General features: G+C 70.8%; 56 protein-coding genes and 3 pseudogenes (1 of these 59 running past the window's edge). 26 read left to right on the top strand and 33 right to left on the bottom strand.

Going from position 1 to position 55,159, the window contains the following annotated elements; all coding sequences use genetic code 11:
• The 12 genes and pseudogenes from ABZV31_RS15940 to ABZV31_RS15885 form a co-directional block, all read right to left on the bottom strand.
• A protein-coding gene (locus tag ABZV31_RS15940; protein WP_355893543.1) for a tyrosine-type recombinase/integrase crosses the window boundary here: on the bottom strand, positions 1–64 show its beginning. The gene continues 1,310 nt to the left of window position 1, outside the view; only the first 64 of its 1,374 coding nucleotides appear in the window; it begins with the start codon at positions 62–64; the stop codon falls past the left edge of the window.
• Positions 61–255, bottom strand: a complete 195-nt coding sequence (locus ABZV31_RS15935; protein ID WP_355893540.1) for a helix-turn-helix domain-containing protein — start codon at positions 253–255, stop codon at positions 61–63. The genes ABZV31_RS15940 and ABZV31_RS15935 overlap by 4 nt, the downstream gene beginning before the upstream one ends.
• Positions 231–1,549: pseudogene (locus ABZV31_RS15930) on the bottom strand (replication initiator). The gene ABZV31_RS15935 and the pseudogene ABZV31_RS15930 overlap by 25 nt, the downstream one beginning before the upstream one ends.
• Before the next feature lie 129 nt (positions 1,550–1,678).
• A complete protein-coding gene (locus ABZV31_RS15925) occupies positions 1,679–1,924 on the bottom strand; it encodes a SpdD protein (RefSeq protein ID WP_355893538.1) in 246 nt (81 codons plus the stop codon).
• Positions 1,925–1,938: 14 nt separating this feature from the next.
• Entirely contained in the window at positions 1,939–2,133 is a 195-nt protein-coding gene (locus tag ABZV31_RS15920) for a hypothetical protein (RefSeq protein WP_355893535.1), read from the bottom strand.
• Positions 2,134–2,142: 9 nt separating this feature from the next.
• Positions 2,143–2,334, bottom strand: a complete 192-nt coding sequence (locus ABZV31_RS15915) for a mobile element transfer protein (RefSeq protein WP_355893532.1) — start codon at positions 2,332–2,334, stop codon at positions 2,143–2,145.
• 11 nt (positions 2,335–2,345) lie between these two features.
• Positions 2,346–2,942 (bottom strand): DUF2637 domain-containing protein, encoded by a 597-nt coding sequence (locus ABZV31_RS15910; RefSeq protein WP_355893530.1) that lies wholly within the window; start codon positions 2,940–2,942, stop codon positions 2,346–2,348.
• Positions 2,943–2,964: 22 nt separating this feature from the next.
• On the bottom strand, positions 2,965–3,174 hold the full coding sequence (locus tag ABZV31_RS15905; RefSeq protein ID WP_355893527.1) for a hypothetical protein: 210 nt from the start codon (positions 3,172–3,174) through the stop codon (positions 2,965–2,967).
• 83 nt (positions 3,175–3,257) lie between these two features.
• A complete protein-coding gene (locus ABZV31_RS15900) occupies positions 3,258–4,634 on the bottom strand; it encodes an FtsK/SpoIIIE domain-containing protein (protein ID WP_355893524.1) in 1,377 nt (458 codons plus the stop codon).
• Positions 4,634–4,990, bottom strand: a complete 357-nt coding sequence (locus ABZV31_RS15895) for a hypothetical protein (RefSeq protein WP_355893521.1) — start codon at positions 4,988–4,990, stop codon at positions 4,634–4,636. The genes ABZV31_RS15900 and ABZV31_RS15895 overlap by 1 nt, the downstream gene beginning before the upstream one ends.
• Positions 4,991–5,311: 321 nt before the next feature.
• A complete protein-coding gene (locus ABZV31_RS15890; RefSeq protein WP_355893518.1) occupies positions 5,312–6,550 on the bottom strand; it encodes a helix-turn-helix transcriptional regulator in 1,239 nt (412 codons plus the stop codon).
• On the bottom strand, positions 6,531–6,845 hold the full coding sequence (locus tag ABZV31_RS15885; protein ID WP_355893515.1) for an antibiotic biosynthesis monooxygenase: 315 nt from the start codon (positions 6,843–6,845) through the stop codon (positions 6,531–6,533). Before ABZV31_RS15885 ends, ABZV31_RS15890 begins: the two co-directional genes overlap by 20 nt.
• A 214-nt stretch (positions 6,846–7,059) precedes the next feature.
• Here ABZV31_RS15885 and ABZV31_RS15880 point away from each other — a divergent pair, with 214 nt between their 5' ends.
• A complete protein-coding gene (locus ABZV31_RS15880) occupies positions 7,060–7,512 on the top strand; it encodes an ATP-binding protein (RefSeq protein ID WP_355893513.1) in 453 nt (150 codons plus the stop codon).
• Positions 7,513–7,542: 30 nt separating this feature from the next.
• Here ABZV31_RS15880 and ABZV31_RS15875 read toward each other — a convergent pair.
• A pseudogene (locus tag ABZV31_RS15875) lies at positions 7,543–7,722 on the bottom strand (hypothetical protein); the annotation flags it as partial.
• A gap of 273 nt (positions 7,723–7,995) precedes the next feature.
• Between ABZV31_RS15875 and ABZV31_RS15870 the strand changes: the two are divergent.
• Genes ABZV31_RS15870 through ABZV31_RS15860 form a run of 3 tightly spaced genes read left to right on the top strand, consistent with a single transcriptional unit; the run spans position 7,996 to position 10,194 of the window.
• Positions 7,996–9,201, top strand: a complete 1,206-nt coding sequence (locus ABZV31_RS15870; protein WP_355893510.1) for a hypothetical protein — start codon at positions 7,996–7,998, stop codon at positions 9,199–9,201.
• 28 nt (positions 9,202–9,229) lie between these two features.
• Positions 9,230–9,727: a hypothetical protein gene (locus tag ABZV31_RS15865; protein ID WP_355893508.1), complete on the top strand. Its 498-nt coding sequence runs from the start codon at positions 9,230–9,232 to the stop codon at positions 9,725–9,727.
• A 2-nt stretch (positions 9,728–9,729) separates the two neighbouring features.
• Positions 9,730–10,194 carry a hypothetical protein gene (locus ABZV31_RS15860; protein WP_355893506.1) on the top strand — a complete coding sequence of 155 codons (465 nt, stop codon included), beginning with the start codon at positions 9,730–9,732 and terminating at the stop codon, positions 10,192–10,194.
• Positions 10,195–10,554: 360 nt separating this feature from the next.
• Here the strand turns inward: ABZV31_RS15860 and ABZV31_RS15855 are convergent, their stop codons facing one another.
• The 3 genes from ABZV31_RS15855 to ABZV31_RS15845 are packed head-to-tail and all read right to left on the bottom strand — an operon-like array spanning position 10,555 to position 12,171.
• Positions 10,555–11,547 (bottom strand): site-specific integrase, encoded by a 993-nt coding sequence (locus tag ABZV31_RS15855; protein ID WP_355893503.1) that lies wholly within the window; start codon positions 11,545–11,547, stop codon positions 10,555–10,557.
• Positions 11,548–11,572: 25 nt separating this feature from the next.
• Complete coding sequence (locus ABZV31_RS15850; protein WP_355893500.1) at positions 11,573–11,962, bottom strand: hypothetical protein; 390 nt, start codon at positions 11,960–11,962, stop codon at positions 11,573–11,575.
• Positions 11,959–12,171 (bottom strand): helix-turn-helix domain-containing protein, encoded by a 213-nt coding sequence (locus ABZV31_RS15845; protein ID WP_355893497.1) that lies wholly within the window; start codon positions 12,169–12,171, stop codon positions 11,959–11,961. Before ABZV31_RS15845 ends, ABZV31_RS15850 begins: the two co-directional genes overlap by 4 nt.
• A gap of 626 nt (positions 12,172–12,797) precedes the next feature.
• On the opposite strand from ABZV31_RS15845, the gene ABZV31_RS15840 reads away from it, so the two are divergent.
• A complete protein-coding gene (locus ABZV31_RS15840; RefSeq protein ID WP_355893494.1) occupies positions 12,798–14,555 on the top strand; it encodes a beta-ketoacyl-[acyl-carrier-protein] synthase family protein in 1,758 nt (585 codons plus the stop codon).
• A gap of 549 nt (positions 14,556–15,104) precedes the next feature.
• Here the strand turns inward: ABZV31_RS15840 and ABZV31_RS15835 are convergent.
• The gene (locus tag ABZV31_RS15835) at positions 15,105–16,166 is read right to left on the bottom strand and encodes a Ku protein (RefSeq protein ID WP_355893492.1); all 1,062 of its coding nucleotides are present in this window, start codon (positions 16,164–16,166) and stop codon (positions 15,105–15,107) included.
• A gap of 62 nt (positions 16,167–16,228) precedes the next feature.
• Between ABZV31_RS15835 and ligD the strand changes: the two genes are divergently transcribed.
• Positions 16,229–17,110: a non-homologous end-joining DNA ligase gene (ligD, locus tag ABZV31_RS15830; protein ID WP_355893490.1), complete on the top strand. Its 882-nt coding sequence runs from the start codon at positions 16,229–16,231 to the stop codon at positions 17,108–17,110.
• Between the two features lie 259 nt (positions 17,111–17,369).
• Here the strand turns inward: ligD and ABZV31_RS15825 are convergent, their stop codons facing one another.
• Positions 17,370–18,173 carry a nuclease-related domain-containing protein gene (locus ABZV31_RS15825; RefSeq protein WP_355893488.1) on the bottom strand — a complete coding sequence of 268 codons (804 nt, stop codon included), beginning with the start codon at positions 18,171–18,173 and terminating at the stop codon, positions 17,370–17,372.
• 97 nt (positions 18,174–18,270) lie between these two features.
• Between ABZV31_RS15825 and ABZV31_RS15820 the strand changes: the two genes are divergently transcribed.
• From ABZV31_RS15820 to ABZV31_RS15795, 6 genes and pseudogenes are all read left to right on the top strand, one after another.
• Positions 18,271–18,777: a dual specificity protein phosphatase family protein gene (locus tag ABZV31_RS15820; RefSeq protein ID WP_355893486.1), complete on the top strand. Its 507-nt coding sequence runs from the start codon at positions 18,271–18,273 to the stop codon at positions 18,775–18,777.
• Between the two features lie 514 nt (positions 18,778–19,291).
• On the top strand, positions 19,292–20,587 hold the full coding sequence (locus tag ABZV31_RS15815) for a HAMP domain-containing sensor histidine kinase (RefSeq protein ID WP_355893483.1): 1,296 nt from the start codon (positions 19,292–19,294) through the stop codon (positions 20,585–20,587).
• 85 nt (positions 20,588–20,672) lie between these two features.
• Positions 20,673–21,143, top strand: coding sequence for an SH3 domain-containing protein (locus ABZV31_RS15810; protein WP_355893480.1), 471 nt, complete (start codon positions 20,673–20,675; stop codon positions 21,141–21,143).
• Positions 21,144–21,156: 13 nt separating this feature from the next.
• Positions 21,157–22,518 (top strand): FtsW/RodA/SpoVE family cell cycle protein, encoded by a 1,362-nt coding sequence (locus ABZV31_RS15805; RefSeq protein ID WP_355893477.1) that lies wholly within the window; start codon positions 21,157–21,159, stop codon positions 22,516–22,518.
• A gap of 19 nt (positions 22,519–22,537) precedes the next feature.
• Positions 22,538–23,995, top strand: a complete 1,458-nt coding sequence (locus ABZV31_RS15800) for a penicillin-binding transpeptidase domain-containing protein (RefSeq protein WP_355893474.1) — start codon at positions 22,538–22,540, stop codon at positions 23,993–23,995.
• Between the two features lie 72 nt (positions 23,996–24,067).
• A pseudogene (locus ABZV31_RS15795) lies at positions 24,068–24,552 on the top strand (DUF3291 domain-containing protein).
• Here the strand turns inward: ABZV31_RS15795 and ABZV31_RS15790 are convergent.
• Together ABZV31_RS15790 and ABZV31_RS15785 are read right to left on the bottom strand one after the other, a co-directional pair.
• Positions 24,536–25,186 (bottom strand): hypothetical protein, encoded by a 651-nt coding sequence (locus ABZV31_RS15790; RefSeq protein WP_355893471.1) that lies wholly within the window; start codon positions 25,184–25,186, stop codon positions 24,536–24,538. The pseudogene ABZV31_RS15795 and the gene ABZV31_RS15790 sit on opposite strands and share 17 nt — an antisense overlap.
• Before the next feature lie 186 nt (positions 25,187–25,372).
• On the bottom strand, positions 25,373–26,482 hold the full coding sequence (locus ABZV31_RS15785; RefSeq protein ID WP_355893468.1) for a ferritin-like domain-containing protein: 1,110 nt from the start codon (positions 26,480–26,482) through the stop codon (positions 25,373–25,375).
• 122 nt (positions 26,483–26,604) lie between these two features.
• Here ABZV31_RS15785 and ABZV31_RS15780 point away from each other — a divergent pair, with 122 nt between their 5' ends.
• The 4 genes from ABZV31_RS15780 (at position 26,605) to ABZV31_RS15765 (ending at position 29,838) form a co-directional block, all read left to right on the top strand.
• Positions 26,605–27,543, top strand: coding sequence for a diiron oxygenase (locus ABZV31_RS15780; RefSeq protein WP_355893465.1), 939 nt, complete (start codon positions 26,605–26,607; stop codon positions 27,541–27,543).
• A 35-nt stretch (positions 27,544–27,578) separates the two neighbouring features.
• Positions 27,579–28,235: a helix-turn-helix domain-containing protein gene (locus ABZV31_RS15775; protein ID WP_355893462.1), complete on the top strand. Its 657-nt coding sequence runs from the start codon at positions 27,579–27,581 to the stop codon at positions 28,233–28,235.
• Positions 28,236–28,245: 10 nt separating this feature from the next.
• The gene (locus tag ABZV31_RS15770) at positions 28,246–28,587 is read left to right on the top strand and encodes a hypothetical protein (RefSeq protein WP_355893459.1); all 342 of its coding nucleotides are present in this window, start codon (positions 28,246–28,248) and stop codon (positions 28,585–28,587) included.
• Positions 28,588–28,689: 102 nt separating this feature from the next.
• On the top strand, positions 28,690–29,838 hold the full coding sequence (locus tag ABZV31_RS15765; RefSeq protein WP_355893457.1) for an NlpC/P60 family protein: 1,149 nt from the start codon (positions 28,690–28,692) through the stop codon (positions 29,836–29,838).
• Here ABZV31_RS15765 and ABZV31_RS15760 read toward each other — a convergent pair.
• The 5 genes from ABZV31_RS15760 to ABZV31_RS15740 are packed head-to-tail and all read right to left on the bottom strand — an operon-like array spanning position 29,802 to position 35,483.
• Positions 29,802–31,064 (bottom strand): styrene monooxygenase/indole monooxygenase family protein, encoded by a 1,263-nt coding sequence (locus ABZV31_RS15760; RefSeq protein WP_355893454.1) that lies wholly within the window; start codon positions 31,062–31,064, stop codon positions 29,802–29,804. The two genes, ABZV31_RS15765 and ABZV31_RS15760, sit on opposite strands and share 37 nt — an antisense overlap.
• Before the next feature lie 37 nt (positions 31,065–31,101).
• Positions 31,102–31,746 carry an ATP/GTP-binding protein gene (locus tag ABZV31_RS15755; protein WP_355893451.1) on the bottom strand — a complete coding sequence of 215 codons (645 nt, stop codon included), beginning with the start codon at positions 31,744–31,746 and terminating at the stop codon, positions 31,102–31,104.
• Entirely contained in the window at positions 31,727–32,137 is a 411-nt protein-coding gene (locus tag ABZV31_RS15750) for a DUF742 domain-containing protein (RefSeq protein WP_355893448.1), read from the bottom strand. The genes ABZV31_RS15755 and ABZV31_RS15750 overlap by 20 nt, the downstream gene beginning before the upstream one ends.
• Positions 32,134–32,637, bottom strand: coding sequence for a roadblock/LC7 domain-containing protein (locus ABZV31_RS15745; RefSeq protein WP_355893445.1), 504 nt, complete (start codon positions 32,635–32,637; stop codon positions 32,134–32,136). Before ABZV31_RS15745 ends, ABZV31_RS15750 begins: the two co-directional genes overlap by 4 nt.
• Entirely contained in the window at positions 32,634–35,483 is a 2,850-nt protein-coding gene (locus ABZV31_RS15740) for a nitrate- and nitrite sensing domain-containing protein (RefSeq protein ID WP_355893442.1), read from the bottom strand. Before ABZV31_RS15740 ends, ABZV31_RS15745 begins: the two co-directional genes overlap by 4 nt.
• Positions 35,484–35,899: 416 nt before the next feature.
• Here ABZV31_RS15740 and ABZV31_RS15735 point away from each other — a divergent pair, with 416 nt between their 5' ends.
• The gene (locus ABZV31_RS15735; RefSeq protein WP_355893439.1) at positions 35,900–36,688 is read left to right on the top strand and encodes a protein phosphatase 2C domain-containing protein; all 789 of its coding nucleotides are present in this window, start codon (positions 35,900–35,902) and stop codon (positions 36,686–36,688) included.
• Positions 36,689–36,716: 28 nt separating this feature from the next.
• Here the strand turns inward: ABZV31_RS15735 and ABZV31_RS15730 are convergent, their stop codons facing one another.
• Positions 36,717–37,208, bottom strand: coding sequence for a MarR family transcriptional regulator (locus ABZV31_RS15730; protein ID WP_355893436.1), 492 nt, complete (start codon positions 37,206–37,208; stop codon positions 36,717–36,719).
• Between the two features lie 272 nt (positions 37,209–37,480).
• On the opposite strand from ABZV31_RS15730, the gene ABZV31_RS15725 reads away from it, so the two are divergent.
• Positions 37,481–38,299: a lysozyme gene (locus ABZV31_RS15725; RefSeq protein WP_355893433.1), complete on the top strand. Its 819-nt coding sequence runs from the start codon at positions 37,481–37,483 to the stop codon at positions 38,297–38,299.
• Positions 38,300–38,411: 112 nt separating this feature from the next.
• Here the strand turns inward: ABZV31_RS15725 and lon are convergent, their stop codons facing one another.
• From lon to ABZV31_RS15710, 3 genes are all read right to left on the bottom strand, one after another.
• Positions 38,412–40,826 carry an endopeptidase La gene (gene lon / locus ABZV31_RS15720; protein WP_355893430.1) on the bottom strand — a complete coding sequence of 805 codons (2,415 nt, stop codon included), beginning with the start codon at positions 40,824–40,826 and terminating at the stop codon, positions 38,412–38,414.
• Between the two features lie 195 nt (positions 40,827–41,021).
• Positions 41,022–41,186, bottom strand: a complete 165-nt coding sequence (locus ABZV31_RS15715) for a hypothetical protein (RefSeq protein ID WP_355893428.1) — start codon at positions 41,184–41,186, stop codon at positions 41,022–41,024.
• Between the two features lie 285 nt (positions 41,187–41,471).
• The gene (locus tag ABZV31_RS15710; protein WP_355893425.1) at positions 41,472–42,434 is read right to left on the bottom strand and encodes a rhomboid-like protein; all 963 of its coding nucleotides are present in this window, start codon (positions 42,432–42,434) and stop codon (positions 41,472–41,474) included.
• Between the two features lie 271 nt (positions 42,435–42,705).
• Here ABZV31_RS15710 and ABZV31_RS15705 point away from each other — a divergent pair, with 271 nt between their 5' ends.
• The 5 genes from ABZV31_RS15705 to ABZV31_RS15685 all read left to right on the top strand — a co-directional run bounded on the left by ABZV31_RS15705 (position 42,706) and on the right by ABZV31_RS15685 (position 49,782).
• Complete coding sequence (locus ABZV31_RS15705) at positions 42,706–43,383, top strand: spermidine synthase (protein ID WP_355893422.1); 678 nt, start codon at positions 42,706–42,708, stop codon at positions 43,381–43,383.
• 113 nt (positions 43,384–43,496) lie between these two features.
• Positions 43,497–44,237, top strand: a complete 741-nt coding sequence (locus ABZV31_RS15700) for a response regulator transcription factor (RefSeq protein ID WP_355893419.1) — start codon at positions 43,497–43,499, stop codon at positions 44,235–44,237.
• Positions 44,234–45,343, top strand: a complete 1,110-nt coding sequence (locus ABZV31_RS15695; RefSeq protein WP_355893417.1) for an ATP-binding protein — start codon at positions 44,234–44,236, stop codon at positions 45,341–45,343. The genes ABZV31_RS15700 and ABZV31_RS15695 overlap by 4 nt, the downstream gene beginning before the upstream one ends.
• Positions 45,344–45,624: 281 nt before the next feature.
• Entirely contained in the window at positions 45,625–49,467 is a 3,843-nt protein-coding gene (locus ABZV31_RS15690) for a multifunctional oxoglutarate decarboxylase/oxoglutarate dehydrogenase thiamine pyrophosphate-binding subunit/dihydrolipoyllysine-residue succinyltransferase subunit (RefSeq protein WP_355893414.1), read from the top strand.
• 135 nt (positions 49,468–49,602) lie between these two features.
• Positions 49,603–49,782, top strand: a complete 180-nt coding sequence (locus tag ABZV31_RS15685; protein ID WP_355893411.1) for a DUF6104 family protein — start codon at positions 49,603–49,605, stop codon at positions 49,780–49,782.
• A 124-nt stretch (positions 49,783–49,906) separates the two neighbouring features.
• On the opposite strand, the gene ABZV31_RS15680 is transcribed toward ABZV31_RS15685, so the two are convergent.
• On the bottom strand, positions 49,907–50,752 hold the full coding sequence (locus ABZV31_RS15680) for a hypothetical protein (RefSeq protein WP_355893408.1): 846 nt from the start codon (positions 50,750–50,752) through the stop codon (positions 49,907–49,909).
• A 188-nt stretch (positions 50,753–50,940) separates the two neighbouring features.
• Here ABZV31_RS15680 and ABZV31_RS15675 point away from each other — a divergent pair, with 188 nt between their 5' ends.
• Positions 50,941–51,849, top strand: coding sequence for a DUF4097 family beta strand repeat-containing protein (locus ABZV31_RS15675; protein ID WP_355893405.1), 909 nt, complete (start codon positions 50,941–50,943; stop codon positions 51,847–51,849).
• Between the two features lies 1 nt (position 51,850).
• Entirely contained in the window at positions 51,851–52,900 is a 1,050-nt protein-coding gene (locus ABZV31_RS15670) for a helix-turn-helix transcriptional regulator (protein WP_355893403.1), read from the top strand.
• Positions 52,901–53,121: 221 nt separating this feature from the next.
• On the opposite strand, the gene ABZV31_RS15665 is transcribed toward ABZV31_RS15670, so the two are convergent.
• Both ABZV31_RS15665 and ABZV31_RS15660 read right to left on the bottom strand, forming a co-directional pair.
• Positions 53,122–53,691, bottom strand: coding sequence for a Clp protease N-terminal domain-containing protein (locus ABZV31_RS15665; protein ID WP_355893400.1), 570 nt, complete (start codon positions 53,689–53,691; stop codon positions 53,122–53,124).
• Positions 53,691–53,900 carry an HTH domain-containing protein gene (locus ABZV31_RS15660; RefSeq protein WP_018571396.1) on the bottom strand — a complete coding sequence of 70 codons (210 nt, stop codon included), beginning with the start codon at positions 53,898–53,900 and terminating at the stop codon, positions 53,691–53,693. Before ABZV31_RS15660 ends, ABZV31_RS15665 begins: the two co-directional genes overlap by 1 nt.
• A 49-nt stretch (positions 53,901–53,949) precedes the next feature.
• Between ABZV31_RS15660 and ABZV31_RS15655 the strand changes: the two genes are divergently transcribed.
• Positions 53,950–54,075 carry a hypothetical protein gene (locus ABZV31_RS15655; RefSeq protein ID WP_355893397.1) on the top strand — a complete coding sequence of 42 codons (126 nt, stop codon included), beginning with the start codon at positions 53,950–53,952 and terminating at the stop codon, positions 54,073–54,075.
• Here the strand turns inward: ABZV31_RS15655 and ABZV31_RS15650 are convergent.
• Complete coding sequence (locus ABZV31_RS15650) at positions 54,062–55,027, bottom strand: zinc-binding dehydrogenase (RefSeq protein ID WP_355893394.1); 966 nt, start codon at positions 55,025–55,027, stop codon at positions 54,062–54,064. The genes ABZV31_RS15655 and ABZV31_RS15650 overlap by 14 nt on opposite strands.
• Positions 55,028–55,159 lie beyond the last annotated feature (132 nt).

The raw sequence follows: 55,159 nt of genomic DNA, 5'->3' as shown, positions 1-55,159 counted from the left end.
CATAGGACGACTTCTTGGTGTTCCGTTTCCTGACGCCCCACACCTTCACGTCGAGAGACTTCACGCTGCTGCCTCCAACTGCCGCAGCCAGGTGGTGAAATCACTCCGCCAGACTCGCAGCTCACCGTTGGGCAGCTTGAAAGCCGCCGGCCCAAGACCCAACTCACGCCAGCGGTAGAAGGTCCGCCGGGATACACCGCCCAGCTCGTCGAGGACCTGGCTCACGGTCATCAGTTCGTCGCGTCGGCGGTCCATGTCGGTTCTCCTTCCGTTCCGAGGGCGGGTTCGAGGGAGGCAACGAGCCAGGTCTCGGCAGCACTGAGCCCTGTACCGGCGAACACCCAGTGGGCGAGGACGAGCGTGGTTTCCTCTTCCGGCGGCATAGCCGGGGCGGCTTGGGCGCGGCGCCAATCGGCGCGTGCGTCACGGAGGGCGCCGAGAGTGGTGGAGTAGCGCCGGGACTTGGTCGAGAAGTGGCCGCGGAAGCCAAGCATGTGAGCCCAGCCCGAAGGCGGAGGTCTGCAAGCTCGGGACGTGCGCCGAGGGACCAGGCGGTTCGAATCATGCGCTGGGCGTGGTCGGTGATGCGGGCTTGGGCCAGCTCGGCGAGGAAGCGGATCGGGCGGTCCAGGGTGCCAGCCGCCGCTTCGGCGCCTTTGGTGGCGTACTTGGCGATGTACGCCGCTACGGCCCGCTCGGTCAGCTCCTGGCCGTCGTCGAAGTCGGCGGAGCGGATCGGGCGGACGTCGAGCTGTCGGCCGAAGACGAAGCCATGGGCACGGCCGTCGATCTCTGGTCCGTCCACGCGTGCAGCGGTGGCAGCAGCGCGAATGGCGTCCGTCAGCAATTCGGCCGACGCCCATGCCGGAGGCTTGGTGTCTCCTCCCTCCGGGCCGTCGAGGCGGATGACCGCGTGGAAGTGAACGGCGCCGCGCTTCTGGTACTCGGCCACCTTCGCGAAGGAGATCCGTGCGTGATCTCGGAACGCGCGCTGGGTGAGGCCGGCTCGCTTGGCGATCTCCCGCCGGAGGTAGATCGAGAAGCGCCGCCACAGGGCACCGGCGTGCGCGTTCCAGAGGACGGCCGCTTCGTAGTCGTACGTGTCCAGGTTGAGCGGAGTGCCCAGAGCGAGGTCCTGCTCGTCGTGACGGGTGCCGCAGCGGCAGTCCCGGCCGCTCGACGGACGATTGTGGACCGGTCCGAAACTCGGCGCGGTGAAGGTGGCGAAGACGCGCGGGTGCGTCGCCACCCGTTCCGACGTGCCCTTGCCGCCACGGAGTCCGGCGGTGATCAGCTGGTAGGTGTCGCGGCGGTACGTCTCGGCACATGCGGCGCAACGAGTGGCGCGGCGGTTGTTGCAGCGGACGAGGAGCTGACCGGCGGGGAGGGTGGCGGAGTCCAGGTGGTGCAGGGCCCGGCCGATCTCGCCGGTTTCCGTGTTGACCGCGTACTCCGTGCGGTGGCCGTCGAGGCGGACGGGGTGGGTGCAGCCGCCCAGGCCGGAGAGTTGGTGGGCCAGCTCGGGCATGGTGCCGAGGGAGGCCAGCATGGAGAGTTCCGCCAGCGGTGGCGGAGTCTGCCGGGTGATGATGGGACTTCCTTTCGGCTGTTTCGGCGGTTGGGAGGACGCCCCGGGGCGGCGGGATGCTTGGCGGCTTGTTGCCGCCCCGGCGGCCGGTCAGTGCTTATTGGCGCCGTTGAGCAGGGAGCGCAGGACCACGGCGGCGATGGCCACGGACACGGCCGATACGGCGACGGCCGCCAGGAGCGCGGTGAGCACGATGCCGACGACGACCACGGCGGCGACCGTGCCCGCGTAGGGGGTGAGCGACCTGCCGGTGGAGGCCACCGGAGCCTGCGTCTGCTGAGGGACGACAGGCGTCGTTGGCAGCGTCGGGACATCGGGCAGCTTGGGGCGGAACATGACGGACCTTCTTGTCACTTGTGGGTGCCGTTGACGACGCCGACCCCGGAGCGGGTGCCGGACTCAATGGCGGGGGCCAGGAAGGTGTGAGAGAGCCAGAAGCCGAACGACGCGATCACGACGGCGACCCAGAGACGGATGCCGAGGAACTTGATCGCAGCCCAGGCGATGACGCCCAGGACGAAGACGAGCGGCAGTGAAACGGTCACGGGACCTCCTCAGCGGGCGGGGCAGCGGTGGGTGCGGGCGGCCAGTTCGGCGGCTGCGCGGCTGTCGTAGTCCGTGGAGAAGCCGCAGCGCGGGGCGGTGCAGGCGGCGGCGTGCTTCTCGCGGCCCCGGCCGTCGTAGTACGTGCCGACCTGGACGGGACCGATGCGGACGACGTTGCGGAAGCGGCGGTTGGCGGGCATGTGCGCTCCTTTCAGAGCTGTGCGGCGATGGCTTCGGCCAGCTGCGCCGGGACGCCGAGCCGTGCGCGGAGGGTCGGGGTGTCGATGTCCGCTCCGGTACGCGTGCGGTGTTCGGCGGCGACCTTCCGGGCGTGGTCGACCAGGGCGGCCGGGACCGGCACCGGGGAAGGGACGATGGCCGGTCGCGGTTCGGGCTCAGGGCCGGTCAGCTCGGGGATGACGGGTGCGGGTTCGCCGGTCGCGTCGTGTGCGGTGTGGGCGAGCAGGGTGCCGCCGAGGAAGGCGACCGCGGGCCATCCGGCGACGAGGATGCGGAGCCAGGCGGGTACGGTGCCCAGGTCGAGCAGGCCAGCGGTGGCGACGTTGGCGCCGAGTGAGGCGGTCAGCGCGACGAGGAACCAGGACCACCCGGCCGCTTTCGTCCCGCCGGAGCGGAGCCGCCGCCAGGCCGCCACCAACAGCAGGTCGACCGAGACCGGATACGCCCACGCCTTCCACCCGTGCTGTCCGGCGGCTGAGGCCAGGTCGTGCAGGTGAGCGAAGGACAGCGCGGCGGCGATGACTGCCTGAACGAGCACCACATCGACGCGGGCCACGTGGGCGCGCATGGTTCGATTCCTTCCAGTGTGGTCAGTCGGTGGACTTGAGCTCATCGGCCCGTGCGCGGGCAGCGGCGGCGACCTCGGCAGCTTCGGTGTCGCCGGGCTGGTCGACAGCAATGCGTTCCAGCAAGTCCGCCTTGCGGCTCATGAGTTCGCGGTAGTCGCCGACTCCGAACTTGCGGTGGTCGGCCAGGTCGGCGATCAGCGCCGTGACTTCAGAAATGGACGGGCGGGACAAGGTGGCTCCCTCGGGTTTTGGACATGGCGGGGTAGGGACTTGGCACGAGACGGACGTGCCGGCCGTTGGGGCGTGGTGAGCGGCTACTCGGCGAGCGGGACTGGCTTGAGCAGCGGTGCCGGGGCATCGGTCGGCCCGAGCGGCACCGCGGGCCGGAAGGGTTCGAGCGCGGGCAGGTCCGGCACCAGGCGAGCCGATTCCCAGCAGATGTCAGCAGCATCGGCGAGGGACAGGAACGGCGTACGGATGCGGGACCAGCCGCCGGAGGTGTCACCGGCCACGGCCAGGCCAGGCCGTTCAGGGGCGATGGCGCAGGCGGCGTAGACCGCTTCGGGGGCGATGTCGCCCAGCGCCATCTTGGCGGAGGCCTCGTCGTTGACGCGATGGCAGACCCGGCCGGTCAACTGGGCCCGCAGCATGGTCGCGCCCTTGCCCAGCTCGGCGCCGAAGCGCTGCCCGCAGACCTCCAGGTAAATACCGGCGGCACGGCCGAGTTGGGCGAGCCGGATGAGCTGTGTGACCATCTCGTCGCGCCGTTCCTCGTCCTTGCGCGTGGCGACGAGGAAGAGTTCGGCCACCTCGTCGACGAACAGCACAACGGGTACCGGGCGTTCGTCCGCGGGCAGGCCCCAGATGTCGGAGGTGATCTCCTCGTCCCGGGTGCCGGGCGCAATCCCCTGCCGTGCCTTGATCAGGTCGTACCGGTCTTCCATCTCCTTCACTAGGACCGGCAGGAGCTCGGCCGCCTGCTCGGGATCGGTCGCCAGCGCCGACAGACGCGGGGCGAAGGGGGCCAGTTCCACACCCCGCTTGCAGTCGATCCCGACCAGCGCGACCGGCTGCTGTGCCAGCCCGGTGACCAGGTGGCGCAGGTACATGGACTTCCCCGACAGCGTCGCGCCGAGGGTGAGCTGATGCGGGATGGTCCGGTAGTCCCGTACGAAGGCCATCGCGTCCTCCCTCAAGGCCACCTGCACCTTGAGGAGTCCGCCACCCGCCTTCCTGGGCATCCGGACGTTGCGCAGCACGTCGAAGCCGACGAGCCGCAGTTCCACCATACCCGGCTTCACGTCCCTGACGTACACGGCGTGAACGCCCCAGGCATGCCGCAGCCGCTCCGCCGAGGCGGCGACATCCGCCGGCTCCTGCCCTGGAGCCAGCCGAAGCCGAAGTCGCAGGCCCGTCGAGGTGGGCCGGATGACTCCCCGGCGAGGAGGCACCGGCCGGATCTCACGGCGAGTCGTCGTCTTGACTGCCAGAGCCCGCAGCCGCGAAGGCTGGACAGTCAGGCCGCATGCCTCCATGACGGAGCCGTACGAGCCGAGGAGCCGGGCCGTCGATATCGGCAGGCCGACCGTGGACCAGTAGACGCCCGGGTGACGAGCCCGGGTGTAGGCGGCCCCGCCACCGAGCCCGGCGAGGGGACCACCTACCTCCAGCAGCGTCAACCAGTCCGGCATCAGGCCGAGGCCTCGACCGGGGCCGGGAAGGCGGCCGGTGTGACAGCGGCAGCACGAAAGGCGATGCCGTGCCGCTGCTGACCGTTGAACACGGTCTCCCACGGCCGCGCCACCAGACCCGGCAGCGAGACCGGAGCACCGAGAGTCAGGCCCTCGGTGATGCCGCTTTCCGGAACGGTGACCTTGATCAGCGAAGACTCGCCGTCCTCGATGTAGACCGCTCCGATCGTCATCAGCGCCTCACCGCTGACGGCGTCCTTGGCGATCTCCCCGGTCTGACGGTCCCGAACCTTGGGTTCCGGAGCTTCGGTCAACAGGATCGTGGCGGCCGAAGTCTCCACACGGATTACACGCACAGAACTGCTCTCCCTTGCGTTGCGCCGCACACGCGTACGGCCGCATTCAGTGACGAATGACCACGCAACGGGAGGTTGACCTCATACCGGCTGGGCGCGATACGCGCCAAGAGCGTTGATGCCAAAGACGCACCCGGCCTGAGTGGGCTGCCTCCCGCTCAGGCCACATGTCTTTTTCGTGGCCCTTCCGCTTACGCACCGGTGCAGGTCTGCCTTCCTGCTCCGGCCCGTTCGCATGTCCGCACGACCCACTCCGCTGGACGCGAAGGGGTGCGCCGACACCAACCACAGTAATCCGTACTCCAAGTACTGTCTAGTACTTCAGGTACCAGTCCGTACTTCGTGTACGCCCAACTCCGCCGCAAGGGTGCGAAGTTCCCCAGAGGGCGGCTGGGCCATGGTCAGCAAGTCCGCTGCGAGCTGCTTCACCATCGGCAGGGCCCGCACCATCTCAGGCGACAGCTCGCGTGCTCTCAACAGGGCTGAGACTGCGTCAGCGACCTGCCGGCGCTGGGCATAGGCCCTGGCAACATCGATCTGAAAACGCGTCTGCCGTTCCGCGGACAGCCCCGACTCGTCGACGGCATGCGCAGCCCGCAGAGCAACTCCGGCGTCCCCCAGGTCGACCGCGACAGCCACCTCGTGCAAGCCGACGTTGGTCGGCCCGAACTCGGTGTTGTAGTCGTTGCGCCCATCACCGACCTGCTCAGCCATCTCACGAGCCTCGCGGAGATACCCGTACGCGTCATCGGCCAGGTTCAACCGAGCAGCAGCGACCGCCCGTTGCAATGTCAGTGCGCCACGCAGCGCCACCGCCTCGGCCTGCCCCGACTCCGCCAGAGGCCGCAGCGCGTCAGCCGCACTCCCGGACACCTGGGCCGCCTGCTCGAAGTGACGGGCGCCGAGAAAGACAAGCGACAAACGGAACTCACCGGCCGCCATCAGCAACGGATCATTCGCCCGCTCTGCAGCGACCACGGAACGGTCGACGGCGATCCAGGCCGCCTCGGGCTCGCCCATGTTCGCGAGCGCGCCACTGCACGTGTGATACATGACCGCCAGCAACCGGAACAATTCCGGACGCTCTGCCTCGGGAACCGAGCGGGTGGCCGACTCAAGCCGAGGAACCAGCCCTTCGAGCAGCTCGGCCAGGTCGGCATAGTTGCCCTGATGCGTGAGCGACCAGGCGCGGTCGACCTCGGCGCGCAACGCCGGGATATCAGGAGAAGCGTTCTGCTGACCGAGAACCGCCTTCAGTGAGTGCGCGGCGCTCAGCACCAGCCGCAGCCGGCTCGCCCCGGGCGGTTCAACTTCGGCCACCGACGCCACGATGGGGGCCTCGGCCGCCAGCTCGGCGACCGGAACCTCAAGGACGTCGGCGACCTTCTCCAGCACGGTCATCCGGTCGACGCGGCGTACGCCCCGCTCCACCTGGGACACCCATGCTTCCGAGCGCCCCAGCAGGCCGGCGAACTCCTTCTGTGACAGCCCCCGGCGCTTGCGATTGAAGGCGATCTTGCGTCCGAGCGCCTTCTGATACTCAGTGCTCAACGTCCACACCCTTGCCGGACACGAAGTCCAGGCGATCAACCTCCGTGGCCGAGAGGTACCGGTCCCGCTCAGAGAGGAAGGCCCGCACGTAGTCCTTCGACTCGTGCTCTTCGAAGGCGTCCTTGTCCCGGTAGAGCTCGTAGAACACGCGCTCCAGCGGACGGCCGTCAACTCGGTGTACGGCGTAGATCACCGTGCCGGGCTCGTTCGCACGGATCTGCTCACCAGTCCGCGCCACGAGGTCATCGAACGCAGCCGCCGCCGCTTCGTCCTTGCAGGTGAAGCGCACAAACAGTCCGAACATGCGAGGTCCTCTCTTCATCGGCATCCAGGTCAGCACCAGACCGCACGGCGAACGCTATGCGCCGGCCGCCCGCACGAAAAGTACGAACCCGCACTCCAGGTGCGCGCACATTCGGTACGGTGCTAGTACTAATTGTACGGCTCTGCATGGTCCGTGTCAGCCAGTCGGCACGGCTGGCACAGAAGGCAGCAGGTCACCCGCCATGGAGGACTCCATGCCCACCCACCGACGCACCTTCCCTGGACATCCCCGAGAACTCCGCGCCGCGCGCAGCTGGACCCGAGCCGCGCTGGACGGCCACCCCCACTCCAACGACGCCGCGCTGATCGTGACCGAACTCGGCACCAACGCCCTTATGCACACCGTCAGCGGCGACACCGCCGGCACCTTCCACGTCACACTCACCGTCTCCGAACTGGCCATCGCCATCGCAGTGACCGACTCGGGAGACGCCAAGACCACACCCGAAGTCCAGCATCCATCCCCCAACACCACCCACGGCCGAGGACTCGGCATGGTCGCCGCCCTCGCCGACAACGTCGTGATCCAGGGCGACAACTCCGGCCGTACCGTCACCGCCGAACTCCGCATCCCGGCAAGCCGCAGCAGCCGTGCGGTCACCACGGAGCTCTCCGCGGACACTCACCCCGGAGACCGCCCGTGCTGATGGACAAGCCCCGACGCGGCTACTGGTGGCTCATGACCCGCCGCCTGGCGAGACCACGCCCGGCGCGAGGGTGAACCGGCCCGGCGCGGGCTCGGCCAGCCAGCCGCGCGCGACCAGGCGTTTCGCCTTCGACCGCAATGCCTCCACCCTCGCCGGCACCACGTCCATGCCGAACAAGGCGGCCATCTCCTGGCAGGTCAGCGGCCCTTGCACTGCGGAGCACCAACACACTGCTGACGGGGACCGATGTGGAAGTCGGGTCCGGGGTGCGCAAGTCATCGTCGCTCGACGGGTTCTGACCGCTGCCCCACCACCGCCGGGCTACGCCATCGCATCACCCAACGGGGGACCCATGCCGACGTACCACGAGATCATGACGACCGATCTGTCAACGCTCACCACGGCCGCCGAACGCTGGGACAGCATGGCGAAGGAGTTCCATAAGCAGGAAGTGGCTACAAGCGGGACGTGCACGGCATATCCATGGGGCAGACCTGGACGGGCCTGAGCGCGGAAGCCGCCAACAAGCGCTTCGACATCACACTGAAGGAGTTTCAGAAGGCCCAGATCGAGGCGAAAGCCATCGCTTCCCTGCTCCGTGATGCGCACACGCAGTTTGCGAGCCTGCGCGGCAAGCTCGAATCGACCCGCAAGGACGCTGTCGAAGCGGGCATGAAGGTGTCCGACCAGGGACTGGTGTCCTTCGACACCGAGAAGCTGAGCCAGGCCGGGCGCACCGCCTGGGTCCACGACCCCGACTATCAGGACAGCGTCCGCAAGTCCGTCAGCTCCTGGCAGCAGCTCATCGATCAGCGTGTGAAGGACGTGGGTGACGCCGACCAGGACGTCCAGACCGCGTTGCAGGCCGTGGTGGTCGACGGAGACATCAGTGATGGCACATTGACCGGTTTCAACGGCCAGGCCCAGGGCGAGGTCGACAAGTACACGGGCCAGAAGTCCGTCGGCACTAAGACCGACGGGTGGGACTCGGAGGGCAAACTCAAGCTGACCGGGCCCGGTGCCGGCTTCTCCGTCACCACCGACCCCAAGTACGGCAAGGAGGGATCGGTCAAGGCGTACGCCGACCTCTTCCACGCGACCGCGACAGGGACGCTGACCAACGGAGACTGGAAGCTCGCCGGGATCGCCGACGGCTATGGAGGAGCCAGAGCCACCGCGAACTACGGATTCAACAACAAGGGCGTCGTCGGCAAGGCCGAGGCCTCCGCAGGACTACGGGCGTTGACCGAAGGTCGGGCCGAGTACGGACCCTACGCCGGTGTCTACGGGAGGGCCGACGGATTCGCAGGTGCCGAGGCAGGGGTCAACGCCAAGGCGACCAAAGACGAGTTCACCGTCGGCGCGAAGGCGTTCGCCGGGGCGAAGGGCAGTGTCGCCGGAGGTGGGGAAGTCGCCGGCATCGGTTTCGGCGCGACGGCCGAGGGGTGGGCCGGTCCCGGTGCGGAGGCCTGGTGGGGCTACAAAAAAGACGACGACGGCAAGTTCCACCTCGGCGGTAAGGCCGGCGTCTCCCCCATCCTCGGCGGCGCAGCGGGATTCGAGATCACTGTCGATCCGGACAAACTGAGCAAGACCGTCGGCGACGCGGCCGACGCAGTGGGTGATGCGGCCGACGCGGTCGGCGACGGCATCAGCTCCGTCAAGGACAGCGTCACCAACTGGTTCTGATCTACTCCCCCTGGAAGGAGGGCCCGAAATGCCAACGACATTGCCCATGCCCATCGAGTTCCGGTTGCCAGAGGGCTGGCTCCCGGCTTACCCGGAAGAGTTCGACGCCGCGGGCGTGGCCTTCGCTGCGGTGCACCCGCAGCCGGATGCCGGGTTCGCCGCAAACATCACCATCGACGGCGAGGTGCCGCCGGACGTCTCGACGCTGGCCGACCTCGCGGATGAGTCGGTGGAGCGCCTACGCGAGGTCGCCGAGTCGGTGGTAGTGGCTCACCGCCGCGAAGTTGGCTCCGCCGATGCGCCCGCCCTGACCCAGCGGCTGACCTTCTCCCCTGTCGTCGACGGCGCGCGCCGCGACCTCGTCCAGTCACAGGTGCACTTGTCCCTGTCGGACGTCGAGGACCCACACAAGCGTGCGGTGATCCGGTTGGCTCTGACCGCCACCGCGGCCCAGCATGACGCCGTCCTGGGAGACTTTCAGGCCTTCGTCCGCACGATTCGCCCGGACACCGGGGCGGGGGCATAGCGATGGGCCGTCTTTGGAACAAGCTGACCGGCACCAAGTATCCCGACGACCGTGTCGGACCGCTGCCGCACATGGAGGTCCGAGCCGCGCTGCTCGCGCTCAACGGGCCGGATGCGCCGTACCGCGTGCGCAACGCTCTCCCTGCCGAGAAAGCCGACCTGGTGGCGGAATGCGAAGTTCGAAGGGTGGGCGTGCGCCTCAAGACGAGGATGCGACTGATCCCGGACAAGCAAGAGGTTCGTTTCCTCCACGAGCGGTGGGAGAACCGTTCGTCTGACAATGCCAACGCTCAGTACGGACGTGGCCACGCACCCGCGGTATACCGGCAGTGGGAGACCGAGCAGGGCCCCGACGGCAAACGGCGCAAGGTCGAGGCGTTCCGCTTCGATACACGAGAGATGACAGACCCCCTGCAGAACGTGGTTCTCAGCGCCGGATGGACCTGGCGGGGAGTGTTCAAGCTCTGATCGGAAGTACCAGTGGGCTGGCCAGGCAAGTGCAAGAGCTTCTGCCGAGCCAGTAGTGGCCTGAGCTTGACCCTGGACGCGCGGCTGTCACTGCGGACGGCAAGGGGCTCGGCAGTACGTGGCACCGATGGCTGCTCGGCATCGGCCTGCGACCCGGAGGTTGCGCGGACCGAGGGTAGCAGGAAGGTCACCCTGAGTGAGGATCGTGCAGCGCCCTTGTTCCCCGCTCATGGGTCGGGGCGCTGCACCACCCGCCGGAACTACACGCACACTCCTCCGGCATCAGTCGTTCCAGCAGGTCTGCCATGAACTGACCAATGACCGCCAGAGCCAAAGGAAGCGATGTCTTCTACCGTTGCGTCACTCCGCAACGACGTCGTCGCTCTCCCCGAGCCCCTGCATGATGCGGTCATTCATCTCCTGCTCTTGGCCGTCGACGCATTTCGCGTAGGTCTTAAGCAGCACGTCCACCGAGTGACCGGCGCGAGCGGCCACCTCCGGCGCGGGAACGCCTGAGTTGAGCCACTGGGAGACACCCGCGTGCCGCAGGTCGTACGGCCGAGCCGCCAGAACGGACGAGGCCTGTTCGGGCGGGAACGCCAACCTTCGGGCTCGCTTCCACGCACGCGAGTACGACGAAGCAGCCACGACGTTGCCCCGCTCGCTGGCGAACAGCCGGCCGTCCTCCGCCGTGCCGAACTCCTTGACGTGGTCCTGGAGCATCCGCACGAGCGGGGGCGGTATCGGCACGATGCGTACCTCGCCGTCCGCCCGCTGTTTCAGACCGCGCCGGTCGTGCGCCTCGCCGGAGTCGGTCCACGCCTTCCCGGCGGTGGGTCGGGTCTCCACGAGGTCGATCCGGCCCCAGCCCTTCTCCGGGAGCGTGCAGTCCGAGAGACGCAGGCCCAGCGCCTCACCGGGCCGCATAGCGGCGTAGTACAGGCAGCCGAAGAACGCCCTCAGCCGTCGACCACTCGCCCGCTCATAGCCACCGACGTACGTGATCGCCGCCAACAACTCCCGCGCCTGCCGAGGATTGACCACCACTCGGCGGTCGACTTCCTGCACGGCCCGCTTCCCCCGCTTGCGCCGAACTCGGCTCAGAGGGTTCGAGGGCAGCATCTCCAACTCCACGGCGTACTCAAGGGTGTTGAAGACCACCGCACGGCGCCGGCGGTAGGTCTGCGTGGCCGCAGGCTTGCCGTCGAGCTTCTGTGTGAGTGCGTCGATCAGGTTGTGCGCGCGGGTGATCTCCTGGAGTTCCGCCACCGGCAGCGAGGCTTTCTCGATCCACTTCGCCGCCGACGCGATCTCCTCGGGCCGCTCGCGCTCCCGCCGAGGCGGAGGCAGCACGTAGGAGCGCAGTGCCCGCCTGAGGTCAGCCGGGGCAGGTCGGCCGCGGACCGGCTTGACCAGTGCGGGGCTTGACCAGTGCGGGCAGGACGGTCGCCAGGGCGTCGGTCATGCTGTCGCGCTGCTTTGCCGAGGCTTCCGCCCACCGGGCATCGATGTACTTGAGTGCCAGGCCCAGAAACGACAAGGCCGCTTTGCCACCGCGTAATGAGTCCGGCAGGCCGGTAACGGTGTCGAATGGCTCGCCCTTGTCCGCCGCCCGAAGCAGCTTCGCGCGGAAGCCGTCGGCCAGCGCCTTCGTCTTGTGCGACTCGTGGAAGGGTTCGCCGTCCACGGACCAGCGGACGAGGTACGTCGGTTTCTTCGCAGAGCGGTTGATGCTGAGCTTCCAGATGACGACCTTGTACGACTTCACGACGCCACCCTCTCTGCACGCTCCTGCAACCAGTCGTTGAGCACGTCACGGCGAACGCGAAGCTCACCGTTCGGCAGGCGGATGCAGGCCGGAGCGAGGCGCAGTTCCCGCCAGCGGTAGAAGGTGCGTCGGGAGATACCGCCCAGTTCGTCAAGCACCTGCCGGACCGTGAGCAGTTCAGCCGACTTGGCACCGCTGTCACGCGCCATGGACACCACCGCCCTCCCGCACCGAGGCAGCCAGGAGAGCCGCTTCCGGCGAGTAGCCACGCCCCGCGTAACGCCACTCGCCGACCGTGACCGTGGGGTGGTCGGCCCAACGCCGGCCGCGGCCTCGATCTGATCGAGCGCCATCTGTCGACACCCGCGTCGCCGCCCTCGCTGGTGAGCTCCGGGAGCGGGCGCTGGGGATCGCCGCCCGGTTCGACGCGCGCAACGGCAACGACTATCAGAGCACCCGGCTGAAGCGGTGGATGGCCGTTGGGCCGGTCGGGGAGTTCGTGCCGTTGTCCGCGTTCTCCCCTGGAGCACGCGCAGCGTGAGGCCGCGGACCTGATGGCCGCTCACGGACTGGACGAGGACGATCTGGGCGAATCGGATTAACAACGCAAGCCACCGCACAGCCGTTGACGTGACATGCCGCACGGGACTTCGGGGTCACCCGCTCAACCATGAGGCATATCAGGGCGGTTGAGGGTATTCGTACATGCGTCCTGTTTGGGAGGCTTATCTAGCCCCATGGCCTTTCTAACCTTCGTTCCGTTCACTTGAGGTGGTCTGCCATATGGCAGTTCGCGTCACAGGAAGCTGTAACGGATATATCCCATTCATCCGAGATGCCAGAAGTCCCCATCACTCCCCACGTCGTGAGCGCCGCCGAGGTCATCCCCGGCGACCTGGTCGCCCTGTCCCAGGAGGACGTGGAGCGGCAGCGGTGGCGTGTCGTGATGCACACCCTGCCCGAGTCCCCCGAGACGATTCGGGTGACGCTGCGGCCACCGCTCGGCGGGGTGGACCGCGACGAGGTCCTGGAGCGGCAGCGGCGGGTGACCCTCGCCTGTCGGCGGTTGGATGTGGGGGGCGTTCCGCTGGTGTCGTCGCTGCGGCTCGACGGGGTCGTGTTCCGGGACGGGGACCGCGTGAGCCGGCTGCGGGCCGTGGATCCGGAGGGCGTCGAGGTGACGTATGTGCGGCGGTGGGGGGTGTGGCATCGGGATCTCGACGAAGGAAGCGGTGAGACCCTCTCCGATGCCGAGGTGCGGCGGTGGGCCGAGGAGGCCGATCGGGAGGGGTACGTCGTACGGCATCGGCCGCGCCCCGTGCGGGAGGCCTCCGTCCCGGCGCCGCGGCGAGTCGTCGTCACCGGGCTCGGGACTGTGACGCCGCTCGGTGTCGGCGTGGGCGAGTTGTGGCAGGGGTTGCTCGACGGGCGGCATGGCATAAGGGAGTTGGAGGGAGGGGAGTTCGACGGGCTGCCCGTGCGGGTGGCCGGGGTCGTGCCGGTGGATCCCGGGGAGTTGCTGCCGCGGCCGGCTGCTCGGCGGATGAACCGGGCCGCACAGTTCGCCGTGCTGGCCGCCCGGGAGGCCTGGGCCGATGCCGGGTTCGCGGAGGGCGGCACCCGGGAGAGCGGGCTTGATCCCGAGCGGGTGGGGGTCAGTCTGGGGGCCATCCTCGGGGATGCCTCCGTGCTGGTCGGCGGGGACCGGAAGCTGCGGGACAAGGGGCCGCGGGCCGTGTCGCCGCTCACCAGGCCCATGACCGTGCCCTCGCAGGCCGCTTCCCAGGTCTCACTCGACCTGCACATCACCGGTGAGGCCCGCACCGTGACCAGTGCCTACGCCTCCGGGACCGAGGCGATCGGGCAGGCCATCGACCGCATACGGTACGGCCGCGTCGACGTCGCCCTCGCGGGTGGGGCGGAGGCCGTCGTCACACCGGCGATCATGGCCTCGTTTGCGGCCATGCGGGCCCTGTCCGACCTCGGGCTCGAGGACAGTTCCTCGCCGTCGCGGCCCTTCGCCAAGGATCGTGACGGGTTCGTCAACGGGGAGGGGGCCGGGCTGCTCGTACTCGAGGCCGAGGAGCATGCCCGGGCGCGTGGGGCCCGGATCTACTGCGAGGCCGCCGGATGGGAACTGTCCGCCGACGCGCATCACATGGCCGCGCCCGATCCGACGGGCAGCGGGGTCGCGGTGGCGCTGCGGCGGGCGGTGCGGGATGCCGCGGGGCATGTCGTGGAAGTCGTTCACGTCAATGCGCATGCCATGGCCACCGTGGAGGGGGATCTGGCCGAGGCGGGGGCGTTGCGGCCCGTGCTCGGGCAGCGGGACGTGCCGGTGACCGCGCTCAAGGGACACCTCGGGCATCTGCAGGGGGCCGCCGGGGGTGTCGAGGCCGTTGCGGCCGTGCTCACCCTGCACCACGGGGTGGTGCCGCCGACCGTGGGGTGCACGGAGGTCGACGAGGAGATCGGGCTGGACGTGGTGACGGGGGCGCCGCGTGCGTTGCCCGGCGACGGGGATCTTGTGCTGAGCAACTCGTTCGGCTTCGGCGGGCACAACGCGGTGCTGGCGCTGCGGCGCGTTCGGTAGGCCGCAACGCCGCGGCCGGCAGCCGACGAACGCCTTGGGGGCTTGCGGTCGGTTCGGCACCGCCGGGCTCCGCCGCCTTGGGTGAGCGCCGTTGCGGGCGAGCGCCGCCGTGGGCGAGCGCCGCCGCGGGCGAGCGCCGCCGTGAGCGAGCGCCGCCGCGGGCGAGCGCCGCCGTGAGCGAGCGCCGCGGCGGGCGAGCACCGCCGCGGGCGAGCGCCGCCGTGAGCGAGCGCCGCCGCGGGCGAGCACCGCCGCGGGCGAGCACCGCCGCGGGCGAGCGCCGCCGCGGGCGAGCGCCGCCGTGAGCGAGCGCCGCCGTGAGCGAGCGCCGCCGTGAGCGAGCGCCGCCGCGGGCGAGCGCCGTCGCGGGCGAGCGCCGCCGTGAGCGAGCGCCGTTGCGCGGAGAAGAGAGTGCGGCGGGAAGAGGGCGCCGCGGACCAGAGAGTGCCACGAGGAAGAAAGGGCCGCGCGGCAGAAAGTGCGGCGGGGAAGACGGCAAGCCCCCTCGCAAGGCACCCGGGGAACGAACAGGGAGCAGCCAAGCGCTCCTCAAGCCGTCCGCTTGCGGGCTGCCGTCTTCTTTGCCGGGGTCTTCTTTGCCGGGGTCTTCTTGGCCGTCGTCCTGCTGCTCGACGCGGTCTTCTTCGCGCCCTGTGCCGACTTGGACGTCGACGTCTTTGCCGATGCCGTCGACTTCTTCGCTGCCGTCTTCTTCGCCGTGGACGTCGACTTCTCGCCGGCCGCCTCCTTGGGGGCGGCGCGCGTCGACTTGCGTCGTGGGAGGTGTCTGACCTCGGCTTCCTCGGCCGCCTCGGCCTGCTCCCCCACCTCCTCGCCCCGGGACTGCCTGGCCGCTCGGACGCTCTTCTCCAGGGCGGCCGTCAGGTCGAGGACCTTTCCACCGCGGGCGGGTTCGGGGGCCTGGGGGGGTGCCTCGCCGGCGGCCTTTGCCGCGATGACCTCCTCCAGGGCCTCGCGGTACTCGTCGTGCAGGTCATCGAGGTCCACCTCGCCGAGGGTGTCCATCAGGGCGTCCGCGAGGTCGAGCTCCTTGTCACGGACGGTGACGTTGGCGTCCGGGACGACGCCCTCCGGGGCGCGGATCTCGTCCGGCCACAGCAGGCCGTGCATCGCGATGACGTCGTCCACCACGCGCAGCATGCCCAGGCGCTCGCGGCCGCGCAGGGCGAACTTCGCGATCGCGATCTTCTGGCTGCGCTTGAGGGTCTCGCGCAGCAGCGTGTACGGCTTGGCGGCGGGGGTGCTGCTCGCGGCGAGGTAGTACGCGTTCTCCATCTGGAGGGGATCGATCCGGTCGGCCGGGACGAAGGCCACGATGTCGATCGTCTTCGCGGTAGGGAGCGGCAGGTGGGCCAGGTCCTCGTCGGTGATCGGGATGACGGTGCCGTCGGCGTCCTCGTAGCCCTTGCCGATCTCCGCCTGGGTGACCTCGCGGTCCTCCAGCTCGCAGAACTTGCGGTAGCGGATGCGGCCGCCGTCCTCCAGGTGGATCTGGCGGAAGGAGATGGTGTGGCTCTCGGTGGCGTTCACCAGCTTGATCGGGATGTTGACCAGGCCGAACGAGATGGCGCCGTTCCAAATGGATCGCACGTGCAGCACCTTCCGGATATATGTCGGACGGTTTGTGGCGATTTTCGTGGGATTCTCATCGTATGACGCCGATCACAGAGGTGGAGGGACGACGGCTCACGCTCAGCAATCTGGAGAAGGTGCTGTATCCGGCGACCGGCTTCACCAAGGGCGAGATGCTGCACTACTACGCGACGATCGCCGACGCCCTGCTGCCCCATCTGAGGGACCGGCCGCTGTCCTTCCTGCGGTACCCGGACGGGCCCGACGGCCAGGTGTTCTTCGTCAAGAACGTGCCGCCCGGTACGCCCGAGTGGGTCACCACCGCCGAGGTGCCGCGGTCGGAGGGGCCGGCGCGGATGGTGCTGGTGCAGGACCTGCCGAGTCTGATGTGGGCGGCGAATCTGGTGACCGAGTTCCATACGCCGCAGTGGGTGATCGGGGCGCCGGGGGAGGCGGACCGGCTGGTGTTCGACCTCGATCCCGGGCCGCCGACGACCGTGGTGGAGTGCTGCCGGGTGGCGGTGTGGCTGCGGGAGCGGCTCGCGGCGGACGGGATCGAGGCGTACGCGAAGACGTCCGGGTCGAAGGGGTTGCATTTGCTGGCCGAGGTGCGGGCGGCGTCCAGTGAGCGGACGACGGAGTACGCGAAGGGGCTGGCCGTGGAGGCGGAGCGGGCGATGCCGCGGCTGGTTCTGCACCGGATGACGCGGAGTCTGCGGCCGGGGAAGGTGTTCGTCGACTGGAGTCAGAACGCCGCGCGCAAGACGACGGCGGCGCCCTACACCCTGCGGGCGCGGGCCGAGCCGATGGTTTCGGCGCCGGTGACGTGGGAGGAGGTGGAGGAGTGCCGGGTGCCGGAGCGGTTGGAATTCATGGCTTCGGACATCGTTCCCCGGCTTCAGGACTACGGCGATCTGCTGGCGCCGCTGCTGGACGTCGAACGTGCCCGCCCCTTGCCCTGAACATCACGTGCGCCCGCGCAACCCGGCGTCACCGGGGCCGCCCGCGCACCCCAGCGTCACCGGGCCACCCGCGCCCACCCGTTCCGCCCCGGGGGGCTACTGCCCGCGGGCCGGGAGGGACAGGAGGAGCGTGAGAGGCAGGAGAGGCGGGAGGAGAGACCGGAGGGGCGGGAGCCCAGGTGCAGCACTTGCGCGGAGCCGGGGTCCGGGGGTGCAGTTCCCCAGCGAGGCCCGCACCAGCGCACAGTTCCCCGCCCCCCTACACCCGCGTCCACGTGTGCCGGTCCCGGGCCATCGCATGCAGCGCCTCCACATCCGCCGGCTTCAGCACACCCCCCAGCCGGGCCAGGCCCTCCAGCTCCGTGTCCTGGAGGATGCGGACCTCGCGGGGCGGGGTGGTCACGCGGAGGTCGGCGGGGCCGGCGAGGGCCAGGACCGGGTGAACCTCGGCCGTCAGGGCGTAGGAGGCGCGGTCGGCGTCGGCGCGGACGCGGCGCAGCAGCGGCTGCGCCTCGCGGCGGCCCAGCGTGACCACGGGGTCGGCGACCAGCACCCGCTGCTTGCGGGCGTACAGGGTGTGGACGGCGAAGAGGCCGCCGGGGCCGATCACCAGGTGGTGGATGCGGTCCCCGCCGGGCAGCGGGATCGAGTGCAGGGCGTGCCAGCCCGCACCGTCCAGGCGGTCCAGCGCCTCTCCGACCGTCTGCTCGGCCGTGAGCGCCCGGCGGCGCGGGTCCGGGCGGAGGCGGTGTGCGGGGCCCGCGTCCCGGTCGAGGGCGATCAGCAGGGCCTCGCCGGGGCGGTTGGGCGCCAGGTCGTCGTCCGGGTGGAGGGAGAGGCGGGCCAGCTCCGCGGGGGTCGGGACGGGGGGCGGGCCCACCATGACCGGACCGGTCAGGAAGGGGCCCAGCGCCTCCAGCACGTCGTCCCTGTGATCCTCGCTGAGCAGGTTGACTCGGGCCGCCTCTCGGTCGTACCAGGCGACGTTCCTTCCGTCGGCGTGGCAGACGTACAGCCGTTCCTGTCCGTGGCGCCAGGCCGGTATGACGCGGAGTCCGCTCATGCACCATCACCCCATGACCATGGGAACAGGCGGGGTGCTCCAGGGGCAAGAACCCGGCTACCTTTGAGAGCAGTTGGGGGGAGTTGGGGAGGCGCTGTTGCGGACCCGCAGAAAGCAACCCGACGTACCGGCTCCGGACAGCCCGTGGAACGAGATCGTGCCCGGCCTGTGGATGGGCGGGCACGAGTTCAATGGTCCCTCCGGGCAACTGGAATTCGCCGTCGTGCGGGACGAGTTCGATCTTGTGCAGACCCTGCTCAGGCTGCCGGGGCACGGGCCCGACCCGTGCGTCGAGCACCATGTGTGGCCGATTCCCGACGGGCCGCTGGACGGGACGCAGCTCGCGGGCGTGATGCGGCTGGCCGAGGCCGTCTGCGACGCGCTCGACGAGGGCCGCCGGGTCCTCGTCCGCTGCTACCACGGGTACAACCGCTCGGGTCTGGTCGTTGCGCACGCCCTGATCCGCCGGGGGCGCTCCGCCGACGAGGCGATCCGGCTGATCCGCGCCCGCCGCTCCCCCTGGGCGCTGCACAACGAGTTGTTCGTCGACTACCTGCGGGCCGGGCTGTCGACGGCCCGGTTGCTGGAGGAACTGGCGGAGTGACCGCCGAGGAGCCGTGCAGCCGTGCAGGCCGGCAGACGGGCAGGCGTGCAGGCCGGCAGACGGGCAGCCGGGCAGGCCGGCAGACGGGCAGGCGTGCAGGCCGGCAGACGGGCAGCCGGGCAGGCCGGCAGACGGGCAGCCGTGCAGGCCGGCAGACGGGCAGCCGGGCAGGCCGGCAGACGGGCAGCCGTGCAGGCCGGCAGACGGGCAGCCGTGCAGGCCGGCAGACGGGCAGGCGTGCAGGCCGGCAGACGGGCAGCCGGGCAGGCCGGCAGACGGGCAGGCGTGCAGGCCGGCAGACGGGCAGCCGGGCAGCCGGGCAGGCGTGCAGCCGGGCAGGCGGGCAGCCGGGCAGCCGCAAGCCACACGACTGAGTAATCGTTTCACCAGGTCATTGGTCCCCCGAGCGATCGCCTCGCCGTTCGCCCAGCCCTTCGTCCCGACCCTCCGAGTCCTCGTCCAGCCCTTCCGAGTCCTCGTCCCACCCCGCCGAGCCCCCCTCCGCGAGCCCACGATGAGGGTCGCGCTCCCCCGGTGGGCCGGGACGCTCGCCGTGAAGGCCGCGGCCTTCATCACGGTGATGTGCTGCGCGCTCGCCGCGCTGCTCGGCGTCCTCGTGCACGTCTCGGTGACCGACCAGACCGTCGGGCAGGCCCGCGCCCTGGCGCTGTCCCGGCTGAAGGACGCGACGAGCGCGTTCGAGGCCGGGGACACGCTGCTGCCGGGCGCCGGTGTCGACCCGGAGGGGCTGCCCGAGCCGCTGCGGCGGCTGGCGGCGAGGGGGGAGCGCGGCACGATGGTCGACCGGCACCACGGGCGGCCGACGATGTGGGCGGCGGGGCCCGTCGGCGGCGGGCGGACGCTGGCCGTCGAGGTCGACTACTCGCAGCAGGCCCGCACCATCGCCGGGCTGGACCGGGCGATCCTGTGGTCGTCGGGGCTGGCGATCGGGGCGACGCTGCTGGTCGGCGCCTTCGCGGTGACGCGGGTGACCCGGCGGCTGCACGCCACGGCGCGGGTGGCGCGGCGGATCAGCGCGGGTGACCTGGACGCGCGCGTGAACGACCCCCTGACGAAGGACCCGACGCGCCCGCAGGACGAGGTCGCCGCGGTCGCCGCCGCGCTGGACTCGATGGCGTCGTCGCTGCAGAGCAAGCTGCTGGCCGAGCAGCGGTTCACCGCGGACGTGGCGCACGAGCTGCGCACCCCGCTGACCGGGTTGCACGCGGCGGCCGAGCTGCTGCCGCCGGGTCGCCCGACGGAGCTGGTGCGCGACCGGGTGGCCGCGCTGCGCACGCTCACCGAGGACCTGCTGGAGATCTCCCGTCTGGACGCCGGGCGGGAGCGGCTGGATCTGGACGCCGAGCACCTGGGGGCGCTCGCGGAGCGGGTGGTGTGCGCGGCGGGGGCGTACGTGAAGGTCAGGGTCGTGCGGGATGTGTATGTGGAGACCGACCGGCGGCGGCTGGAGCGGGTGATCGGCAACCTCGTCGCCAACGCGCACAAGCACGGGCGGCCGCCGGTGGTGCTGACGGTGGACGGGCCGGTGGTCACCGTGCGGGACCACGGCGACGGCTACCCGGACTATCTCGTGGAGCACGGGCCGCAGCGCTTCCGTACGGAGGGCGGCACGACGGGGCACGGGCTCGGGCTGACGATCGCGCTGGGCCAGGCGGAGGTGCTGGGCGCCCGGCTGGAGTTCCCCAACGCGCCGGACGGCGGGGCTGTGGCGACGCTGACGCTGCCTCAGCATCCGCCGGTGCCTCCGTGCGCACCGGCCGACGACGCCGTCCCCGATGGTGCAGCGTGACGGGCGTACGACGTACGGCGCTCCTGATGTGGCGATCAGTCAGCTTCGCCCCCCCGCCCGCCCCTGCCTCAGGTGGAGGTCCTCCATGCCCCTGCGCTCCTCCCTCTCCCGTCTGGCCGTGGCGGCCGCCGCCGGTGCCCTCGTCGCCGCGGCCACCGTCACGCCCGCCGTCGCCGACGACGACCAGGGCGACGACCCGGGCACCGGCCGCCCCGACGAGTCAGGCCAACGGGCCGACGGTCCCGGCGTGCGCGGCGACGTCCGCGACAACCGGGGTGACGACGACCCACGCTTCTTCCGGGGCCGCAGCGCGGCGCGGGGAGGCCTGGCCCTGCACACCCGGCCGGACCGCGGCAGCCGGGTGATCCGGCACGCCCGGGAGGGCGAGATCGTCTGGATCTACTGCAAGACGGCGGGCGAGAACGCGCAGGGCAACCGCATCTGGTACCTCCCGGCGGACGGCGCCTGGGCATGGGAGGCGGCGCGCTACATCGACAACGTCGGGCCCGCGCCACGCTGGTGCCGACCCTCAAGGCAGACAAGACGGCTCTTTTAGGTAAGTTCCGGGCATGACCAAGGTCGGAACCACCGTGGCAGCGGCGGACCCGCCCACGCCCGCCGTCCGCCTCCCCCGGCGGCGCGGCGTCGAACTCGCCCTCATCGTCCTGGCCGTCCTGCTGTCCGTGTACGGCTACTGCGCCGTCGGCCTGGCGAGGTACGGCACCGTCCCGCCCGGCGCCGCCGGTTACGGCGCCGGGCTCGGCGTGCTCGCGCTGCTCGCGCATGGCGCGGTCCGCCTGCGGGCGCCGTACGCCGACCCGCTCCTGCTGCCCATCGGCGTGCTGCTCAACGGGCTGGGCCTGGTGCTGATCTACCGGCTCGACCTGGAGACCCCCGGAGACCGGGCCGCGCCCATCCAGCTGGTGTGGTCCACGCTGGGGGTGGGGCTGTTCATCCTCGTCGTGCTCATGCTGCGCGACCACCGGTGGCTCCAGCGCTACGCCTACGTCTGCGTCGTCGCCGCGCTGGCGCTGCTCTTGCTGCCCATCCTCTTCCCGGCCGTGAACGGCGCCCGCATCTGGATCCGGATCGCCGGGTTCTCCATCCAGCCGGGCGAGTTCGCGAAGGTGCTGCTGGCCGTGTTCTTCGCCGCGTACCTGGCCGCCAACCGCAGCGCGCTGGCGTACGCGGGCCGCCGCGTGTGGCGGCTGCAGCTGCCCACCGGGCGGGTGCTCGGCCCGGTGGTGGCGATCTGGCTGCTGAGCGTCGGCGTCCTGGTGCTCGAACGGGACCTGGGCACCTCGCTGCTGTTCTTCGGCCTGTTCATCATCCTGCTGTACGTCGCCACCGGCCGGACCGGCTGGATCGCGGTCGGCCTGCTGCTGGCCGCGTTCGGGGCGATCGCCGTCGGCTGGCTGGAGCCGCACGTGCACAGCCGCATCGAGGACTGGCTGCACCCCTTCGCGTCCATCCAGGCCGGCCAGGGCCCCAACCAGGTGGCCCAGTCGCTGTTCGCGTTCGCGGCGGGCGGGGTGCTCGGCACCGGGCTCGGCCTCGGCCACTCGATCCTCATCGGCTTCGCAGCCAAGTCGGACTTCATCCTGGCGACGGCCGGAGAGGAGCTGGGCCTGGCCGGCCTGTCCGCCGTCTTCCTGCTGTACGCCCTGCTCGTCCAGCGCGGCTACCGGGCGGGCCACGCCCTGCGGGACCCCTTCGGCCGGCTCCTCGCGGTCGGTCTCGCCTCGATCGTGGCGCTCCAGGTGTTCGTCATCGCGGGCGGGGTGACGGGCCTGATCCCGCTGACCGGCATGGCGATGCCGTTCCTGGCCCAGGGCGGCTCGTCGGTCGTCACCAACTGGGCCATCGTGGCGCTGCTGATCCGGGTGAGCCATGTCGCGCGCCGGGAGTACGACGGGCAGGTGGCCCCATGACCCGTGAGGAGAACGCCCGTTGACCCGATACATCCGACACGCCGCGGCCTTCTGCGTCCTGTTGCTGGTGGCGCTCCTGGTGAACACGGCCTGGCTCCAGGTCGTCCAGGCCCCGTCCTACGACGACAACCCGGCCAACCGCCGTGCCACCATCGCCCGTTACGAGCAGCCGCGCGGCGAGATCCTGGTCGCCGGGCGGCCGGTCACCGGCTCCAAGGACAGCGGCGAGCAGCTCCGCTACGAACGGGCGTACACGGACGGGCCGTTGTACGCGCCGGTCACCGGGTTCGCCTCGCAGCGGTACGGGACGACGTTCCTGGAGCACACCGAGGACGAGGTGCTGTCGGGCACGGACCCGATGCTCTCGGGGCTCCCCCTGTGGAACGACCTCACGCACGCGCGGAACCCGGGCGGCAACGTCGTCACCACCCTCAACGCGGCAGCCCAGCGGGCCGCGTTCGAGGGGCTCGGCCCCCGCAAGGGCGCGGTGGCGGCGATCGAGCCGACGACGGGCCGGATTCTGGCGCTGGTGTCCACCCCGTCGTACGACCCGGCGGAGCTGTCCGGGAACGGGCCGGCGGTGACGGCGGCCTGGGCGCGGCTGAACGACGATCCGGAGAAGCCGATGCTCAACCGGGCGGTGCGGCAGACGTATCCGCCGGGTTCGACCTTCAAGGTGATCACCGCGGCGGCCGCACTGGACGCGGGCGTGGTGCCGGACCTCGACGCGCCGACCGACTCGCCGGACCCATACCCCCTGCCCGGCACGACCACGCGCCTGGCGAACGAGGCCGACGGCTGCGAGAACGCCTCCCTTCGCTATGCCTTCGAGTGGTCGTGCAACACGGTGTTCGCGAAACTGGGCGTGGACATGGGCGTGCACGCCATGGGGACCACAGCGCGGGGCTTCGGCTTCAACGACAAGGGGCTGAAGATCCCCTTCTCGGTCTCGCCGAGCACGTTCGACTCGCACGTGGACCGGGCGCAACTGGCGCTGTCGTCCATCGGGCAGTACAACACACGGGCCACGCCGCTGCAGATGGCGATGGTGGCGGCGGCGGTCGCCGACGACGGGCAGGTGCGGCCGCCGTACCTGGTGGAGCGGACCACCCGCAGCAGCGGGGGCACGGTGTCCACGGCCGGCTCCCGGCCGGTGCGGCAGGTGATGCATCCGACGACGGCCACGCGGCTGAGGGAGCTGATGATGGACGTGGTCGCCGAGGGCACCGGCATGACCGCCTCGATCCCGGGCGCGACGGTGGGCGGCAAGACCGGCACCGCCCAGCACGGCATCGGCAACGCCGGTACGCCGTACGCCTGGTTCGTCGCCTGGGCGCAGGACGACGACGACGTGGCGCCGAAGGTCGCGGTCGCCGTGGTGGTGGAGGACGCGTCGGCGCGGCGCGGGGACATCAGCGGGGGCGGGACCGCGGCGCCGATCGCGAAGGCGGTGATGGAGGCGGTGCTGCACTCGTAGCCGGGCGCGGGGGTGCCCGCTTGATGAGACGGAGGGTACCGCGGGCCGGGAGCCCCGACCTACCGTTCGGTCATGACAGCTGCCGCCCCGTACGAACTCGCCCAGGTCAACATCGCCCGTCTCAAGGCCCCGCTGGACTCCCCGCAGTTGAAGGACTTCGTCGACGCGCTCGACCCGGTGAACGCCGACGCGGACGCCGCCGACGGTTTCGTCTGGCGGCTGCAGAGCGAGTCCGGCAACGCCACGGACGTGCCCGTCTTCGGGGACGAGTGGCTGATCGTCAACATGTCGGTGTGGCGGGACACCGACGCCCTGACCGCCTTCATGTACCAGGGCCGGCACCGCGAGATGCTCACCGCCGCCGCGAGTGGTTCGAACGGCTGGCGGAGGCGGTGACGGCCCTGTGGTGGGTCCCGGCGGGCCACCGCCCCACGGTCGGCGAGGCGGAGGACCGCCTGCTGCATCTGCGGTCGCACGGTCCGACGCCGTACGCCTTCACCCTGCGGACGTCCTTTCCGTCGCAGGCCGCGGCGCCGGAGGTCAGCCGATCGCTTTGATCATCTCGGAGCGGATCTTGAGGGTGTTCCTCGCGGCGGCCTCCAGATCCACATCGGACGGGTCCTGCGTCATGGTCTCCGCGGCCACCTCGGCCACGGAGGCCCCGGTGTTGGGGTCGGCCCAGCCGCAGACCGGGAGGGTCGTCTTCGTGCCGAGCTGCTCCTGGGTGAGCACCTCGCAGGTGATCGTGATGCCCAGGTCGAAGTCCTTCGGCGCGACGCCCAGCGTGGCACCGTCCCCCTCGGCGGCACCCTTCATCATGTTGTCGCGGGCCTCGCCGGTGTTCTTGAACCGGCCGTACATGCCCGACACCACCAAGGTGCCCTTGGTCTCGTCGCCGCCGAGGCTGTAGCGGCCGACCACCCCGGCGGTGACCTTGGCGTCCCAGGCGCCGTCCGCCTCGTCCGCGATCTTCTGGCCCTCGGAGTCGGAGAGGTCCTCCGTGAGCTCGTACTTCTCGTCGAGCAGCACCTTGGGCAGGGTGAGCCTCATCTTCGCCTCGGGGAATCCGCTTTCGGCCTTCAGCCCGATCAGCGCGAGCAGCACCACGATGGCCACGAGCACGCCGACGCCGCCGCCCACGATCCCGAGGATCAGGCCCGTCCGGCGCTTCTTCGGGGACGGCGGCACCATCGGCGGGGCGCCCCAGGCGGGCTAGGGCGCCTGGGGGTAAGCCGCTCCGTACGGCTGTGGGGCGGGCTGCTGGGGGTACGGGGATCCGTACGGCTGCGGCGCGGGCTGCCCGCCGTAGGGGTGCTGGGGCGGCTGAGGCGGTGGAGACATGGACACGCCAGCACGCTACTGCACACGGGTGAGCGGTCAGGACTCGGCCGCCCCCGCCTCGATCGCCTCCTCCACCTCCGCCACCCGCTCCCGCTCCTCCGCCGCGAAGCGCTCGGCGTCGAGCTGTTCGGCGATCTCCTCGTCCTGGGCCATGAGGAGGTCGAGGTTGGAGTTGCCCATCTCGAAGACACCCATGTCGACGTAGGCCTGCTGGAGGCGTTTGCCCCACAGGCCGATGTCCTTGACGCAGGGGACGATGCGGCTGAAGAGCAACTGGCGGAAGAGCTGGAGGAATTCGGATTTCTCGCTCAGTTCCTCGGCCTCCTGCCGGGGGATGCCGAAGTTCTCCAGGACTTCCACGCCCCGCAGGCGGTCGCGCATCAGATAGCAGCCCTCGATGACGAACTCCTCGCGTTCCCTCAACTCCGCGTCCGTGAGCTGCTTGTAGTAGTCGCGCAGCGCCATGCGGCCGAAGGCCACGTGCCGGGCCTCGTCCTGCATGACGTACGCCAGGATCTGTTTCGGCAGGGGCTTGTTCGTCGTGTCGCGGATCATGCCGAAGGCGGCGAGGGCCAGGCCCTCGATCAGTACCTGCATGCCCAAGTACGGCATGTCCCAGCGGCTGTCGCGGAGGGTGTCGCCGAGGAGGGACTGGAGGTTGTCGTTGATCGGGTAGACCATCCCGATCTTCTCGTGCAGGAAGCGGCCGTAGATCTCGGCGTGCCGGGCCTCGTCCATCGTCTGGGTCGCCGAGTAGAACTTCGCGTCCAGGTCGGGGACCGACTCCACGATGCGCGCCGCGCAGATCATCGCGCCCTGCTCGCCGTGCAGGAACTGGCTGAACTGCCAGGAGGCGTAGTGCTTGCGCAGCTCGCCCTTGTCCTGGTCGGTCATCTTCGCCCAGTACGGCGTCCCGTAGAGGTTCATCGCCTCGTCCGGGGTCCCGAGCGGGTCGTGCGGGTCCACCTCCAGGTCCCAGTCGATCCGTTTCTGCCCGTCCCACTGCTTGTCCTTGCCCTTCTGGTACAGGGCGAGCAGCCGGTCGCGGCCGTCGTCGTACTCCCAGCTGAAGCGGGCCGCGCCGCTCGCGGGCACCTGCCATTGCGGGTCACCCGGGTCCTTGGCGTACAGGTCGTAGGTCGGCATACCTCGCAGGCTCACACGTAGACGCCGAGTCAACAAGTCCTGCGCAAGGGATTGACGGCCTTGCTGACAGGCAGTCTCATAAGAGCCGTATAGGTGGCCCCGGGCAACGAGGTGGAACAGCGATGACGACCGTGACGGAAGCCGACGCGCTTGCAGGACTGCGCGACGCGCTCGGACTGCTCAAGGACCGGGAGCAGGTGGCCGAGCGGCTGCTCGACTCTTCCGCCAAGCACTCCTTCGACCCGGACAAGGAGCTGGACTGGGACGCGCCCTTCGAGGAGGGCAAGTGGTTCTGGCCGCCTGAGCTGGTGTCGCTGTACGACACGCCGCTGTGGAAGCGGATGAGCGAGGAGCAGCGGATCCTGCTCTCGCAGCACGAGGCCGCGGCGCTCGCCTCGCTCGGCATCTGGTTCGAGATCATCCTCATGCAGCTGCTCGTCCGGCACATCTACGACAAGGCGGCCACGAGCGCGCACGTGCGGTACGCGCTGACCGAGATCGAGGACGAGTGCCGGCACTCGAAAATGTTCGCCCGGCTGATCGCGCACGGCGGGACGCCCTGGTACCCGGTGAGCCGGGTGCACCAGAACCTGGGGCGGCTGTTCAAGACGATCTCCACCACGCCGGGGTCCTTCACGGCGACCCTGCTCGGCGAGGAGGTCCTGGACTGGATGCAGCGGCTGACGTTCCCGGACGAGCGGGTGCAGCCGCTGATCCGGGGCGTCACGCGGATCCACGTCGTGGAGGAGGCCCGGCATGTGCGGTACGCGCGTGAGGAGCTGCGGCGGCAGATGGTGACGGCGCCGAAGTGGTCGCAGGAGTTCACGCGGATCACCTCCGGTGAGTTCGCGCGGGTGTTCTCGGTCGCCTTTGTCAACCCGGAGGTCTACACGAACGTCGGCCTGGACAAGCGCGAGGCCACGGCCCAGGTGAAGGCGAGCGGACACCGGCGGGAGGTCATGCAGACGGGGGCGAAGCGGCTGACGGACTTCCTCGACGACATCGGGGTGCTCCGGGGGGTCGGGCGGCGGCTGTGGAGGTCGTCGGGCCTATTGGCCTAGGTCCCGGTGGGGGGGCACCGGTTACGCTGCCCGACATGACCCCCGCCGCCGCCACCCCCGCCTACCGAAGGCTCAGCGTCGAGGAACGCCGTGCCCAGCTCCTCGACGCGGCCCTGTCCCTGTTCGCGCACCGCGCGCCCGAGGACGTCTCGCTGGACGACGTGGCGGAGGCAGCCGGGGTCTCGCGGCCGCTGGTGTACCGGTACTTCCCCGGCGGCAAGCAGCAGCTGTACGAGGCCGCCCTCAGGTCCGCCGCCGAGGAGCTCCAGCACTGCTTCGACGAGCCCCGCGCCGGCCCGCTCCTCCCCCGCCTCACCCGGGCCCTGGACCGCTATCTGACCTTCGTCGACGAGCACGATGCCGGCTTCAGCGCCCTGCTCCAGGGCGGCAGCGTGGTGGAGACGTCCCGCACGACCGCCATAGTGGACGGCGTGCGCCGGGCCGCTGCCGAGCACATCGTCAGCCACCTCGGGGTCGCGGACCCGGGGCCACGGCTGCGCATGACCGTGCGGATGTGGATCACGGCCGTGGAGGCGGCCTCCCTGATCTGGCTCGACGAGGACAAGCAGCCGCCGGTCGACGAGCTGCGGGACTGGCTGGTCGAGCAGTTCGTGGCCGTCATGACCGTGACCGCCGGCCGGGACCCACAGACCGCCGCGCTGGTGCACGCCCTGGCGTGCGACGATGGCTGACACTGGTGCCGTGAAGAGCGAAGACACCCCCTTCGAGGGCGGGCCGATGGACGGCCGGGTGCTGCCCGTGCTGCTGGGGCCCACCGGGCATCCGCCCAAGACGTACCGCATCCCGGTCCCGGACGCCGCGGGCGGCCCGCCCACCGTCCTGGTCTACCGCCGGGTGCCCCGCGGCCACAGCAAGCGCCTCGGGCTGCACCAGGGGTGGAAGTACGAGTTCGCCACCGAAGGTGACTCAGGGGCAGGGAAGAAAGGCACCCGGCTCAGGTGGCCGTGGTCCCGGCCGGAGCCCAGGACCGGCAGCGGACCGGATGCCACGCCGGGCGGCAAGCCGGACGACACCGACGGGTGACCGGGTTGCGCCGAACCGCACACCCGGCGCGCGAAGTCGGCGCGCACGTCTGAAGCTCACGATGCGGAGTGGAAGGCCCACCCCCGCACCGGAGGTGATGACGTGTCAGGAAGGATGCTGCGTCTGGTGTGTACGGCGGCGGTGGCGGCGCAGGCCGCCCTCGCGCCGCTGTCCGCCGCGGCCGTACCGGAGCCGCCGGAGCCGGGACCGCGGTCCGTGTCCGAGCTGCTGACGGACCTTCAGCGGCTGTACCGGCAAGCCGAGCAGGCCACAGAGACCTACAACGCCACCGCCGAGCAGCTGAAGAAGCAGCGCACCCAGGTCGACCGGCTGGACACCGCCCTGGCCCGCGCCCGGCTCTCCCTGCACGACAGCCGCGGGGCGGCGGGCCGGCTGGCCCGCCAGCAGTACCAGGGCAGCACCGACATCTCCCCCTACGTACGGCTGCTGCTCGCGCGCGATCCGCAGCACGCGCTGGAGGAAGGGCACGTGATCGGCCAGTTGGCGCGGGAGCGGGCCAAAACGGTGGGGCGGCTGGTCGGCAGCGAGAAGCAGGCAAGCGACCTCGCCCGCGAGGCGCGCAAGGCGCTCGACGTCCAGCTCGCCCTGGTCGAACGGCAGAAGAAGGCGCGGGACGACGTACGCGCGCGGCTCGACGACGTGGAGAAGCTGCTGGCCTCGCTCAGCGCCGAGCAACTGGTGGCTCTCGCCGAGTTCGAGAAGAACGGGATCGCCGCCGCGCAGAAGAAGTTCATGGCCTCGGGGGCGCTCAGCAACGAGCGCAGACCGACGCAGGAGGGCGACAGGGCTGTGCGCTACGCCGTGGGGCAGCTCGGGAAGCCCTACGAGTGGGGCGCTCAGGGCCCGACGGCGTACGACTGTTCGGGGCTGACCGCGCAGGCCTGGGGGCACGCCGGCACGCCGATTCCGCGGACCAGCCAGGAGCAGTGGACGCGGCTGAAGCACATTCCGCTGAGCGACCTGCGGCCGGGCGACCTGGTCGTCTACTTCCCCGAGGCCACGCACGTCGCCCTCTACGTCGGCGACGGGATGGTGGTGCAGGCGCCGCGGCCCGGCGCGAAGGTGAAGGTGTCGCCCGTCGCGGCCAACCCGGTGCTGGGGGCCGTGCGGCCCGACCCGGGCGGGGAGCCCCTGCGGCGGTACGCGCCGCCGAAGCTCCCCGCGGCTGCCCTGGACGGGTCGGACGAGGGCCTCTACGCGACGGCCGCCCCGGACACCTCCGCCAGGTAGGCCTGGGTCTTGGCCGGGTCGTAGAAGAAGTTCTCGAAGTCGGCCGGGTTGTTGAAGGCGTTGGCGAAGCGGTCGGCGACCGGCTGGAGCTGGCCCGCGGCGCCGATGAGGTTGAGGACGTGCTCCGGCGGCGGGGCGAGCATGGCGTTCGTCCACTTGGTGACGTGCTGGGCGGTGGCCCAGTAGCGGTCGAACGTCTGCTGCATCCACTCCTCGTCGAAGGGCTTGTCGCCGTGTTCGAGGATGGAGGCGAGATAGGCGGCGGCGCACTTGGACGCCGAGTTGGAGCCCTGACCGGTGATCGGGTCGTTGGCGACGACGACGTCCGCGACGCCGAGGACCAGGCCACCGCTGGGCAGGCGGCCGATCGGCTTGCGGACGGTCGGCGCGTACCGGCCGGAGAGCGTGCCGCCCGCGTCGGTCAGCTCCACCTTGGTGGCCCGCGCGTACTCCCAGGGCAGGAACTTCTCCATGAGTTCCAGGGTCAGGGAGAGGTGCTCCGCGGGGTCCTTGACGCCGTTGAAGACGTCGAGCGGGCCGCCGGGTATGCCCTCCCAGAACAGGATGTCGGCGCGGCCGGAGGTGGTGTAGGTCGGCATGACGAACAGCTCGCCGACGCCGGGGACCAGGTTGCAGCGGACCGCGTCGAACTCCGGGTGCTCCGGGCGCGGACCCAGGCCGTGCACGTACGCCACCGCGAGGGCGCGCTGCGGCTCGCTGTACGGGGAGCGGGAGGCGTCGCGCTCGAACATGGACACCAGCTCGCCCTTGCCCGCCGAGACGAGGACGAGGTCGTAGGTGCGGGAGAAGTAGTCCAGGTCGCCGACCGCCGCGCCGTGGATGACCAGCTGGCCGCCACGCTGCGCGAACGTCTCCATCCAGCCGGCCATCTTCACCCGCTGGTCGACCGACTGCGCGTACCCGTCGAGTTTGCCCACCCAGTCGATCGCGCGCTGCGAGGGGCCCGGGTCGAAGGAGCCGGGAGCGGCGACCGAGACGCCGAGACCCTCGATCTTCGGGGCCTGGGACTCCCAGAAGTTCAGCTGGAGGTCGCGCTCGTGCTGCAGCGCCGTGTGGAACATGCACTGCGTCGACATGACCCGGCCGGAGCGGATCTCGTCCGCCGTCCGGTTGGACATCAGGGTGACCTCGTACCCGTGCGACTGGAGGCCGAGGGCGAGCTGGAGACCGGACTGACCGGCCCCCACGACGAGTATCTTCCGCATGCGAGGTGTCTCCTAGAACTTCTGGACTACTCGGGGTTTACTCGGGTGTTTCCTCGAGTGCGTGGCCCACCAGGGCCAGCAGGGTCTCGATCACCGAGATCCTGCGTCGCGCGTCCATGATCATGACAGGTATGTGCGCGGGAATCGTGAGGGCCTCGCGCACGTCCTCCGGCTCGAACAGCTCGCTGCCGTCGAAGTGGTTGACCGCGACGACGTACGGCAGCCCACAGCTCTCGAAGTAGTCCAGCGCCGGGAAGCAGTCCTTCAGGCGGCGGGTGTCGGCCAGGACGACGGCGCCGATCGCGCCGCGCACCAGGTCGTCCCACATGAACCAGAACCGCTGCTGACCCGGCGTGCCGAACAGGTAGAGCACCAGGTCGTCGTCGAGCGTGATGCGGCCGAAGTCCATGGCCACGGTGGTGGTCAGCTTGCCCGGCGTGGCGGTGAGATCGTCGGTCTCCTCGCTGGCCTCGGTCATCAGCGCCTCGGTCTGCAAAGGCGTGATCTCCGAGACGGAGGTGACCAGCGTGGTCTTGCCGACGCCGAAGCCACCAGCCACCACGATCTTCGTGGCGATCGGGGCGTGGGTGCGGTCCGTCTGCCAGGGCCGCAGGTGCTCCTCTTCGTCGAGGAGCGGGGAGACGCCGAAGGAGGAGGCGGCGTCAGAGACGACGGAGTCCACTCAGCACCCTTTCCAGCAGAGCGCGGTCCGGCCGGCCCACACCGTGGCCGGTTCCGGTTCCGTACACACGGATCTTTCCCTGGTCCGCGAGGTCGCTCAGGAGCACGCGGACCACGCCGAGCGGCATCTGCAGCAGCGCGGCGATCTCGGCCACCGTGCGCATGCGGCGGCACAGTTCGACGATGGCCCGCATCTCCGGCATGACCCGGGTGGTGAGGGATCCATTCGTCAGTTCCTTGCGCTCCTCCGGCGCCTCCAGCGCCGCCACGAATGTCTCGACGAGCAGGACGTGACCGAAGCGGGTACGGCCGCCGGTGAGCGAATAGGGGCGGACGCGGGCGGGTTTGCGGTCGCCGCCGCGCACGGGAAGTTTCTTCGGCGTACTGCTCATCGGGCGCTCCCCGCCGACTTGCACTCCAGGGATTTCCTCAGCTCGCTGCGGAGTTCGGGCGTCAGGACGTGTCCGGCACGGCCCACGAAGAGGGCCGTGTGGTATGCCACCACGCTCATGTCGCACTCCGCGGAACAGTGCACACCGAGCAGCGAGCCGTCGCTGATCGACATCACGAACAGGCTGCCCTCGTCCATCGCGACCATCGTGTGCTTGACGTTGCCGGACTCCATCAGCTTGGCGGCGCCGATGGTGAGGCTGCCGATGCCGGAGACGATGGTGGCGAGGTCGGCGGAGGAGCCACGCGGGCCGGTGCGCTGCTCGCCGCGCGCCTGCCTCGCCTCGGCGTTGCGGCCGGCGTCGGACGAGAGCAGCAGCAGACCGTCGGAGGAGACCACCGCGACCGAGAGGATGCCGGGCACCTCCTCGACCAGGTTGGTCAGCAGCCAGTGCAGGTTGCGGGCTTCACTGCTCAGTCCGAAGGTACTGGGCGCGGTCAACTGCTTGCCTCCTCGACTGTGCCCCCCGTGGCTTCTTCGGCGTGTGCGTGTGTGGGCGGCCTCTGGTTCTGGGCCGTCTGCTCGGCGATCTCCACCTCGACGTCCCGGCGGCCGGCCTCGGCCCCCCGGCGGAAGCCGCCGAGGCGGCGGCGGAGTGCCTCAGCGTCCACGGAGCCGGTCCGCCGACGCGGGGCCGGGGCGGGTGCGGTGATCTTCGGGGTGCGCTTGGGCAGGCCCTTGGCGGTGACGGGCTCCTCTTCGTCGGGCGTGCGCTCGTGCACCGCCTCGGCTTCGCCGTCGGCGGGTGTGTACCCAACGGCACCACCCGCGCGGCTTGCGTGGTCGGGTGCGGGTGGCCCCTGTGGGGCGGTCTCGCCATCGGCGGCCGCGCGGTGTACCTGCGCCGGGTCCGCTTCGGGCGCGGGTGCCGGGATCAGGAGCTCCATCGTGGTCTCGGCGGGAGATTCCGTGGTCTCCGCGGGGGTCTCCGGCGCCGCAGCTTCCCGGTCGGGTTCAGCTGCCGCCTCGCGTTGCCGTGCTCCCTCGGTCTCGTGGGCCGCCTCCGTCTCTTCGACCGCCTCCGAGCGCCGTACCGCCTTCTCCGCCATGGCCACCAGCGGGTCGCCGCCCTCCGAGCGGCCGTGCAGGACGTTGGAGTTGACCTCGGCGTCCACTCCCGGCAGAGAGAACGTCTGGGTGGCGCCGGTCACCGGTCCGGACGCCGGGCCGGACGCCGGGCCGGCGGCGGCGGGCGCTGCCGCCAGCAGGGTCTGCGGCACGACCACGACCGCCGCGATGCCGCCCTGCTTCTGCTCCCGCAGCTGCACGCGCACGCCGTGCCGGTGGGCGAGGCGGGCCACCACGTACAGGCCGAGGCCGAGGCCGTCCTCGCCCTTTTGGTCGTAGGGGGCCTCCGGGTCGAAGTCGGCGAGGCGGTTGTTGAGGCGGGCCATCCGGTCGGAGGTCATGCCGATGCCCTCGTCCTGGACGGAGAGCATGACCTCGCCGTTCTCCAGGAGCCAGCCGGAGACCTCGACGGGCTGGTCGGGCGGGGAGAACGAGGTGGCGTTCTCCATGAGTTCGGCCAGCAGGTGGCTGAGGTCGTCCGCGGCGAACCCGGCGACGTGCGCGTGCGGCGGCAGCGCCGAGATGCGGACGCGCTCGTACCGCTCGATCTCGCTGACCGCGGCCCGGACGACGTCGACGAGCGGCACGGGCCCGGCGCTCTGCTGGACGTGCTCGGTGCCGGCGAGGACGAGGAGGTTCTCGCTGTGCCGACGCATGACCGTGGCGAAGTGGTCGAGCTTGAAGAGGGTGGACAGACGCTCGGGGTCCTGCTCGCGCTCCTCCAGGCCCTCGATGACGGCGAGCTGCCGCTCGACCAGGCCGAGGGTGCGCAGGGCCAGGTTGACGAAGGTGCCGCCGATGCTGCTGCGCAGCCGCTCCAGCTGGGCGGCGGAGTGGGCGAGTTCGGCGCGCAGTTCCTCGCGGGCGTCGGCCATGCTCTGGCGCTGGCCGACCAGGTGTTTACGGTCGGCCTCCAGGGTGGCGACGCGCTCGGCGAGGGCGACGGCGTGCGCGTGCAGGGTGTTGACGGAGCGGACGACCTGGGCGAACTCGTCGTTGCGCCCGGTGAACTTGACCGGTTCCTCAACGGTCGGGTCCGCGGCGCCGGCCAGGCGGGCGGAGCCGATGCGGAGCACGGCGAGCGGGCGGGTGAGGGTGCGGGCCAGGGCCGTGGCGACGCCGAGGGCGACCAGCAGGAGGGCGCCGAGGAGGGCGATGCGGATCTCCAGCGCGGTGACGTCGTCGTCGCGCAGCTTGGCGAGGTCCTTGGTGCGGTGGTCGTAGAGGGAGGCCTCCAGGCCGCGCATCAGCTCGACGCGGGCGGTGAGCGCGGCGTCGGCCTTCTTGACGCTGGTGCCCAGGTCGCTGTCGGAGAGCGTCGGCTGGTCGGTGAGGGAGGCGAGGTACTTCTCGGCGGTGTCGACCTCCGGTCCGGTGACGGTGGAGTCGTACGACGTGCGGGCCGCCTTGGGCGCGGTGTCCCGGAAGTCGGCGAGGGCGGCGTCGGAGCGCAGGCGGGCCTGCTGGGCGGCGGCGCTCAGCGCGTCGCGCTGCTTGGTGTCGGCGGCCAAGGAGGTGGTGGCCGTGGTGGGCAGGCCGGTGGTGGGGCTGATGACGGTCTGCGTGGAGTGCGGCACGTTGAGGGCGGCCAGCAGCAGGCCGCGGGCGGCGGCGGCCTGCTGGACGGCGGTGTCGAGCTCGGCGAGGGCGTGGGCGCCGGAGCCCGCGCGCGGGGGCATCTGCTCGGCCAGCTGTTCGGCGAGCCTGTGGAGGTCGGCGATGGCGGCGGAGTACGCCTGGTGGGCCTGGAGGGCGGTGCTCTGTCCGGTGAGCGCCGCCCGGCGCACGGCCGCGATGCCGTCGAGGTCGCTGCGCAGCCAGGCGGGCGTGTCGGGGTCGGCGCGCAGCTCTTCGACCTCACGGTCGACCCGGGTGCTGCGCTGCTCGGAGGGCGCCTTGGACTTGGGACGGCCGGCCGCGACGTAGGAGGTGACCTCGTCGCGCTCGTCGGCGAGCGAGTGGGCGAGGACGAGGGCGTCCTGGGTCTGCCCGGCCAGCGTCACGAGGTCCTGGGAGTCGCTCAGCTGCCCGGAGGCGGCGATCACGGAGGGGGAGCCGGCCCCGGCGACGGCGGCGGCCACGACAGCGACCGCGGCGATGAGCCGGTTGCGTACGTGCGTCGGACGGCCCTTGCCGACGTCAGGCGTGCCGGGTGTGTGCTCCGGGCCTCCCGCGGAGGCCGTGTGCTTGCCTGTGCGCCGAGGCCGCGTCTTCTGCACCGGTGCTCGCATTCCTGTACTCGTGTACTCGTGGGTCCGGGTGGCGCCCCGTCAACTGGCGTGACTGGTACGTACACCTTCCCCCGAGCTCTCGACTTCCCTCGAGCAGGGGGGACCCCCATCGGTTCCCGACCCTCCCAGTGCCGGTGGGCGGTGGGCCCGCATCATCCGACCGGCCACCCGAAGGAGTGAACATCGGAGGGGAGTTGGCAGGCAAGTTCCTCTGGCGCGCGCGACGCTCTTGCGCGGCGGGCCGGTTGGACGTCGGCGTCAGGCTTTGGCAGTATTCGCCGTCACGCCTTCCCGGAGCGAACCATTCCCTCCCAAACCAGGCGCCTGACCACGTCGCTGCGCCAATTCCGGGACGGTTGCCAGCCTTCCGCAAACCTTGTGAAGGCCTCGTGCAGACTGGCCGAATGCGTATTGAAGTTGTTTCGGACCCCGGCCATCCGGACTGCCCCAACGAGGACTTCGCGAGTGTTGGACTACCGGCCTTTGGGCAGGGCGGTTGCCTTGTGGTCCTGGACGGAGTGACGCCGCCGAGGACCGGAACGGGGTGTCTGCATTCGGTCCCCTGGTTCACCGCGCGGCTCGGCGGCGCGCTGACCGAACTGACCGTTTCCTCCCAGGATCTGACGCTGCCAAAGATCCTGTCGCGCGCGATTCTGCGGACGTCCGAGGCCCACGTGACCTCGTGTGACCTTTCTCACCCGCGCACCCCCCAGGCAACGGTGGTCCTCGCCCGGTGGTCGCCGGAGACGGTCGAGTATCTGGTCCTGTCCGACTCGGCACTGCTGGTGGAGTCCTCCGGCGGCTCGGTCATGCCCGTCCTGGACGACCGCCTGGCCCGCCTCCCCCGGGCCTCGCTCGCCACGGACGCGCTCATCGACGCCACCGTCCGCAACAAGGAGGGCGGCTTCTTCACCGCGGCGGCGGATCCCTCGGTGGCGGCCCGGGCCGTGACGGGCACGCTGCCGCGCCGCGAGGTCCGCTCCCTGGCCGCGCTGACGGACGGGGCGACGCGGTGGGTGGAGAAGTTCCGGGAGGGCGACTGGGCGCAGTGCTTCGGCCTCGTACGGAAGAAGGGGGCGCGGGCACTGGTGGACCGCGTACGGGCGCTGGAGCGGGCCGACCGGGAGGAGCGGACGTTCCTGGGGCGGAGCAAGACGCACGACGACGCGACGGTGGTGTTCGTGGAGCTGTGACGGCCGCGGGAGCTGCCGCCCGGGGAGGTCACTTCTCCATGACGTGGTTCAACTCGTGCAGCAACCGGGCCAGTTCCGCCACCTCGCGGCGGTCCCAGTGGGCGAGCTGGCTGACGTACCGCGCCCGGCGGGCCTCGCGCACCTGGCCGACACGGCGGCGGCCCTCGTCGGTGAGGGCCACCAGCCAGGCCCGCCCGTCCGCCGGGTCGGGTTCCCGGGCGACCAGGCCGAGCTCCTCCAGGGCGCGCAGCTGGCGGGACATGGTGGCCTTGCCGACGCCGATGTACGCGGCGAGCTCGGTGGCACGCTGGCTGCCGCACTCGTCCAGCCGGACGAGCAGTCCGTACGCGGCGGACTCGAGGTCCGGATGGACCTCGCGGGCCATCTCGCCCTGGTTGGCCCGGGCGCGCCGCAGCAGCACCGTCAGTTCCCGTTCCAGGGACAGGAACTCCCGGTCCACACAACCCGGCGACGCGTCGGATGCGACTCGGCGTCCGTCGCCGTTTCCGTCTTCGTGCACGTCAGCCCCTGCCTGAAGTTTTCCCGGTTTTGAAAGTTTCCGCCCGTCGCCGCCATCACCGCAGCTCCGTAAGTATTTCGCAGGCGTAGACCAACGGCAGCCTCCGGGCCCCCTTCCCACCTTGCGGTCTACGTGCGTAGCTTCTTGAACAGGCCATCAATGGCATGCCCACGCCAGCACCACCGCGGGTCGACGGCGCCCCGCTCTCCCCACCCGGCCGGCATGCCCTGTGTTTCCCCCACCGAGCACCACCGAGTCTTCGGAGGCACGTCATGCCCGTGCACAGATCCGGCACGGCCCGCGCGCGGCGACTCACCGTCGCGGGGATCCTGCTCGCCGCGTTTTCCTGCCTGTTCACCCTCCCCTCCTCGGCCGCCACCACGCCCGCCCGCGGCTCCGCCCACATGGGCATGGGCGTCCTGGCGCACGACGGCCGGGGCGGCACGCCCGCAAACACCGCCGTCGCCCAGACGGAGGGCGTCGACGTCAGCGGCTACCAGGGCAACGTCGCCTGGTCGACCCTGTGGAGCAGCGGGGTCAGGTGGGCGTACACGAAGGCGACGGAGGGGACGTACTACACGAACCCCTACTTCGCCCAGCAGTACAACGGCTCGTACAACGTGGGCATGATCCGCGGCGCGTACCACTTCGCGACCCCGGACACCACCAGCGGCGCCACCCAGGCCAACTACTTCGTCGACCACGGCGGCGGCTGGTCCCGCGACGGCAAGACCCTGCCGGGCACGCTCGACATCGAGTGGAACCCGTACGGGGCCGCCTGCTACGGCAAGACGCAGAGCGCGATGGTCAGCTGGATCGCCGACTTCCTCAACACCTACAAGTCCCGCACGGGCCGGGACGCCGTGATCTACACGGCCACCAGCTGGTGGACCCAGTGCACCGGCAACTACGGCGGCTTCGCCTCCGCCAACCCGCTGTGGATCGCCCGCTACGCCTCCGACCCGGGGACGCTGCCGGCCGGCTGGGGCTACTACACCATGTGGCAGTACACGTCCTCGGGCCCGACGGTCGGGGACCACGACAAGTTCAACGGGGCACTGGACCGGGTGCAGGCGCTCGCCAACGGCTGACGGACCGACGTACGGCGCCGTGCGGCCGTGCGGCCGTGCGGAAACCGTACGCGTGGTGAAGGCCCGGGCCTCCCTCACGGGACCCGGGCCTTCCCTCATCCGGTCGCGTCCGTCACGCCGCGACCGGAACCTCCGGCGTCGCGCCGTTCGTGGCCGGCGCGAGCGCCAGCTCGAGGACCTGGCGGACGTCGGTGACGGTGTGGACGTCCAGCTTGTCCAGCACCTCGGCCGGAACGTCGTCCAGGTCGGGCTCGTTGCGCTTGGGGATGATCACGGTGGTCACCCCGGCTCGGTGCGCGGCGAGCAGCTTCTGCTTCACACCGCCGATGGGCAGGACGCGGCCGGTCAGCGACACCTCGCCGGTCATCGCCACGTCCGTGCGGACCAGGCGGCCGGAGAGGAGCGACGCAAGCGCCGTCGTCATGGTGATGCCCGCGCTCGGGCCGTCCTTCGGGACCGCGCCCGCCGGGAAGTGGATGTGCACGCCCCGGTCCTTCAGGTCGCCCACCGGCAGCTCCAGCTCGGCGCCGTGGCTGCGCAGGAAGCTCAGCGCGATCTGCGCCGACTCCTTCATCACGTCGCCCAGCTGGCCGGTCAGCGTCAGGCCCGCCGCGCCCGTCTCCGGGTCGGCCAGCGACGCCTCGACGAACAGCACGTCGCCACCCGCGCCGGTGACCGCGAGACCGGTCGCCACGCCCGGGACGGCCGTGCGCCGCTCGGCCGGGTCCTGGGCGGACTCGGGCACGTGGTGCGGCCGGCCGATCAGGCCGCGCAGGTCGCCGTCCGTGACGGTGAACGGCAGTTCCCGCTCACCCAGTTCGTGCTGGGCCGCGACCTTGCGCAGCAGTCGCGCGATGGAACGCTCGAGGTTACGGACGCCCGCCTCACGCGTGTACTCGCCGGCGAGCCTGCGCAGCGCGCTCTCGTCGATCGTGACCTCGTCCTTGTTCAGGCCCGCCCGCTCCAGCTGGCGCGGAAGCAGGTGGTCGCGGGCGATGACGATCTTCTCGTCCTCGGTGTAGCCGTCCAGGCGCACGATCTCCATGCGGTCGGCCAGCGCCTCCGGGATGGCCTCCAGGACGTTCGCCGTCGCGAGGAACACGACGTCGGACAGGTCGAGTTCCACCTCCAGGTAGTGGTCCCGGAAGGTGTGGTTCTGCGCCGGGTCCAGCACCTCCAGCAGCGCCGCGGCCGGATCGCCCCGGAAGTCCGAGCCGACCTTGTCGATCTCGTCGAGCAGGACGACCGGGTTCATGGACCCCGCCTCCTTGATGGCGCGGACGATCCGGCCGGGCAGCGCGCCGACGTACGTACGCCGGTGACCGCGGATCTCGGCCTCGTCACGGACGCCGCCGAGGGCCACGCGGACGAACTTGCGCCCCATGGCGTGCGCGACCGACTCGCCGAGCGACGTCTTGCCCACGCCGGGCGGGCCGACGAGCGCGAGCACGGCACCGCCGCGCCGCCCGCCGATCACGCCGAGGCCACGGTCCATACGGCGCTTGCGCACCGCCAGGTACTCGGTGATCCGCTCCTTCACGTCCTCCAGGCCCGCGTGCTCGGTGTCGAGGATCGCCTGGGCACCCTGGATGTCGTAGGCGTCCTCCGTCCGCTCGTTCCACGGCATCTCCAGGACCGTGTCGAGCCAGGTGCGGATCCAGGAGCCCTCGGGCGACTGGTCGGAGGCGCGCTCCAGCTTGTCGACCTCCTTCAGGGCCGCCTCGCGGACCTTCTCGGGCAGGTCGGCCGCATCGACGCGGGCGCGGTAGTCGTCGGACTCGTCCGCCTCGGACTCGCCGTTCAGCTCGCGCAGCTCCTTGCGGACGGCCTCCAGCTGGCGGCGCAGCAGGAACTCGCGCTGCTGCTTGTCGACGCCCGCCTGGACGTCCTTGGCGATGCTCTCGGCCACGTCCTGCTCGGCCAGGTGGTCGCGCAGCTGCTGGGTGGCGAGCTTCAGGCGGGCCACCGGGTCGGCGGTCTCCAGCAGCTCCACCTTCTGGTCGGTGGTCAGGAAGGGCGAGTAACCGGAGTTGTCGGCCAGGGCGGAGACGTCGTCGATGGCCTGGACGCGGTCGACGACCTGCCACGCGCCGCGCTTCTTGAGCCAGCTGGTGGCGAGGGCCTTGTACTCCTTGACCAGCTCCGTGACGTGGCCGGGCAGCGGGTCCGGCGCGCTCTCGTCGATCATCGTTCCCTCGACCCACAGCGCCGCACCCGGGCCGGTGGTCCCGGCGCCGATCTTCACGCGGCTTCGGCCGCGGATCAGGGCGCCCGGGTCACCGTCGGCCAGTCGGCCGACCTGCTCGACCGTGCCCAGCACGCCGGTGCTCGCGTACCTCCCGTCGATGCGTGGCACCAGGAGGACCTTCGGCTTTCCGGGCTCTGACGAGGCGGCGGCCTGCGCGGCCTCCACCGCGGCCCGCACCTCGGAGTCGCTCAGGTCCAGCGGGACCACCATCCCGGGCAGCACGACCTCGTCGTCGAGCGGCAGCACAGGCAGGGTGAGCGGTGTGGACGTCGAAGCCATGATCTCCCCTTCGGCAGTCAAGTTGAGCTATGCCGACTCAATGCTTGGCACTGTTTGATTGTTCCCCGACAGGTGTTCGCTCTGAGCGATCGGGTGGGAACCTTCGGCGCACAAGGGCGCGGGTGGTGTACTGGCACAGCCATCGGGGCGGGTCATCTGTTTTCCCGGCCGGTGCGGGAAGAGGGCGGCCGACTCCTAGACGTAGGCGGGGCCGTGGTGGGCCAGGTTCAGGGCCAGGGCAGCCACCGCCAGGCCGAAGAACGCGGCCCAGGCGCCGAAGTGATGGTCATGAGCTCGCAGATGGGCACCGAACGCGCCGAGGAAGTACAGCACGAGGCCGACGGCGGCGAACGCGCCCACCACCGGAACGGCGAACCCGACGAGCAACCCCAGTGCGCCCGCCCCCCAGCAGCGTGCCCAGCGGGCGCACCCAGGACCGGGGCACGCCCAGCTTGTCGGCCTGGCTCCTGGGATACTCGTGGCCGATGAGGTTGGCAACGGCGGCCAAGGCGTTGACGGCCGAGGCGACAAGGTGACGGCGACGTAGGCGGCGAACACAAAGGCCTCCTGCATCCGGAGAACGACAGCTGGTTGTTCACCTCAGGGACGAGTCGGCGCCGTCAGAAGTGACATGGTCGCGGACTCTCAGACGGCGGCCGGTCCCTGGCTGCGGGCGCGGTGCCGACGGCGTATCACCGGCCAGGTCGCCATGCCGAGGCCGACGGAGATGAGATGGCCCCAGCTCGTCATCGGGTCCGTGAACCCGATCAGGTCCTCCAGCACCATCCCGACGAAGACGGCGAGCAGGGGCCAGCGCAGCCAGGGGGTGAGCAGACCGGACAGGGCGCCGACGCTGGCGGCGACGCCGAAGCTGATGCCGTAGTCGAGGCGGTGCAGCGAACTGTCGGGCAGATGGCCCGCGAGCACCGCGAGCCCGACGGGGACCTCGGTGGCGAGGGTGGCCAGCACATGCCCGAACAGGAAGACACCCGCCGCGCGCAGGCCGCCTATCCGGCGCTCCAGGGCGGTCAGCACCAGCAGGAAGCACAGCGCGTACGGCGACGTGACCCCGCCCGCGATCCACAGCGCGCTGGCCGACAGCACCAGCAGGGGCGCCCGCACGAGGTGCGCGACGTCGGTGCTGGAACTCTGGTACAGGGCGTGCGTCAGCGCGGGATCGGCGTACCGGGCGACGAGCGAGGTGACGGCCAGCACGGCCGCGTACCCAAAGGTGAACGGCGTTCCCGTGGGACTGGGCAGCAGGCGCCAGGGGCGCAGCCCGCGGAGCCATGCGGGGAGGCGGGGAACCTTCGGAACCGTCGGCCGCACGAGGGGCGTTCCTCCGACAACCCCTGCGGCAGACCCGGCCGGCACAGCCTTGGCGGCCCGGCCCGGCACAGCCTCCGCAGCCCGGCCCGGCACAGCCTTCGCAGCCCGGCCCGGCACGGCCTCCGCGACGGTGGCCGTCGGCCGCCCCCGCTGCTGCGGCATGCCGTCCAGCAGCTGCGAGACGTCCGCGAGCACGACGTCCGCGTCCGGATCCGGTGGAAGGGGCGCGCCCGAAGGCGTCGACGAGGCCGCGGCGTCAGCCGTCGCAGTCCGATCCACGGTGAGGCGCTCCTTCCGTCCCGCCCCACCCTTGGCGCCTCAGACGTCCCTGTCTATGACCGACGCCACCCGAGTACCGATTCACAGCAACCTCTGAACTTCCCGACGCGTCCGCCACGGGTCCGTGTCCGGCTTCAACTCCCCGGTCCCAACGGCCCGCTGGCGGGTCGCGGACATGACCTCCACGAGTTCCCGGCAGCGCTGGACGACGTAACGTGGCCGTACCGGTAATTCACGTGGCCGTTCAGGCCCGTTCGGGCAGGATGAGCCCATGACCGCCTCGTACGACACTCCTGTGGTGCTGGACCGTCGCGAGGGTCCCTACGGCGAGATCGTGCTGCGTCGGCACGGCGCGCTGCTGCAGATCATCGCCAACGGCTGCTTCCTGATGGACACCTCCGACGGCCGCTCCGAGCGCCTCCTTGTCGACGCCGCCCTCGGCGCGCTGGACGGGCGCCCGGAGCCGGACGTCCTGATCGGCGGCCTGGGCGTCGGCTTCTCGCTCGCGCATGCGGCGGCCGATCCGCGCTGGGGCCGGATCACGGTCGTCGAACGCGAGCGCGCCGTCATCGACTGGCACCGCGACGGCCCCCTCGCCGAGCTGACCGCCCAGGCCCTCGCCGACCCGCGCACCGCGATCGTCGAAGCCGACCTGATCGGTTACGTCAATGAGACATCCGCCACGTTCGACGCGCTGTGCCTCGACATTGACAACGGGCCCGACTGGACGGTCACCGAAGACAACGAGGGCCTGTACGATCCGGCCGGACTGGCAAGCTGCGCAAGGGTGTTGAGGCCCGGCGGGGTGCTCGCGGTGTGGTCGGCCCAGCCGTCTCCAGAATTTGAAGGAACCTTGCGGAATGTCGGGTTCCAGCAGGTGCGCACCGAAGAGATCCCCGTTGCCCGGGGCGTACCGGACGTCGTGCACCTCGCCGTCCGACCTGGATAGCAAAGGCGCGGTGACTCCCCGTACTCTGCTTCCCTGACGCGGATCATTCAAGCGTCAATCGCAGTCATGGGATCACCCCACGGATTCCGGAAAGCACACTTCAGGGGCGGGCGATGGAGCAGACACACACCTCCCACAACGGCACGACGGCGGCAACCCCGGGCGCGCAGCGTCGGGTCCTGGTGGTCGAGGACGACGCGACCATCGTGGATGCCATCGCCACCCGCCTGCGCGCCGAGGGATTCCTTGTGCAAACCGCGGGCGACGGCCCGGCCGCCGTCGACACCGCCGAGGCCTGGCAGCCCGACCTGCTGATCCTCGACATCATGCTGCCCGGCTTCGACGGCCTGGAGGTCTGCCGCCGGGTGCAGGCCCAGCGGCCGGTGCCGGTGCTGATGCTCACCGCGCGGGACGACGAGACCGACATGCTGGTCGGACTCGGGGTCGGCGCCGACGACTACATGACCAAGCCGTTCTCGATGCGGGAGCTGGCCGCGCGCGTGCACGTGCTGCTGCGCCGCATGGAGCGGGCCGCCCTGGCCGCGGCCACCCCGCGCTCGGGCATCCTGCGCCTGGGCGAGCTGGAGATCGACCACGCGCAGCGCCGGGTGCGGGTGCGCAGCGAGGACGTCCACCTCACCCCCACCGAGTTCGACCTCCTCGTGTGCCTGGCGAACACCCCGCGCGCGGTGCTCTCCCGCGAGCAGCTGCTCGCGGAGGTGTGGGACTGGGCGGACGCCTCCGGCACCCGGACCGTCGACAGCCACATCAAGGCGCTGCGCCGGAAGATCGGCGCCGAGCGGATCCGCACGGTGCACGGCGTGGGCTACGCCCTGGAGACCCCGACCCCATGAGCGACGGGCCGGCCGCACGGAAAGGCCCCGGGGAGGAGCCCTGGGGCGGCGTACGCCCGTTCTCGATCAAGACCAAGCTGGGCGCGCTGGTCGTCATCTCGGTGCTGATCACCACTGGTCTGTCGATGATCGCGGTGCACACCAAGACGGAGCTGCGCTTCATCACGGTCTTCTCGATGATCGCCACGCTCCTCATTACGCAGTTCGTGGCGCATTCGCTCACCGCGCCGCTGGACGAGATGAACACGGTGGCCCGGTCGATCTCGCACGGCGACTACACGCGCCGGGTGCGCGAGAACCGCCGCGACGAGCTGGGCGACCTGGCGCAGACGATCAACCGCATGGCCGACGAGCTGGCGGCCCAGGACCGCCAGCGCAAGGAGTTGGTGGCGAACGTCTCGCACGAGCTGCGCACCCCCATCGCGGGTCTGCGCGCGGTGCTGGAGAACATCGTGGACGGGGTCACCCAGGCCGACCCCGAGACCATGCGCACGGCTCTGAAACAGACTGAGCGGCTCGGCCGGCTGGTAGAGACGCTGCTGGACCTCTCCCGCCTGGACAACGGTGTCGTACCACTGAAGAAGCGGCGTTTCGAGGTGTGGCCGTACCTCTCGGGCGTGCTGAAGGAGGCCAACATGGTCGCCTCCGTGCGCGCGGGCATCGCCTCGGGTTCCGGCAGCCACACGCGTACGGACGTCCATCTGCATCTCGACGTCTCCCCGCCGGAGTTGACCGCGCACGCGGACCCCGAGCGCATCCACCAGGTCGTCGCCAACCTGATCGACAACGCGGTCAAGCACAGCCCGCCGCACGGCCGCGTGACGGTGAAGGCGCGGCGCGGCCCGCAGCCGGAGTCGCTGGAGCTGGAAGTCCTCGACGAGGGGCCCGGCATTCCCAGGTCCGAGTGGCACCGCGTCTTCGAACGCTTCAACCGGGGAGCGGTGAGCCGACCGCACGGCCCCGGCAGCGACGGCGGCACGGGCCTGGGGCTGGCGATCGCCCGCTGGGCGGTGGATCTGCACGGTGGCCGGATCGGAGTGGCCGAATCCGAGCGTGGCTGCCGGATCCTCGTCACTCTTCCGGGACACTCGTCCGCGCCAAGTTGACGTAAAGTCCGAACCGGAACGACAAGATCCACGAGGGTCCCCGCAGACGGACACGTGTGATCAGGCAGGGGGCTGCGTCTTTCGAAGGCCAGGCCCGGGTCGACCCTTCCCTTTCACAACGGAACCACGCTTGTTTCCCGCCATTCCCAGCCCCGAAACACGCTGTGCGATGTGACTTACACGACGAAGAACCGGCCCGACCTGACCTTCCCGGTCCTGGAGGCGTAGCCTTTATTCCCGCTGTCCATCACCTTGTGAAGCGGAAGAGGGCGGTTGCCGCCGTGTCGCCACAGTCCCCCAGTAACTCGAGCATCTCGATCGACACCGACCAAGCCGGGAAGAACCCCGCGGCCGCGTTCGGTCCCAACGAGTGGCTCGTCGACGAGATCTATCAGCAGTACCTCCAGGACCCGAATTCCGTAGACCGCGCCTGGTGGGACTTCTTCGCCGACTACAAGCCGGGGGCCCCTGCCTCCTCGGCTCCGGCGGGTACTGCGGCCGCGGGGGCCGCAGAGACCACCACCACGGCTCAGGCGGCGCCCGCTGCCCCGGCTGCCCCGGCCCAGGCCGCGCCCGCGGCCCCCGCCGCGCCTGCCGCTCCCGCGCCGGCCCCGGCCGCCGCGAAGCCCGCGGCCGCCGCTCCGGCCCCGGCTGCGGCGAAGCCCGCCGCCCAGGCCCCGGCTCCCGCGAAGCCCGCCGCGCCCGCCGCCGAGCCCAAGGCGAAGGCGAAGGCCGAGCCCGCCGGCGAGAGCACCGAGGGCCCCGAGCTCGTCCCCCTGCGCGGCCCGGCCGCCGCGGTCGCGAAGAACATGGACGCCTCCCTGGAGCTGCCCACGGCCACGTCCGTGCGCGCCGTCCCGGTGAAGCTGCTGTTCGACAACCGCATCGTCATCAACAACCACCTCAAGCGTGCCCGCGGCGGGAAGATCTCCTTCACGCACATCATCGGCTACGCGATGGTCCAGGCCATCAAGGCGATGCCGTCGATGAACTGGCACTACGCGAAGGTGGACGGCAAGCCCACCCTCGTCAAGCCGGACCACATCAACCTCGGCCTGGCCATCGACCTGGTGAAGCCCAACGGCGACCGCCAGCTGGTCGTCGCGGCGATCAAGAAGGCCGAGACGCTGAACTTCTTCGAGTTCTGGCAGGCCTACGAGGACATCGTCCGCCGCGCCCGCGACGGCAAGCTGACGATGGACGACTTCACCGGCGTCACGGTCTCCCTGACCAACCCCGGCGGCCTCGGCACGGTCCACTCGGTGCCGCGTCTGATGCCCGGCCAGTCGTTGATCATGGGCGTCGGCTCCATGGACTACCCGGCGGAGTTCCAGGGCACCTCCCAGGACACCCTGAACAAGCTCGGCATCTCCAAGGTCATGACGCTCACGTCGACGTACGACCACCGGGTGATCCAGGGCGCCGCCTCCGGCGAGTTCCTGCGCCAGGTCGCGAACCTGCTGCTTGGCGAGAACAACTTCTACGACGAGATCTTCGAGGCGCTGCGCATCCCCTACGAGCCGGTCCGCTGGCTCAGGGACATCGACGCCTCGCACGACGACGACGTCACCAAGGCCGCCCGCGTCTTCGAGCTGATCCACTCCTACCGGGTCCGCGGCCACGTCATGGCCGACACCGACCCGCTGGAGTACCGCCAGCGCAAGCACCCCGACCTGGACATCGTCGAGCACGGCCTCACCCTGTGGGACCTGGAGCGCGAGTTCGCCGTCGGCGGCTTCGCCGGCAAGTCGATGATGAAGCTGCGCGACATCCTCGGCGTGCTGCGTGACTCGTACTGCCGCACCACCGGCATCGAGTACATGCACATCCAGGACCCCAAGCAGCGCAAGTGGATCCAGGACCGCTTGGAGCGCCCGCACTCCAAGCCGGAGCGCGAGGAGCAGCTGCGCATCCTGCGCCGCCTGAACGCTGCGGAGGCCTTCGAAACCTTCCTGCAGACGAAGTACGTCGGCCAGAAGCGCTTCTCCCTGGAGGGCGGCGAGTCCGTCATCCCGCTGCTGGACGCGGTGCTGGACTCGGCGGCCGAGTCCCGCCTCGACGAGGTCGTCATCGGCATGGCCCACCGCGGCCGCCTGAACGTGCTCGCCAACATCGTCGGCAAGTCGTACGCGCAGATCTTCCGCGAGTTCGAGGGCAACCTCGACCCGAAGTCGATGCACGGCTCCGGCGACGTGAAGTACCACCTCGGCGCCGAGGGCGTCTTCACCGGCCTGGACGGCGAGCAGATCAAGGTCAGCCTGGTCGCGAACCCGTCCCACCTGGAGGCCGTCGACCCGGTCCTCGAGGGCGTGGCCCGCGCCAAGCAGGACATCATCAACAAGGGCGGTACGGACTTCACGGTCCTGCCGGTGGCGATCCACGGCGACGCGGCCTTCGCGGGCCAGGGCGTGGTGGCCGAGACCCTGAACATGTCGCAGCTGCGCGGCTACCGCACCGGCGGCACGGTCCACATCGTCATCAACAACCAGGTCGGCTTCACCGCGGCCCCCGAGTCCTCGCGTTCCTCCATGTACGCGACGGACGTGGCCCGCATGATCGAGGCCCCGATCTTCCACGTGAACGGCGACGACCCCGAGGCGGTCGTGCGCGTCGCACGCCTGGCCTTCGAGTTCCGCCAGGCGTTCAACAAGGACGTGGTGATCGACCTCATCTGCTACCGCCGCCGCGGTCACAACGAGTCGGACAACCCGGCCTTCACCCAGCCGCTGATGTACGACCTGATCGACAAGAAGCGCTCGGTGCGCAAGCTGTACACCGAGTCGCTGATCGGCCGCGGTGACATCACCCTGGAGGAGGCCGAGCAGGCCCTGCAGGACTACCAGGGCCAGCTGGAGAAGGTCTTCACGGAGGTCCGCGAGGCCACCTCCCAGCCGGTCGCCGCGGACGTGCAGGAGCCGCAGGACGGCTTCCCGGTCCCGGTCGACACGGCCGTCTCCACCGAGGTCGTCAAGCGGATCGCCGAGTCCCAGGTCAACGTCCCCGACCACATCACCGTCCACCCGCGCCTGCTGCCGCAGCTGCAGCGCCGGGCGGCCATGGTCGAGGACGGCACGATCGACTGGGGCATGGGCGAGACGCTGGCCATCGGCTCGCTGCTCCTCGAGGGCGTCCCGGTCCGCCTGTCCGGCCAGGACTCCCGCCGCGGCACCTTTGGCCAGCGCCATGCGGTGATCATCGACCGCAAAACCGGCGAGGACTTCACGCCGCTGCTGTACCTGTCCGAGGACCAGGCCCGCTACAACGTCTACGACTCGCTGCTCAGCGAGTACGCGGCGATGGGCTTCGAGTACGGCTACTCACTGGCCCGCCCGGACGCCCTCGTCATGTGGGAGGCCCAGTTCGGCGACTTCGCCAACGGCGCCCAGACGGTGGTGGACGAGTTCATCTCGTCGGCGGAGCAGAAGTGGGGCCAGACGAGCGGCGTGGTGCTCCTGCTGCCGCACGGCTACGAGGGTCAGGGCCCGGACCACTCCTCGGCCCGCCCGGAGCGCTTCCTGCAGCTGTGCGCGCAGAACAACATGACGGTCGCGATGCCGACCCTGCCGTCGAACTACTTCCACCTCCTGCGGTGGCAGGTGCACAACCCGCACCACAAGCCGCTGATCGTTTTCACCCCGAAGTCGATGCTGCGCCTGAAGGCCGCGGCCTCGAAGGCGGAGGAGTTCACGACGGGCCAGTTCCGCCCGGTCATCGGCGACACGTCGGTCGACCCGGCGGCGGTGCGCAAGGTCGTCTTCTGCGCCGGCAAGGTCTACTACGACCTCGATGCCGAGCGTCAGAAGCGCGGCGTGACGGACACGGCGATCATCCGCATGGAGCGCCTGTACCCGATCCCGGGTGCCGAGCTCCAGGCGGAGATCAAGAAGTACCCGAACGTCGAGAAGTACCTGTGGGCCCAGGAAGAGCCGGCCAACCAGGGCGCCTGGCCGTTCGTCGCCCTCAACCTCATCGACCACCTGGACCTGGCGGTCGGTGCGGACATCCCGCCGGGCGAGCGCCTGCGCCGCATCTCCCGCCCGCACAGCTCGTCCCCGGCCGTCGGTTCCGCCAAGCGGCACCAGGCCGAGCAGGAGCAGCTGGTCCGCGAGGTGTTCGAGGCGTGAGCCTCTGAACCCGCCCGACGGCGAGGGCCCGGTCCCGGAGCTTTCGGAGCTTTCCGGGGCCGGGCCCTTTCGCGCCGGTCACTACGTAGGCTGTTGAGCAGGGCCATCCCCGTACGAACGCAGGAGAACAACCCCATGTACTTCACCGACCGAGGAATCGAGGAACTCGAGAAGCGGCGCGGCGAGGAGGAGATCACCTTCGCGTGGCTCGCCGAGCAGTTGCGGACGTTCGTCGATCTGAACCCGGACTTCGAGGTGCCGGTGGAGCGGTTGGCGACGTGGCTGGCTCGGCTGGACGACGAGGACGACGAGTAGGGATCACATCGCGGGCACCCCTTTGCGGGCGCCTCGTGCTTCCTGGGCGACCCCTCGCGGCGCCTCATGTTTCCTCGGGCGCCCCTTTGCGGGCGCCCTGACGTTTTTTCTTGAGGTGGGGCCGTCAGTCGAGGGGGCGGACGAGGTCGTACGCCAGGCCCAGGGCGCCGTGGACCAGGAGGAGGGCGCCCGCGGCGATCCAGCCGCCGCTGTGGCGTCGTAGGCCCCAGGCGGTGAGGGGCAGGCCCACGGCCACCTGGGCGAGGGACAGGGCGCGCGCCCAGGGGCCGCCCGGCCGGGGCGGCCAGGAGGCGAGGCGGCCGCGGTCGACCGCGGCGCGTGCCGCGCGGCCCGTCTCGCGCCGGCCGGACCACTCGACCCGGCGGGCGTCGGGCCGGGCGCGGGCGGCGTCAAGGAGGTGGTCGGCGCCTTCGCCGGGAGCGAGTCCGGCGGGCAGGGAGACGCCCACGCGGGTGAGGACGGCGAGCAGGCCGCGCAGGCGGGTGCGGGCGTCGGCCGCGGCGTCCGGTTGCGTCAGCCGGTCGAGGGACTGCCTGTCCAGGAGGGGGTCGAGGCCCAGGCGGGCGGCGAAGGTGCGCATCGCCTCGTCCTCGCCGGCCGGGGTGCCGTTCGCGAGCCAGACGTAGCCGACGGGGCGGCGGAAGCCGGACGCGAGGATGTAGCCGGCGCGGTCCACGTCCCACCACAGGGCCAGGACGGGCCAGGGGGCGCCGACAGCGAGCGCCGTGGCCCAGCCGGTCAGCACGCGGTCGACCGGCTCACCGCCGTGCCACCACGGCGTTCCCTCGGGGACGAGCACGCTCCACTCCTCGCCGGCCCGGACCAGCAGCATGTGCTCGCGCAGCAGGTGGGCGGCGGGGGCGACGGAGTCGGGTTCCGCCCGGCAGAGCAGCAGGGCGCCGGGGGCGGGACCGGCCTGGGGACGGGCCGGGGACTTGTCCGTCGACATGACCCCACGCTAGGGCAATATGCCCGATCTCAGGTGTTCTGGATCACCAGAACGGGTGTCTTGACTTTCCGTGGCCGCGATATATCGTGTTTTACGGGAGACGCGATATGGCGTGTCGCGTCGCCGTCCGGTCCCGTACCCGGTCCTGCGGTCCCGCGCGGTCCGGTCCGTCCCAGGAGGTCTGCACCATGTCCGAGTGGTCCGTCGGCGAGCCCAGGAAGCTCGCCTTCGACGAGCCCGTGACCGAGGTCCATGTCCGCATCGTCAACGGAACGGTGAACGTCGTGGGCACGGACGAAGGTTCCGCCCGCCTGGAGGTCTCCGAGATCGAGGGGCCGCCCCTGGTGGTCACCCAGCAGGGCGGCACGCTGACAGTGGCGTACGACGACCTGCCGTGGAAGGGCTTCCTCAGGTGGCTCGACCGGAAGGGCTGGCGACGCAGCGCGGTGGTGTCCCTGGCGGTTCCGGCGAGCACGCGCGTGGAGCTCGGCGTGGTCGGCGCCGCGGCGATGGTCTCCGGGATCGACGGGCGCGCGGAGGTGAAGGGTGTCTCCGGGGACACGACCCTGGTGGGGCTCACCGGCCCGGTGCGGGCGGACACCGTGTCGGGCAACGTGGAGGCGCAGGCCCTCTCCGGGGACCTGCGGTTCAACTCCGTCTCCGGTGATCTGACCGTGGTCGAGGGCGCCGGCTCCTCGGTCAAGGCCGACTCGGTGAGCGGGTCGATGATCGTCGACCTCGACGCGGCGGGCCGCGCCACCGACGTCAACCTGACGAGCGTCTCCGGCGAGATCGCCATCCGGCTGCCCCACCCGGCGGACGCGGAGGTGGAGGCGAACACCGCGAGCGGGACGGTGTCCAACGCCTTCGAGGACCTCCGGGTCAGCGGCCAGTGGGGCGCCAAGCGGATCACGGGCCGACTCGGCGCGGGCAACGGCAGGCTGAAGGCGACGACGGTCTCCGGCTCGATCGCCCTGCTGCGGCGCCCGCCCACGGAGGACGAGCCATGGGACGTGGGGGACAGTTCCGCTTCCGGTCCGGGCGACGGTTCCACCGGCGCTCCGACCGACGACACGACCGACAAGAAGGTGCTCTGACATGCCTCCCGTCTTCGCCCACGGACGCCTCCGCCTGTACCTGCTCAAGCTGCTCGACGAGGCCCCGCGCCACGGCTACGAGGTGATCCGGCTCCTGGAGGAGCGCTTCCAGGGGCTGTACGCACCGTCGGCGGGCACCGTGTACCCGCGGCTGGCCAAGCTGGAGGCCGAGGGCCTGGTCACGCACACCACCGAAGGCGGCCGCAAGGTGTACGCCATCACGGACGCGGGCCGTGCCGAACTGGCCGACCGCAGCGGTGAACTGGCCGACCTGGAGCTGGAGATCCGCGAGTCGGTCGCCGAGCTCGCCGCCGAGATCCGGGCCGATGTGCGCGGCGCCGCGGGCGACCTGCGGCGCGAGATGCGCGCGGCGGCCTCCGAGGCCCGGCAGGGCTCCCGCGCGGGAGCCGGGGAGCCGGGAGCCGGGGGGTACGGCGACCTCGGCGACAAGGAGTCGTGGCGCGTCGCCAAGGAGGAGATGCGCCGCGTGAAGCAGGAGTGGAAGGAGCAGGCCAGGCGCGCCAAGGACGAGAGCCGCCGGGCCCGCGAGGAGGCCCAGCGGGCCCGGCGCCAGGCCAAGGAGGCGCAGGAGCGGGCGCGGGCCCAGGCGCAGGAGGAGCTGCAGCGGATCGCCCGGCGGGTCCAGGAGCAGGTGCAGGACCACTTCGCGCGGGGCGACTGGCCGACGGGGGTGCGCGAGGGGCTGACCGAACTGGCCAAGGAGGTCGGCGAGTTCGGAAAGAACTTCGGGCAGGAGTTCGGCAAGGACTTCGGGTTCGGGCGCACGACGACCGGCACGTCGACGGCGGGGCCCGAGTACACGCAGACCCCGGAGGACTTCCCGGCCGACTACGAACCGGCCTGGGCCCACGAGGACTTCACCGGCGACCCGGCCCGTGACCTGGACCGGCTCCTCGACCGCTTCCGGGACGACATCCGCGACGCGGCCCGCGACCACGGCGTCACGGCCGACCAGCTCCGCGACGCCCGCCGCCACCTGTCGACGGCGGCGGCCCACATCGGAGCGGTGCTGCGCAGGCCGAAGGTCTGAGGAGCCTCAGCTCTGGCGGTGCGCCCGGCGGCCGGGTCGGGCTCGGTACGGCCCGGCGGCCGGATCTCGCTCAGCACGGCCCCGCGGTCGGATCTAGCTCAGCATGGCCCAGCGGCACGGGTCGGGCTCAGCACGGCGCAGGAGTCAGGCGCACCGCTGGAGGAAGCAGCCGTGCTTGCCGCCCGCGAACCCCCCTCCCTCGGTACGCCGGGCGCCGCCCGTCAGCCGGCCTGTGCCTCTCCCGCGCCGTACAGCACGCGGGTCAGCGACTCGTGCGTCACCCCCTGATCGGCGAGGACCTCGGCGGGCACGCCGGGGCGGACGGTCAGGGCGAGGAGGATGTGTTCGTCGCCGACGTGCCGGTCGCCGTGGGCGATGGCGGTGCGCAGGGCCTTTTCGAGGACACCCTTGGCCTCCCGGCTGAAGCCGCGGCGCCCGGACCACCAGCCCTTGTCCTTCCCACCACCGGACAGGGCGCCGACGCCGTGCACCTCCTCCACCCGGGCGACGATCTCGGTGACGTCGATCCCCAGCCCCGCGAGGGCGTCAGCCTCCGCCCGGGACAGCCCGGCCCGCCGCCGCGCTTCGCCCAGCTCCCGCCGCACCGGCTCCTTGCGCTCGCGCTCGCCCAGCCCCAGCGCGGCCAGCGCGAACGAGGCGCGGCTCGCCTCGCGGTCGAGCAGGGCGAGCAGCATGTGGTCCACGTCGACGGTCTGCGCCCCCGACCGTTCGCAGTGCTCCACCGCGCCCCGTACCACCTCGCGGGCGTCCTTCGTGAACCGTTCGAACATCACTGCCTCCCGTACTTCTTGTGCACGGCCTGCCTGCTCACGCCGAGTTCGGCGGCGATCTCCTGCCACGACCAGCCCTGGTTGCGCGCGCTGCGCACCTGCACCGCCTCCAGCTGCTCCAGCAGCCGGCGCAGCGCGGCGACGGCCCGCAGCCCGACCCGCGGATCGCGGTCGCCCGCGCGCTCGGCGAGATCCGTTGCTTCGGTCATGGTGTCAACCTACGTTGACAACCCTCCCTGCGTCAACCAGGGTTGACAAATGAAGGTGCGGACAGGCGGACGGCGGGCCCGGAAGCCCGAGCCCGCCGCCGAAGCACGAGAAGAACAGAAGAACGAGAAGAACGAGAAGAACGAGAAGAACGAGGAGGGAATCAGGAGGTGGTGAGGACGATCTTGCCGAACTGGTCGCCCGACTCCAGCCGTTCGAAGCCCTCGCGGGCACGGTCGAGCGGAAGCACCTCGTCGATGACGGGGCGTACGCCGGTGGCGGCGCAGAAGGAGAGCAGGTCCTCCAGTTCGTCCTTGGTGCCCATCGTCGAGCCGACGACCCTGAGCTCCAGGAAGAAGATGCGGGTGAGTTCGGCGTGGGAGGGCCGGTCACCGCTCGTGGCACCGGAGATAACGATCGTGCCGCCGGGGCGCAGCGACTTCACCGAGTGGGACCAGGTGGCCGCGCCGACAGTCTCGATGACGGCGTCCACGCGCTGCGGCAGCCGCGCTCCCGGCTCCAGCGCCTCCACGGCGCCCAGTTCCACCGCCCGCTTGCGCTTGGCCTCGTCGCGGCTGGTGGCGAAGACGCGCAGGCCGGCCGCCTTGCCGAGCACGATGGCCGCCGTGGCGACACCGCCGCCGGCGCCCTGGACGAGGACCGAGTCGCCCGGGCGTACACCGGCGTTGGTGAAGAGCATGCGGTACGCCGTGAGCCAGGCCGTGGGCAGGCAGGCGGCCTCCTCGAAGGACAGCTCCTTGGGCTTGGGCAGGATGTTCCAGGTCGGCACGGCGACCTGTTCGGCGAAGGTGCCCTGGTAGCGCTCGGTGAGGATGGAGCGGGGTTCCCCGGGGCCGACGCCGTGGCCGGTCTGACCGATGACGGAGTGCAGGACGACCTCGTTGCCGTCCTCGTCGACGCCGGCGGCGTCGCAGCCGAGGATCATGGGCAGTTTGTCCTCGGACAGGCCCACGCCCCTCAGCGACCAGAGGTCGTGGTGGTTCAGGGAGGCGGCCTTGACGTTGACCGTACTCCAGCCGGGGCGGGCCTCCGGGGCCGGGCGCTCCCCCAACTCGAGGCCGCTCAGCGGCTGGTCGCGGTCGATTCGGGCGGCGTAGACAGCGAACATGACCTTGACGATAGGGGTGCCGTTCGGCCGACGGAACCGTAGGGCCCTGTGAGACACGTCTTCTTGCGCAACGTGGGTGGCGTGGGCCGAGGCGGGCCGGGGGCGCAGACCGACGGTGACGGTGCGGCCGGC

The organism is Streptomyces sp. NPDC005202 (assembly GCF_040608235.1).
GTDB lineage: Bacteria > Actinomycetota > Actinomycetes > Streptomycetales > Streptomycetaceae > Streptomyces.
The sequence above is the reverse complement of the archived record's forward strand: the minus strand, read 5'-3'. Positions and strand labels throughout refer to the sequence as shown.

Excerpts from the sequence above, each read along its gene's own strand:
- ABZV31_RS15845 (WP_355893497.1), bottom strand. The coding sequence starts at position 12,171 with ATGGCGCGTGACAGCGGTGCCAAGTCGGCTGAACTGCTCACGGTCCGG.
- ABZV31_RS15810 (WP_355893480.1), top strand. The coding sequence starts at position 20,673 with ATGCCCCTGCGCTCCTCCCTCTCCCGTCTGGCCGTGGCGGCCGCCGCC.
- ABZV31_RS15910 (WP_355893530.1), bottom strand. The coding sequence starts at position 2,942 with ATGCGCGCCCACGTGGCCCGCGTCGATGTGGTGCTCGTTCAGGCAGTC.
- ABZV31_RS15760 (WP_355893454.1), bottom strand. The coding sequence starts at position 31,064 with ATGCGGAAGATACTCGTCGTGGGGGCCGGTCAGTCCGGTCTCCAGCTC.
- ABZV31_RS15805 (WP_355893477.1), top strand. The coding sequence starts at position 21,157 with ATGACCAAGGTCGGAACCACCGTGGCAGCGGCGGACCCGCCCACGCCC.
- ABZV31_RS15655 (WP_355893397.1), top strand. The coding sequence starts at position 53,950 with ATGAAGGTGCGGACAGGCGGACGGCGGGCCCGGAAGCCCGAGCCCGCC.
- ABZV31_RS15775 (WP_355893462.1), top strand. The coding sequence starts at position 27,579 with ATGACCCCCGCCGCCGCCACCCCCGCCTACCGAAGGCTCAGCGTCGAG.
- ABZV31_RS15780 (WP_355893465.1), top strand. The coding sequence starts at position 26,605 with ATGACGACCGTGACGGAAGCCGACGCGCTTGCAGGACTGCGCGACGCG.
- ABZV31_RS15885 (WP_355893515.1), bottom strand. The coding sequence starts at position 6,845 with ATGTTCGGACTGTTTGTGCGCTTCACCTGCAAGGACGAAGCGGCGGCG.
- ABZV31_RS15900 (WP_355893524.1), bottom strand. The coding sequence starts at position 4,634 with ATGCCGGACTGGTTGACGCTGCTGGAGGTAGGTGGTCCCCTCGCCGGG.
- ABZV31_RS15935 (WP_355893540.1), bottom strand. The coding sequence starts at position 255 with ATGGACCGCCGACGCGACGAACTGATGACCGTGAGCCAGGTCCTCGAC.
- ABZV31_RS15870 (WP_355893510.1), top strand. The coding sequence starts at position 7,996 with ATGGGGCAGACCTGGACGGGCCTGAGCGCGGAAGCCGCCAACAAGCGC.
- ABZV31_RS15880 (WP_355893513.1), top strand. The coding sequence starts at position 7,060 with ATGCCCACCCACCGACGCACCTTCCCTGGACATCCCCGAGAACTCCGC.
- ABZV31_RS15815 (WP_355893483.1), top strand. The coding sequence starts at position 19,292 with ATGAGGGTCGCGCTCCCCCGGTGGGCCGGGACGCTCGCCGTGAAGGCC.
- ABZV31_RS15650 (WP_355893394.1), bottom strand. The coding sequence starts at position 55,027 with ATGTTCGCTGTCTACGCCGCCCGAATCGACCGCGACCAGCCGCTGAGC.
- ABZV31_RS15785 (WP_355893468.1), bottom strand. The coding sequence starts at position 26,482 with ATGCCGACCTACGACCTGTACGCCAAGGACCCGGGTGACCCGCAATGG.
- ABZV31_RS15705 (WP_355893422.1), top strand. The coding sequence starts at position 42,706 with ATGACCGCCTCGTACGACACTCCTGTGGTGCTGGACCGTCGCGAGGGT.
- ABZV31_RS15735 (WP_355893439.1), top strand. The coding sequence starts at position 35,900 with ATGCGTATTGAAGTTGTTTCGGACCCCGGCCATCCGGACTGCCCCAAC.
- ABZV31_RS15660 (WP_018571396.1), bottom strand. The coding sequence starts at position 53,900 with ATGACCGAAGCAACGGATCTCGCCGAGCGCGCGGGCGACCGCGATCCG.
- ABZV31_RS15925 (WP_355893538.1), bottom strand. The coding sequence starts at position 1,924 with ATGTTCCGCCCCAAGCTGCCCGATGTCCCGACGCTGCCAACGACGCCT.
- ABZV31_RS15680 (WP_355893408.1), bottom strand. The coding sequence starts at position 50,752 with ATGTCGACGGACAAGTCCCCGGCCCGTCCCCAGGCCGGTCCCGCCCCC.
- ABZV31_RS15915 (WP_355893532.1), bottom strand. The coding sequence starts at position 2,334 with ATGCCCGCCAACCGCCGCTTCCGCAACGTCGTCCGCATCGGTCCCGTC.
- ligD (WP_355893490.1), top strand. The coding sequence starts at position 16,229 with ATGACGCCGATCACAGAGGTGGAGGGACGACGGCTCACGCTCAGCAAT.
- ABZV31_RS15840 (WP_355893494.1), top strand. The coding sequence starts at position 12,798 with ATGCCAGAAGTCCCCATCACTCCCCACGTCGTGAGCGCCGCCGAGGTC.
- ABZV31_RS15790 (WP_355893471.1), bottom strand. The coding sequence starts at position 25,186 with ATGGTGCCGCCGTCCCCGAAGAAGCGCCGGACGGGCCTGATCCTCGGG.
- ABZV31_RS15700 (WP_355893419.1), top strand. The coding sequence starts at position 43,497 with ATGGAGCAGACACACACCTCCCACAACGGCACGACGGCGGCAACCCCG.
- lon (WP_355893430.1), bottom strand. The coding sequence starts at position 40,826 with ATGGCTTCGACGTCCACACCGCTCACCCTGCCTGTGCTGCCGCTCGAC.
- ABZV31_RS15670 (WP_355893403.1), top strand. The coding sequence starts at position 51,851 with ATGCCTCCCGTCTTCGCCCACGGACGCCTCCGCCTGTACCTGCTCAAG.
- ABZV31_RS15725 (WP_355893433.1), top strand. The coding sequence starts at position 37,481 with ATGCCCGTGCACAGATCCGGCACGGCCCGCGCGCGGCGACTCACCGTC.
- ABZV31_RS15665 (WP_355893400.1), bottom strand. The coding sequence starts at position 53,691 with ATGTTCGAACGGTTCACGAAGGACGCCCGCGAGGTGGTACGGGGCGCG.
- ABZV31_RS15860 (WP_355893506.1), top strand. The coding sequence starts at position 9,730 with ATGGGCCGTCTTTGGAACAAGCTGACCGGCACCAAGTATCCCGACGAC.
- ABZV31_RS15695 (WP_355893417.1), top strand. The coding sequence starts at position 44,234 with ATGAGCGACGGGCCGGCCGCACGGAAAGGCCCCGGGGAGGAGCCCTGG.
- ABZV31_RS15825 (WP_355893488.1), bottom strand. The coding sequence starts at position 18,173 with ATGAGCGGACTCCGCGTCATACCGGCCTGGCGCCACGGACAGGAACGG.
- ABZV31_RS15675 (WP_355893405.1), top strand. The coding sequence starts at position 50,941 with ATGTCCGAGTGGTCCGTCGGCGAGCCCAGGAAGCTCGCCTTCGACGAG.
- ABZV31_RS15750 (WP_355893448.1), bottom strand. The coding sequence starts at position 32,137 with ATGAGCAGTACGCCGAAGAAACTTCCCGTGCGCGGCGGCGACCGCAAA.
- ABZV31_RS15685 (WP_355893411.1), top strand. The coding sequence starts at position 49,603 with ATGTACTTCACCGACCGAGGAATCGAGGAACTCGAGAAGCGGCGCGGC.
- ABZV31_RS15865 (WP_355893508.1), top strand. The coding sequence starts at position 9,230 with ATGCCAACGACATTGCCCATGCCCATCGAGTTCCGGTTGCCAGAGGGC.